Raw genomic sequence first — 55,551 nt, forward strand, 5'->3', positions numbered from 1 at the left:
GACACGTACCTCGCCGCCGCCGAGTTACTTCACGTCGCCGACGTCGTCGGCGAGCGCGAGCCAGCGGCCGCCGGTCGACGTCGCGGTCGCCAGGCGCTCGCCGTCGACCGCGACCGCACCGACCGTGTCGTGATCGAGCCCGTCCGGTCGTCCGCCGTTCGCCGCTCGACTTCGGTCGTTCTCGTTCGTCTTCCCGTCGGGATCCGACCGCCCGTACCGGTCGCGGATCCACTCGAGCCGTTGCTCGACGTCGCCCGGGGGTGAGTCGAGATCGCCCCACCGCTCGCGGGTGCGGTCGGACCGGAGGTCGACGCCGGTCTCGACGTCGAAGGCGTCGGCCAGCGCGACGGCGTGTTCCCCCGAGACGAAGCCGTGTGGCGTCTCCTCCATGACGATCCGCGCGACGCTGACCGCCCGCTCGACCCTCGGCATCGAGCAGACCGCGCCGACCGCCCGGTCGTCGGTCATGATCCCCGCGTCGGTGCGGATCTCGCCGTCGCTCTGAATCGCACCGCCGAGGCCGGCGTTGAACCGCGGCGACGACTCGAGGACGTTCACCGCCGCCTCGACGGCGTCGACCGGGTTCGATCGCTCGCCGCCGTGTTCGGCCGCCCGCTCGAGGACCCGCTGTCGCGATTTCGGTTCGTCGGGCGTCGATCCCGCGCCGCCGTGGACGAGTACCTGCATACGAACCGCTGTCGGGCGGGCGGCGTATATCTCCGGCGGCGATCAGACGAATCCGAGTTGGAGCAGCTGCCAGGCGAAGACGATCCCCAGGACGGCGAGGATCGTCCGGCCGACGCGGGCGCGCCGGGACCAGTAGGAGTTGTACCAGGCGAGCCCGGCGGAGACCGCCGTCGCGCCGGCCAGCAGGAGCGAAAGCGGCGCGAGCGCGAGGGCGATCCGAAGCGGGAGGGGCGTCGCGACGAAGGCGAACTCGCCGCCGATCGCGAGCCCCGCGAGCAGCGATCCCGCGAACCCGAGCGAGACGACGGCGAGCGCGATTCCGGCGGCGCGGGCGAGCCACGCCGGCCGTCCGACCGCTCGCCGGAACCGTTCGATCGGCTCGACGACGGTCGACCGTCCGTCCGGCGACGCGCGACCGTTCGAGCCCGCTCGAATGCGGCCGTACAGTCGACGCGTACCGATACCGAGCCACCACAGGACGGTCGCCAGGAATCCCACCAGCGCAACACCCACACTCGCGCCGACGGCCGCCGTTCGTTCGTGGACCGGAACGGGTTCGTAGGTCGTCATCGGGTGGCTGTTCCGGTGGACCGCCTCGACGGCGCCGTCCTCGACCTCGACGACGAGGACGTCGTGGCCGTCGACCTGCTGGTAGACGTTCGGCTCGCTTTCGATCCACTCCCGCTCGTCGAAGCCGAGCGTGTCGCTCTCGAGCCGACCGTCGCCGGCCGGCTCGATCGACAGCCGCATCGCCAGACCGAGAAACTGCGCCGGGCCGTCGCGGGTCGCCATCGACGGCAGGTACTCGCCGGCGGCGAGGTCGGTTCGCTCCGTCGATCCGGTGACGGTATCGGCCGCAACCTCCCGTTCGTCGAGTTCGACGGGCTCGGAGAGCAGGCCGTACGCCTCCAGAATCCGGTCGACGACCGCGTTCGGCGACGCTCGGTCGTCCCGGACGTTGTAGCTCACGAAGACGCCGACGTCCGCTTTCGGCGCGAGGACGAGCTTGCTCGTCTCGTGGAGCGTTCCGCCGGAGTGGCCGATCAGGTCGGCGTCCGGGGGGCCGTACTCGTAGAAGCCGTATCGCCAGCCGTTGACCGCTGGATGCCGTTCGTGGTGGGTGTCGTGCATCGCCTCGACGGACGCCGGCTCGAGAATCCGGGCGTCGTCGACGCCGCCGCCCTCGAGGTGGGCGCTCATGAACGTCGAGGCGTCGGTCGCCGTCGCGCTCATCGAGCCCGCGGGCCGCCAGTTGACGTACGTTCGATCGGCGGTCTCGACGCCGTCGGTGGTCGGTTCGTGGGGGGCCGCGAGTTCGCCGGGATGGTCCTCGGGAACCGGCTGGGCGAACGTGCTGTGATCCATCCCGAGCGGACCGAAGAGTTCGGACTGGACGTACTCCTCGAAGGTCGTGTCGTACGCCTCCGCGACGACGTGACCGGCGAGCATCGCCCCGTAGTTGGAGTAGCTGACCGTCTCACCGGGCGGCCGGATCCGATCCGGTCGGTTCTCCGCGAGCGCGGTCTCGAGCGACGTCACCTCGTCGGGATCCTCGACGAGACCCGGATCGTGGCGCGTGTCGAATCCGGCGGTGTGCGTGCCGAGGTGTCGCAGCGTCACGGGCCCGTCGTCCGTCTCCGGAATCTCGACGGCCGAGTCCTCGAGGTAGACGTTGACGTCTTCGTCGAGGTCGAGCTTGCCGTCCTCGACACCCTGCATCACGGCGGTCCAGGTGACGAGCTTGCCGACGGAGCCGATCACGAACGACGTTTCGTCGGCTCGAACCGGCTGCCCCGACGCGACGTTCGCCTCGCCGTACCCCTTCTCGAGCACCGGTTCGCCGCCCTCGACGACCGCGACCGTGATCCCCGGGACGTCGTGTTCGTCCCGTTGCTCGGCGACGATCTCGTCGACGATCGCCTCGAGATCGGCTGACTCGTCGGCGGACGCCGGTTCGTCGGAATCGTCGCCGTCGGTCGCAGTCGCTGCACCGTCGAATGCGCCGGACGTAACCCCCGATTCGGCGTTCGCGTCGGTCGACGCGTTCGTCGCGAGTACCGGCCCCGCCGCTCCTGCGACGAGCAGCGAACTCACAATTACCGCCAGAGCGACGATCGATAGCGACGAGCGGCCGACCGTTCGAAGCCGGTCGAAACGCGCCTCGCGGCGTGGCCGTGGATCGAACATTTCGTTCGTACCTCGAGAGAGACCACGATAGGCCCTCGAGCACGGCTTCAGGGGATGAAGCCGTCGTCACGACTATATAGCCGCTGTCCATGCACGTAGCTACCGTGAGTGAGGAGCCCCCGCTCGAGGAACTCGCCGCCCTGCTGGAAGACGAGACGGCGCGGCGCATCCTCACCGAAATTTATCGCAAACCCATGTCAGCGAACTCACTAACCGAACGGTGCGACGCGTCGGAACCGACGGTGTACCGCCGGCTCGAGGATATGCGACGGTGCGGTCTGCTGGTGGAACGGACCCGACCGGACACCGAGCGGGGTCACCACTACACCGAGTACGCGACGAACCTGGAGCGGATCGTCGTCGAGATCGACGACGACGGCATCGACTTCCGGGTCGACCGTCGGGAACGGATGGCCGACCGATTCACGCGCCTGGTCGAGGAGATGTGAGATGCTCGAGATACCGCTCCAGCTCGGCGAGGCGCTGTCGCCGGATTACTTCGAGGGGGCCATGCTGTCGATCAACTTCCTGAAGGGGGTGATCGGACTGGCGATCGCCGTCATCGCCTACCGCGGCTACCGCAGGAACGCGAGTCGACCCATGCTGTATCTCTCGCTCGGGTTCGTCCTCGTCCTCGGGGCACCGTTCGTCCTCTACGTCGTCGCGCTCGCGATCGTGGCCCTGTTGAGCCTCCCGCCGATCGCGGAGATGGGCGTCGTCGTCACGGCGGAACTCAGCCAGGTGCTCGGACTCTTGATCATCGTCTACGCGCTCAGACTGTGATCGGTTGGTGTCCGCCGGTTCCGATGTGGCCCCAACCGTTTCGAGAGACGGCGGTCCGGACGAATCATTCCTCGCCGTTTCGACCCTCGTCCGCGGCTCGCGTCCCGTCCTCGCGGCGTGACGCCAGTACCGTGTCGTCCGCTCGTGAAGGGTGAACGTTCACCTTGTGGCCCCTGTACGGATCGGTTTCCGGATCGTACGAGAGTTCGCTTCGCTCGAACAGGTAGACGAAAAAGCCGAAAATCGGCACGAAGAAGACGATCGCCGCCCACTTTTTCGGCGGCTCGAGGCCCACCTTACCGGCGTCGTAGTAGGTGAACGCCGTGAGCGCGAGGTGCCAGGCGAGCGGGATCCCGACGATCACCGCGAGCAGTATCGTCTCCATATCCGGGATAGGTCGCGAAGCTACTAAACTGACGGCCTTCCACCCGCCAACGGGAGGCGTTTCCGACTCCGCAGTGACGCCGACGGCCGGCGAAACGGCGACGGGCGGACTACGCGACGAACCAGTAGGCGAAGCCTGTTACGTCCGGTACAGTCGACAGAAACGACGTGGTGGGAAAGCGTCGCATTCGTCGCTCGGCCGTAAGGTATCCGTGTACACCGACCGACCGACAGTTTCGGAACAGAAACGTCGGCTTCGGCGAGGAAACGGCGTCGACCGTTTATGGGGACGACGAACGATCCGTCGGTGCCCAGTACGGGCAGAGTACACGATGATCAGGACCAGTTACGCGACCGTTGGACGCACCGTGGTGGTGCTCGCGATCGCCGCGCTGTTGCTCGTGGCGACCGCGGGGATCGGCGCAGCGACGGAGACGACGAACGACTCGACGTACGAAGATTCGGTCGAAACGTCTACGGAACGGATCTCCGAGGACGTCTCGGTGACGACCGTCGTCGAGGTAGAAGAAGACACCGCACCCGTTCCCGATGACGTCGGAGAGGACGCCGTGGACGACGCGTTCGACGAACCCATCGTCGAGATACCCGACATCCTGAGCTAACCGCCGGAGGGCGATCCGACCCTCGTCGGTTAGTCGGTCGGTCACTTCGATCGATACCGCACGCGTCGATACTATTCGGGGATGGAGACGCCGCGGCAGTCGGCACGCTCGAGCGCGCAGAGCGATCGCGTCGAAAACGGATCGCCGAAACGACGCCGCGACGGAGCAGATACGATGGTCTTAAATGCCGCGGCAGGGAACCTGACGCCAATGGCTACGATGTACGACGTTCCGGCGGACGACCTCATCGAGGCGCTCGCCGAGGACCTCGAGGAACGGCTGGACGAACCGGACTGGTCGAAGTTCACGAAAAGCGGCGTCGACCGCGAACTGCCGCCCGAACAGGAGGACTTCTGGGCGACGCGCGCGGCGAGTCTGCTGCGCAAGGTCGCGGATCGCGGTCCGGTTGGCGTCGGGCGACTCGCGACCGAGTACGGCGGCTCGAAGCGGGGCTCGAACCGGTACGCCGTCGCGCCCGATCGACGAACCGACGGCTCGCGAAACCTGATCCGAACCATCCTCCAGCAACTCGAGGAGGAAGGCCTCGTCGAGACCGCCGAGGGAGAAGGCCGACGCATCACCCCCGACGGACAGAGCCTGCTCGACGACACCGCCGGGAGCGTCCTCGAAGAACTCGACCGACCGGAACTCGAGCGCTACGCCTGAGACGGTTCGTCGTAACGGTTTGCCGGTGCAACCGCGATCGCCCTGTGGGTGTGCCGGGAACGACCGACGACGGTCCGTCCGAGACGACGCGGTTCGACGACGACTCTGGGACTCTCGCGACTCTCGATACCGACGACGGTCCGTAATCATTTTCCCCAGCGCGAAACAATCCAGTACGTATGAGCGAGGCACCAGACGAGGAGAAACTCGAGGAGCTACGACAGAAGAAAATGGAACAGCTCCAGGAGCGCGCGGAATCGGGCGGCGCGGACGCCGAACAGGAAGCAGCCCAGCAGCAAGCGGAGGCGCAGAAACAGGCGCTGTTGCGCCAGCACCTGACCGACGAGGCCCGCAAGCGACTCAACACGGTCAAAATGAGCAAACCGCAGTTCGGCGAGCAGGTCGAACGGCAGGTGGTCACGCTGGCTCGCAGCGGCCGCATTCAGGGCAAGATCGACGACGACAAGATGAAACAGCTCCTGAAAGAGCTCAAGCCCGACTCGAAGAGCTTCGACATCAAGCGACGCTGATGGAACTCGGACTGCTCTACAGCGGCGGCAAGGATTCGACGCTCGCGGCGCTTCTTCTCGAGGAGTTCTACGACGTGACGCTGACGACGGCGACGTTCGGCGTCGGCGACGACTGGAAACACGCCCGAGCGACCGCCGACGCCGTCGGCTTCGAGTTCGAACGACTCGAACTCGATCCGGAGGTGGCCCGCGAGGCCGTCGATCGGATCCGCGAGGACGGCTTTCCCAGAAACGGCATCCAGCACGTCCATCAGCACGCCCTCGAGGAACTCGCCGCGGCCGACTTCGACGTCATCGCGGACGGCACCCGGCGTGACGATCGCGTCCCGACCGTCTCGCGGGCCCAGGCCCAGAGCCTCGAGGATCGCCACGGCGTCGACTACATCGCTCCGCTGTCGGGATTCGGCCGCGGGGCGGTCGACCGCCTCGTAGAGGCGAACCTCGAGGTGACCGTCGGTCCGAGCGAGGAGATCGAGCGGGCCGATTACGAGGCCGAGCTCAGGGCGCTCATCGCCGAACGCGAGGGCGACGCGGCGGTCGCGGACTACTTCCCGGATCACGAGCAGACGTACGTGACGGACGTTCGGTGACGACGATCGAGCGACGCTTCCAAACGAAAGGATAGAAGTTCGCCGTTCCCGAATCCACGGACATGTACGACCGAATCAAGGGCTTTCGCGACTTCTATCCCGGTGAGATGGCCGCCAGGCGGGCGACCATCGACGTCCTCGAGGACACCGCCCGAGGGTACGGCTTCCGGGAGATCGGCACCCCCGCGCTCGAGCGTGCGGAGATGTGGACCGATAAAAGCGGCGACGACATCGTCGAGGAGCTGTACGCCTTCGAAGACCAGGGCGGTCGCCACGTCACGCTGACACCCGAACTCACGCCGACGGTCGCGCGGATGGTCGTCGCCAAACAGCAGGAACTCTCGAAACCGATCAAGTGGTTCTCGACGCGTCCGTTCTGGCGATACGAGCAGGTCCAGCAGGGCCGACAGCGCGAGTTCTACCAGACGAACGTCGACATCTTCGGTTCGGACGAGCCCGAAGCCGACGCCGAGATCCTCGCCTGGGCGGCCGACGCGCTGACGAGCCTCGGGCTGACCGGCGAGCACTTCGAGTTTCGAATCTCCCACCGTGACGTCCTCGGGGGCATTCTCGAGACCTACGACGCCGACGTGGACGTCGACGAGGCGATCCGTGCGGTCGACAAGTCGGACAAGCTCGAGACGGCCGAGTACCACGACCTGCTGATCGAGGCGGGACTGACGGCCGACCAGGCCGCCGAGTTCGACGGCCTCGTCGCGAGCGGCGATCTCGAGGCCGTCGAAGCGTTCGCCGACACGGAACGCGTCACCGAGGCCGTCGACAACCTCCGGAACGTCCTCGCGGCTGCCGAGGACTTCGGCGCCCGCGAACACTGTACGATCTCGCTCGAGACGGCTCGCGGACTCGACTACTACACGGGCGTCGTCTTCGAGTGCTTCGACTCCGCGGGCGAGGTCTCGCGGTCGATCTTCGGCGGCGGCCGCTACGACGACCTCATCGAGAGCTTCGGCGGTCAGCCGACGCCCGCCGTGGGCGTCGCCCCGGGCCACGCGACGCTGTCGCTGCTCTGTCAGCGCGCCGGCGTCTGGCCCGACGAGGAAGTGACGACCGACTACTACGTCCTGCAGATCGGCGACACCCGAAGCGAGGCCGCCCGGATCTGTCGGGGGCTTCGCGAACGCGGTCACGTCGTCGAAACCGACGTCGCGGGACGATCGTTCGGCGCGCAACTGAACTACGCCGACTCGATCAACGCCGAGACGGTCGTCATCGTCGGCGAACAGGACCTCGCGAACGACGAGGTGACGGTCAAGGACATGGAAAGCGGCGACCAGACGCAGGTTCCTGTCGAGGAGTTCCCCGGCGAACTCGAGCGACCGACGTTCGCGGACTTCGAGTAGTGGCTCGTCGGGGCTGAACGAGCGAATCGATCCGATAGCGGGTGCCTGCTTCGAGCCACACGTCGACGCGTGACGGAGTACGATCGTCGTCGTTGACGGTCGTAGCACTCCCGCTCGAGTGCGAGCGGCGAGCAGCTCGTTTCAACGACTACCGTCGCTCGGTTCGCAGCGGTCGGGCGACGGGGGCGGTTCGATCGCTCGAGCGAAGCGCGTGTGAGCGCTCGGGTTCACCGGTTCAGTCCGTCTCTCCGGTTCCGTCGACCGACTCCTCGATCTGCTCTTCGTGTGGTCGTCGATCGACGCGGTCGTCGACCGATTCGACCTTCGCCTGCACCTCGTCGATCTGTTCGCCGACGGTCTCCTCGATCGTCCGTTCGACGGTTTCGCCGACGGCCTCCTCGACCGATTCCTCGACCGCCTCGCCGACTGTCTCTTGAACCGACTCTTCGACCGTCTCCCGAACGACGGACGTCATCCACTCCGGATCGAACCGGGCCATCTTCCAGACGACGTGGAGCACGTACGAGGCGAACACGCCGAGGGCGAACGTCAGTCCGATCCTGAGGTCGAGCGTCGCGATCAGGACGATCGAAACGAGGATCAATCCGCCGTAGGCGAGATCGATGATCGCATCGACGCGACGCGGGTTCATCGTCGACCCTCGTCCGTATCCCCGTCGGTCACCGTCTCCTCCGTTCGACGGTGACGTCCCGTTCGACGGCCGCCACCGCTGCGACTCGAGAGTTCGCGCGAAACCATGTTACCCGACCGTACGGTCGATCTCGAGGAAATTCTTTGGAAGACGGAAGACGGAGGAACGACGACGGTGAGCGGTCGTTGGCACCCCGTGGCGAACACTGGTGCAGTCCGGCGAGTAGCAATCATCAGATAGAGGCGTTTTTAGGGTCGGCTCGCCTGATAATCGGATGTGACAGACGTACTGTTGATCGTGGGACTTCTCGTCGCGGTCTTCGTCGGCTACAACATCGGCGGCGCGACGACCGGGCCGGCGTTCGGACCGGCCGTCGGAGCCAACGTGATCACCAAGCTGATGGCGGCGGCGCTCATGTCGGTGTTTTTCTTCCTCGGCGCGATCACCATCGGACCGCAAGTCGTCGACACCCTCGGCAGAGAGCTCGTCACCGACACCGCGATCTTCACGACGCGCGCGAACGTCGCCGTCCTCTTTTTCATCGGCGGCGCGCTGTTCCTCGGCAACTACGCTGGCGTCCCCGCGTCGACGTCGATGACCGCGGTCGGCGCGATCGCCGCGCTCGGACTCGCAACCGGCGAACTCGACTTCGCGGTGCTCGGCGAGATCGTCGTCTGGTGGATCGTCGCACCGATCGTCGGCTTCTGGGTCGCCGGCGTCATCGGTCGGTACTTCTATCCGCGGATCAACGAGTGGATCGCCATCGAAGGCAGTCGGGACGGACGGCAGATGGTCACCGTCGATCGATCGTCGGGCGTGCCGCGGCTCCGATTCGGCGATGACGCCGACAGACGCGAGATTACGGGTGCACTCGTCGTCGTCGGCATCGGCTGTCTGATGGGCTTTTCGTCGGGAACGAGCAACATCGCCAACGCCATCGCTCCGATCTACGGCACCGGCGAGATCGACATGATCCCCTTGATTCTGCTCGGCTCGGTCGCAGTCGCCGTCGGCTGTTTCACGATCGCCCGCCGGACGCTCGACACGCTCGGCAACGACATCACGAACCTTCCGCTGACGGCGGCGATCGTCGTCGCCGTCATCAGTTCGACGATCGTCATCGGCCTTTCGTACGTCGGCATCCCCGCGAGCTTCGTCGTCATCGCGACGATGAGCATCATCGGCCTCGGCTGGGGACGGGCGACGCGAACGACGCGCATCTCCGACGCCGCCCGCGGCGAGGAGACGCACGTCTCCGTCGGCGCGCTCACCGCCGAGGAGGAGGGCGAAACGCCGCCGGAAATCGGCGAGGAAGATCCCGCTGACATCCCGAAAGCCTCCGACCTGTTCGACCCCTCGACGACCGCCCGCGTCATCCTGATGCAGAACGTGGTCCCGATCGTCTCGACCGTCGGGGCGTTCCTCACGTTCCGGTACGTCCCGGTCTTCGGCTTCTGATAGGGAGTATCGTAGAAGTCCATAGATTTCCAGTGATGAACCGAGACACGGTGTCGAAGAACCGACTTCGAAACCGCCGGTTGGCTACGATAACCCCTATGAGACGAACTGCTGTCGACCGTCTACCGTGGGCCGCAAACGGACGTCGGTCCCACGGGCAACGACCGGCAGCAGTCGCTCGACGGGAAGCGATTTCGAAACGATCCCCGCGCCGTCTCGGTCCACTGGGTGGTCGACCACCGACCTCGAGCGACCGATTCGTTTCGATTGTTCGCTTCTCGTTACGTGCTCTCATTTGTCTAGGTACGTCTCCGCCAGTCTCGTGGTGACTTTCCAATTATTCCTTAAAAACGATTGAGGACTGAACAGCAAGCTATACCAGTGCGGGACGTGAATCGTCGGGTGATGCCCACGGTAGAATACCTCAACTACGAAGTAGTGGACGACAACGGCTGGGACATTTACGACGACGAGGTCTTCGAGCAGGCCGCAGAGGAGGGCCTGGACGACGAAGATTACGGCACGCTCGAGGTCAACGAGGGCGAGTACATTCTCGAGGCTGCGGAGGCACAGGGCTACGACTGGCCCTTCTCGTGTCGCGCAGGAGCGTGTGCAAACTGTGCAGCGATCGTCGTCGACGGCGAAATCGAGATGGACATGCAACAGATCCTCTCGGACGAGGAAGTCGAGGAGAAGAACGTCCGACTGACCTGCATCGGTTCGGCCGAGACCGACGAGGTCAGGATCGTGTACAACGCAAAGCACCTCGACTACCTGCAGAACCGCGTCATCTGAGGCGCACGCGAACCGCATTCGAGCATCCTCATTGTTTGAGACGGACTGCTGTCCGTCAGTTCCGGTGCGACCGCGAACGGGCGACGGTTGCACCGGTAGCGCAAATCGTCCGAGCGCCGATACCGGTAGTTCCGGCTCTTCGTCCACGCCCGGCTACCGGACGTCGTCCGCGTCTCGCTGCGACCTCGCGGCTCGAATCCGCTCGCGAGAGACCGCGCTGGGTCGGTATCCTGACCCGGACGACGATCGACGCAACGATCCGGGCGTTCCCGCCTTTCAGTTCGGTCACCGCGTAGTGCCACCACGAGAGGGGTCGTTGAAACGAGCTGCTCACCGCTCGTACTCGAGCGGTCGCGCTGGCCGCCAATTCGCGAGCGGGAGTGCGACGACGTTCAACGATCCTCTCACACGCCGACGCCCGTCCGCAGGAGGACGGCTCCGAAAGTATAACACGGTCACGCTCGAGAGAGCCGTACGTGACACTCCCCGGCGCGTCCGCGACGGTGCCCGATCTCCTGCGGCTCGTCGCCGTCCCGGTCTTCGCTTGGATCGCGATTCGTGACATCAAGACCAGGCGCGTCTCGAGCGGCGTCTGGATTCCGCTCGCGCTGCTTGGGGCCGCGTTGCTCGTCTGGGACGCGTGGGTCGCCCGGTCCGCCGGTCCGCTCGCCTGGCAGGAGTTTCTGCTTCCGACGGCGATCAGCCTGGGGTTCGTCGTCCCGATCGCGTATCTCTTCTGGTGGTTCGGCGGCTTCGGCGGGGCCGACGCGAAGGCGTTGATGGTGCTGGCGCTGTTTTTCCCCGCGTTCCCGCAGTACGTCGTCGGTTCGTGGACGGTTCCCCTGACGACGACGCCGATCGGCTCGTTCTCGTTTACCATCCTGACGAACGCCGTCCTCGTCGGCGTCGCGATCCCCGTCGTCCTCGCGGTGCGAAACGCCGCGGCGGGCCGGGTCGCCCCCGTCATGTTCGTCGGCTGGCCCGTCCCCTGGGATCGGATTCCCGAGACCCACGGGAGCCTGCTCCAGACGACGTCCGGGTTGAGCCGTCGGGGGCTCGACCTCGACGCGCTCCGGATGTACCTCCGCTGGCGGGGACTGTCGCTGTCGGACGTCCGCGACGATCCCGACCGGTACCGCGATCCGTCGACGCTACCCGACGAGCCGAATCCGCCGACGGACGGAGCCGTCCACGCCGCACGCAGCGACGGCGGTGAGTCGGTATCCGCGGAATCCGACGGCGAGTCGATCGTCGACGGTTCGGAATCCGTCGACGAACCGACCGCGTCCGAAGAATCGAAGACGGACGATCCGTGGGGTGCCGAGGCCTTCCTCTCGGACGTCGAGGGAACGGCCTACGGAACGACGGCCGAAGAACTCCGCGACGGACTCGAGGTGCTCTCGAGCGAGGAGACCGTCTGGATCTCGCCGGGGACGCCGTTTCTCGTCCCGGTATTCGTCGGCCTCGTGATCGCGCTCGTCTACGGCGACCTGTTGCTGGGAACGCTGCTATGACATCCTCCGCGCCCTGCAGGGCGCGGTTTTCACTCCGATGTGGGGGTCTCAGCTGGTCTGCGACCCCCCAGAGGAAACATTTCCGCCACAGTGAGCGGTACTCTGGTCCGTGCGCCGTTCGTTGGGACTTGCCCTCACGGGAGAGCGTGGTGACTCAGACCAAGCGTGATCGTCCCACTGGAACCGTGCTCGGAAACGCGCAGCGTTTTCGGCGTCCCGGAAATCTCCGATTTTCGAACGACTTCACGGAGGGGCGGGGACTCTCTCGCTTAAAAAAGGTAGCGACCGCCGATCCGGGACTTTCGTCCGATGCGTCCGGATTCAACCGACGATCGTCCGGCGTGGGCCACGCGATTGCGCGTCGCGCGTCGAATCCGTCGAAATCGTTTTATTCTCTGTGGTTGACACTCCGGTATGATGCCCGTCACGCGTCTCCGGAGTCGGTTCGCCGGTCGTCGCACCCGCCGCGCGTTCGCCCTGCTCGTCGCAGCGCCGCTCGGGCTGGTCGCGCTCGAGTCGCTGGCTGGCGACGCCCTCCCCGAGGCGGCGACCGCGGCGCTCGAACTCCCGTATCTGCTGTTCGTGTACCTGCCGGGGGCGGTCGTCGGCGCGCTCGTCCTCGAGCCACTCGGCGTGCCCGACGCGCTCGCCGGGGTGCCGTTGGCGGCGGAGCTAACGCTCGGTACCGTCCTCGTCGCATTTTACTACCTCCTCGCGGTCGCGCTGGTGACGCTGGTTTCGGTTGCGAGGCGAATCGCCGGCGACTAACCCGCGTCCCGAGTTCCGACCCGCACCCCGGAACGCGGCGACCGCTCGAGTCGGCTCTCTCGTCTCCGCCCGACTCACACAGGAACCTGCAGTCGACGCGATCCCGTCCGCCGCCGGCTCACTCCCGGATCCGCTCGTACAGCGGGACGAGCGCCGTCCAGAACAGGACGAAGCCGGCGCCGACCGCGACGATCGCGAGCCACGGCGTTGCGTCCCCCCGCGGCGGGCCGCTCGAGAGGAGAACGAACGTTCCGACGAACAACAGCGCACAGATCAGCACGCTCCCGAGTTCGAGCGTCGTCGCGACGGGATGTGCGCGGAATCTGGCGGCGAGACCAGTGTCCATACGCGACGCTCGCGGTCGATCCACAAAACGCTCACGGCGACTCGATCGCGGCGATCGGTCCTCCGTAGCGATCGGAGCGGTTCGTCCGATCGGATGCGGCCCGATCGATCAGGCGCGCGACGAGATGTCCGCTTCGATCTCGTCGAGTTCGTCGTCGTCCAGACTCGGCGGCTCGCCCGCAACGCCGTGGATCGGGCCCCCGCCGTCTCCCTCGAAGCGCGGGATAATGTGACAGTGGACGTGGGGAACCTCCTGACCGGCCTCGGAGCCGTTGTTGAACGCGACCGTGCTCGCGTCCGCGTCGACCGCGTCCTCGACGGCGGGAATTAAGCGATGGATCGTCGCGTAGAGGTCCGACGCGACGTCTTCGGGAACGTCGTTCAGTCGCTCGTACTCGTCTTTCGGGATGACGAGCGTGTGCCCCGGCGCGAGCGGATTGGCGTCCAGAAAGGCGATCGTCGTCTCGTCTTCGTACACGACTCGTGCCGGAATCTCTCCGTCGACGATCTGACTGAAGATCGTACTCATACGTCCGTATGCTGTGTCGTCACGCCGTATGAAGGTTACCCGCGCTCGAACGCGAACGCGGGGACGACGGCGGGGAACAGCCCGAGTCGAGCGCCTCGAACGGCGATTTACTCGGGATAATTCGGATAAACTGTCGAGAATTATCGTGTATCGTCGTTGTCTTCAATACGAACAGGCACCTCCCGTCGAACGCCCACGCGGGCACGAACTCGCGCTGGCTGGAACCCCTCGCAGTCGACCATCCGCGCGTTCGACGTCGACCGGGGATTTCGGGATGCGGCGTGTGGCGGGGGTGGCGACGTCCCTTCTCGCGGACGATCGATAACGTGAACTACTCGGCGACGGGCGTTACTGGTATGCCGATCGAAAACCGGGAGAACGCGTACCTCATCACGCACGCACTGGCGAAGGACACGCTCTCGCGCCTTCGAGACGTCGAAACCGAGCAGGTCAGCTTTCGCAAGGGCCTCGTCAAACTCGGTCGGATCTGCGGATACGAGATCATCGACGGCCGGATGGAAACCGAGTACGTCGAGATCGAGACGCCACTCGAGCCGACGATGGGCGAGCGCGTCCGCGGGCTCGACGACGTCGTCATCGTCAACGTCCTGCGAGCCGCGACGCCGTTCGTCGAGGGGCTGTTGAAGGCGTTTCCGCGGGCCCGTCAGGGCGTGATCAGCGCCAGTCGCGACGAGGAGGCGGGCCGCGACGCCGACGGCACGTTCCCGATCACCGTCGACTACGTGAAGCTGCCGGAGATCAACGAGGAAGACACCGTGATCGTCGCCGATCCGATGCTCGCGACGGGCAGTACGATGTGCACCGTCCTCGAGCACCTCACGGAGAGCTCCGCCGAACCGGACAACCTGTTCGTCCTCTCGGCGGTGTCGGCACCGGACGGGCTGCTCCGCGTCGGCGAGTCGTGTCCGGAGGCCGACCTGCTGACGGTCGCGATCGACGACCGACTCGACGAGAACGGATTCATCGTGCCCGGCCTGGGCGACGCCGGTGATCGGGCGTTCCGCACGACCTGAAGGGCCTCTCGCGAGTGTCGTCGCCGTCGTGGGTTCGTCGATCTCGAGGGTGCTCGAGCGCCGACGAGCCGATCACTCCGAGCCGCAGGTGTCGATCCCCAGGAGCGCGTTCACCGGACACCGCCGGATGATTGCGGTAGCGAAGACGTCGCTCCCGGCGACGAACGCGAGCGTCCCGACCGTTCGGTCCCGGTTTCGATACCCGAACGCGAGCAGCGTTGCTCCGAGAACGAATCGGAGCGGCCGATCGAATCCGCCGACGTTTTTCTCCATACGCGACTCGAGCGGCTCGTCTCCCGTAGCGGTACCCCCTTCGATCGCCACGCCGGCGGCGACCGGCTGCGTTACGTCGAGTCGTCCACGGGGGTTTCGAGACTCGAGAGATCGGCGTCGCGGTCGCGCTCGAGCGCCGGCGGGACGTCGCGGTGGTCGGCGTAGCCGTCGAACCAGCGGACGATGCGCTCGAGGCGGTCGACGACGTGGCCGGGCTCTCCGGAGCGGGAGAGTTCGTGACCTTCCCGCGGGTATCTGACGAGTCGGGTGTCGACGCCGTGTTTCTGCAATCCGAGGTAGAACAGTTCGGCGGTGTTCGCCGGCGCTCGGAAATCCCGGTCGGCGTGCATCACGAGCGTGGGCGTGTCAACGTCCGGAACGTGAGCGACGGGCGACAGTTCCCAGAGGAACTCGGGTTCCTCCCAGGGGGTCGTCCCGAAGTCGCCCTCGACCAGTTTGAACGCGTCGGTCGAACCGTAAAAGCCGGTGAGGTCGTAGACACCGCGCTGGGCGACGGCCGCCTCGAATCGGTCGGTCTGCGTGACCGTCCAGGCGGTCATGAACCCGCCGAAACTGCCGCCGGTGACGAACACCTGCTCGTCGTCGACGTACTCGCGCTCGCAGACGGTTTCGACGCCCGCGAGCACGTCAGTCAGCGTGATCTCTCCCCAGTCGCGTTCGATCGCCGTCGCGTGTTCCTCGCCGTAGCCCGTCGAGCCGCGCGGGTTGCACCAGAAGACGACGTAGCCGCGCGCGGCGAGCGTCTGGAACTCGTGCCACATCGTGCCGGCGGTCGTCCAGTGGGCGTGTGGGCCGCCGTGAATCTCGACGACGAGGGGATAGCGCTCGTCGGAGGCCGCGTCAGCGTCGAACGCGGGCGGCGTCAGCACCCAGCCCTGGATTCGTCGGTCGCCGTCTCCCCCGTCGGTCGGTTCGATCCACACCTCCTCCGGCCGGCGAACCGCCCGGTCCGCGAGGTAGTCGTGATTGAGCCGGGTCAGCCGGTGGGTCTCGGCACCGCCGCGCGTCGTGACGAAGACGTCGCCCGGGTGGTCCCACTCGCTCTGGACGATCGCGACGGCGTCTCTCCCGACCGAAAAGTCCTCGACCGTGACGCCGTCGCCGTACACTCGCGTCGGCGACTCGCTCGCGTCGGCCGGCACCGACCACAGGACCCGCGAGCCCTCGTCGGGCGTCGTGAAGTAGAGGACGTCGTCGTCGGGTGCCCACTCGAAGCCACAGCGGTAGCCGACGGTCCGATCGAGCGGCTCCGTCGGCGTCGTCAGGTCCCCGGCCTCTCCGTCGTACACCCGGATCTCCGTCTGGCGCATCGACGCGCGCTCTTCCGGCGTGTACTCGAAGGCGACCCGACCCTGCGGCGTCGCCTCGAGGTGCTCGAGCCAGCCCGTCGTCTCCGCGACGGCGGTCGCCTCGCCGCGTGCGAGGTCGTGCTCGACGACGTCGTACCGCAGCGAGTCGTCGGGGGGATCACCGGCTTTCGACGCGTAGTACACCGTCTCCTCGCCGCCCCACGACGGCGCGACGTAGTCCGCGTCGCCGTCGGTCAACCGCGTGATCGCGTTCGCCCGGACGTCCGCGTCTCCGTCCGCCTCGAGCGCGGCCGCGACGTCGAGGACGTAGACGTGGCGGCGGCGTCCGTCGGCGTACTCGGTGGCCGTCCGGTAGATCATCCGGTCGATCACGCGCGGGTCCGGCTCCTCGCGTTCGTACTCGTCGTCGACGAGGCGGTCGCGGTCGCTCGCACGGTCGTCCGCCGTGACTCGCTGGGTGAACAGCAGTCGAGTGCCGTCCGGACTCCACTCGAGGTCGTCGATCCCGCCGACGACCGAGGTGAGTCGGCCGGCCTCCCCGCCGTCGGTCGGCAACAGCCAGAGCTGCCGTCGATCGCCGTCGTTCCGGCTGCTGACGAACGCCAGGCGATCGCCGTCGGGGGACCAGCGGGGCTGTTCGTCCGCGCCGTCGGTGGCGGTGAACCGGGTCGCCTCGTCGCCGCCGATCGGCACCGCGTAGATCGTCGCGGCGGTCGACTCCGCGTCCTCGGCCTGCCGACGGACGAACGCGACCCGTTCGCCGTCGGGCGAAAGCCGTGGCTCTCGAGGAAAGGCGAGGTCGACGTAGTCGGCCGCTTCGATTCCGTTCATACGCTTCGACACCAGAGGGTCTCCGAAAGCGGCTTCGGTTTCTTCGGGTGCCAAAACGCGCAAACGGCCCCTTCCCCGCTCGCCGTACGCGGTTCTCGCTCACTTCCGGGCTCGCGGGTCGTCCCTCCCCGCTCGCCATACGCGGTTCTCGCCCCTGCGGGGCTCCGAACCGCGCTTGCCCCCAACCTGCACCTTCTCCCGTCCGTTTTTTGCCGCCGCTCGGCGTACCGTTCACCAGTTCGATGCCCGAGTTCACCTGTCCCGACGACCTCCCCGGCGCGGCGACCTCGCCGTGGCTCGCGACCACGCTCGAGGACGAAGTCGAATCCGAACGGAACGACGAAATGCCCCGGAGCGCGCTCCTCGAGAGGGACCGACCGGTCGACGCGGCCGTCGTCGGCGGGGGGATCGCCGGCCTCTCGACGGCGATCGAACTCCGCGAGCGCGGCCAGACGGTCGTCGTGCTCGAGCGCGACCGGGTGGCGACGGGCGTCACGGGCAAGTCGACGGCGAAGCTCACGAGCCAGCACGGACTGATCTACGACCACCTGCGCCGGGAGTTCGGTCGCCGGGCGGCCGGACAGTACGCGAGGGTTCAGGAGTCGGCGATCGACGTCGTCGAGGAGCGGATCGACGAACTCGGCGTCGACTGCGGGTTCGAACGCCAGCCGTCGTACCTCTACGGCGACTCGCCGGACGAGATGGAACGGGAGGCCGACGCCGCGCGCCAGGCGGGGCTGTCCGCGGCGTACGTCACGTCGGTACCTCCGTTCGAGCGCGCCCAGGCCGGCGTCCGGTTCGACGAGCAGGCCTGGTTTCACCCCCGGCGGTACCTCCTCGCGATCGCCGACGCGCTCCGGGCCGACGAGGGGGCCGCGGTGCTCGAGGGCGCGCGCGTCACCGACGTCGAGCCCGGTGCGCCGTGTCGGGTCGGACTCGAGCGGGGGACGCTGTCGGCCCGACGGATCGTCGTCGCGACCGGCTTCCCCATCCTGGATCGGGCGGGCTACTTCGCGCGGATGCATCCGAAACGGTCGTACGTCCTCGGACTGCGCATCGACGGTCGGCCGCCCGAGGGGATGTACTACCGACCGGGCGACAACTACCGATCGGTTCGAACGCACCGCGACGAGGACGGCGACCTCCTGCTGGTCGGCGGCGAAAACCACAAGACTGGACAGGGAGGTTCCACGACCGAGCGCTACCGCCGGCTGCTCGCGTGGGCCCGAGACCGGTTTCCGGTCGCGTCGGTCGACTACCGATGGTCGACCCAGGACTACCAGCCGGCCGACAAGGTCCCGCTCGTCGGTCGGGCCGGGCCGACCGCGGAGAACGTCTACGTCGCGACCGGCTTTCGCGGCTGGGGGATGACGAACGGCGTCGCCGCCGGCCGGCTCCTCGCGGACCTGCTCGCCGGCGAACGGCCGCCCGAGTGCGACCTGTTCGATCCGCTTCGGTTCACGCCGAAGACGTCGTTTTCCTCGACCGTCACCGAAAACGCCGACGCCGCGAGCGAGTTCGCGACCGACTGGCTGCAAACGTTACTGTCGGACGACTCGGCGTCGCTGTCGTCCGGCGAGGGCCGCGTGTTCCGCCACGGGGGGAAACCGATCGCCTGCGCCCGCGACGCCGACGGGACGCTCCACGCGACGTCGGCGGTCTGCACCCACATGTACTGTCTCGTCGAGTGGAACGACGCCGAGTGTAGCTGGGACTGTCCCTGCCACGGTTCCCGGTTTTCGCCCGACGGCGAGGTGCTCGAGGGGCCGGCGACCGCGGAACTCGCCGACCGGGAACCGCCGGGCGAGTGACGAGACGGTATCCGATACGTATTTATTTCCATGCCCGTTTAACGATAGTAATACGAGGCCGGCGTCCGTGACCAAAACGATCAGAACCATCAGAACGACGGCGGAGACGATGCTCACCGAGATCGGCACAGCCGTCGGCGTCTTCGTCGGTCTCGCGTGGCTCGCCGCCAACGTCGCCACCGTCGCCGGCACCGTCGGCGACTGGTCGGTTCTCGCGGTCGGCGTTCCCGAGGTGGGACGCTGGCTGGGCGTCCTCGCGGTCGCCTCGCTCGGGACGATCTGGCTCGAACGCGACGGCTACCGGAGCGTACGCGCCGATCCGACCAGCGGCGGCGAGTTCGCCTGGCTGTCGGTCTGTTACCTGCCCGTCGGCTTTCTCCCCACCGCGTACGCCGTGGGACAGTTCGTCTCGATTCCCGCCGCGGCGAACCTGTACCTGATCGCGTGTACCGTCGGCGGCGGCTGGCTCGCGTTCTACGGCGGCCTCGACCGCCTCGGCGTCGACTCCGACCGCTTCGGCTGGACGTCGCTCGTCGTGTTCGCCGTCGTCCTCGTCGCGGTCGCGATCGATTCGACGATCGGCCCGCCCGCGACCCTCGAGACGATCGAACCGCTGGGAGCCGACGTCGCGGTCGCGTCGCTCGCGTTCGTCTGTCAGTCGCTCGCCCTCGTCGTCGGCTTCGGCGGCGCCGTCCGCTCGCCGGACGCGAGCGCATCCCGCGAGACGGACTCCGAGCCCGCCGAGTAACCCGACCCGATCCGTCACTCGAGCGAGAACGCGCCCAGTCCGGGGTACTCCGCGATGATGCCGTCGACGCCGGCGTCGGCCAGTTCGGCGAACGACCGCCAGCGCTCGACGGTCCAGACGTTGACGGCCCGTCCCTCCTCGTGGGCGAGCGCGAGGACGTCGATCTCGGGCTCGCAGGCCGGTACGCCGGCGTACTCGGTCGCCGCGAGCGCGGTGTCGGCGATCGCGTTTCGCGGCGGGTGGATCGCCTCGCAGTCGTACCGCCGCGCGATCTCGAGTCCCGCCGCGAGATCACCCCACACGAGGGGCGCGGCCGCGTACTCGGGTGCGACCTCGCGGAGGGCCGCGATCGCGCCCTCGCAGAACGACGAGAACAGGATCTCTCCGTCGAAGTCCCGACAGTCCTCGACGACGCGCTCGACGAAGGGACGCCAGAGTTCCCGTCGGCGGTCGCGCTCGTCGGACTCGAGCGACTCGTCCGGCCGGAGGTCCGCGACGCCGGGGTTCTTCAGTTCGACGTTGACGCCGACCGTGGGCGATACCGCCGACAGCAGGGCCGACAGCGTCGGCACCGACTCGTCGGTTCCGAGCACCTGCGCCTCCTCGAGGGCCTCGAGCGACGTTTCCCGGACCAGGCCGTCGACGTCGGTCAGCGGCCGGCCGTCGCGTTCGGTCTCGAGGCGCTCGTCGTGGACGACGACGGGCGTTCCGTAGGCCGCCGGCTGGACGTCGACCTCGATCATCGCGGTTTCGTCGTACTCGGCGGCGCGGACGGCGGCTCCGATCGTGTTCTCGGGAGCGATCCCGGCGTAGCCCCGATGTGCGACGACGGCTGGCGTGGGCATATCGGGGACACGGCCGCCGTCGTAAAGGAGGCTCCGCCCGACCCCGTGGACCGGCGACGAGGGTGGTGGCACCTCCCGGGTAACAGTTGAACACCCTGGCCGTCGAACGGACGGCCGTGACCGAAACGACACTCGAGGACGTCGAGCGGAGCCTGGAGCGGGCGAGCGAACTCGAGGCCGAGGAGGCGGTCTCGGTCCTGCGAACCGCGCGGGAGGACCTGCGCGATCTGGGGAACGATCCCGCCGTCGACGAAGCGCGCAGGCGGGCGCTCGAGACCCGCCTCGAACAGCGGATCCGCGAGGTGAAAAACCGCGACGCATACGACAGCGGGCTCGGGGCGGCGATGAACCCCGGGGAAGACGACGCGCCGTAGCGAGCGGTTTCGCCCGATCACCCGCGCGGCGGAAACCGTTTGCTACAGGAGGTCCACGCCAACCGGAGCGGTCGAAACGCTCCGTTACGCACGTAACGGTGTCGTCCGCTTTTGTCGCGACTACCGCGTTCTCCCGACACATGGGACGACCGACTCGCCGTCGGCTCTTGCGGGGTGTCTCGACCGGAAGCGTGGTACTCGCGCTCGATCGGCGGCGCGGTCGCGGCGACCGCGTGAGCGATCCGCTCGGTCGCCGCAGATCGGCCGACTCGCCACTCGAGGTTCGCATCGAGGAGACGAACGCGCCGGTGGCGGCCGGCGAGTACCTCGACGTGACGGTTTCGATCGAGAACGCCGGCAGTACGCCGGTTCGGACGCACGTCGACTTCCTCGTCGGCTCGGACGTCGAGCCGGTGTCTCGCATCGGGACGACGATCGACGCCGGCGAAACGCGGTCGGGGCTGGGGATGGGATTTCACACCTATCCGGTTCCAACCGACGACGAGTTTCCGATCCGGATCGAGGTCGAGGGCGCGTCGGCCGAGCGAACCATCTCCGTCGCGGGCGCGACCACCTACGAGAGCGTTCGTCCCGATCCCCGCGTTTCGGTCCGGCCCGAAACGGAGGTCCTCTTCGAGGTCGACGCGGTCGACCCGGACGACGGCCAGACGACGATCTGGTGGGTCGACGGCGAGCGGGTCGGCGATACGCTCGCCGACCCCTGGCAGTCGACGTACTTCCTCGAGACGGGCGCTCACTACCTGCGGCGATCGTTCGACGAACCGGGATCGCACGAGGTGACGGCGGCCGTGCTTCCGGACGGAGAACCCGGCTCGTACGCCGCCCGCTGGACGGTCGACGTCGCGCCGGCGGGCTCGCCAGCACCGACAATCGAGGCGCTGCGACCGGCTGAGGAGGTGATCTCGGTCGGCTCCGACGAGGAGGTGACGTTCGAACTCGAGGCGGCCCACCCGAACGGACTCGACCGCGTCGTCTGGTGGCTCACGCAGGCCGACAGCGTCCTCGGCGTCACCGGTCTCGCGGGCGAACGCGACGTCGCGCGGTTGTCGACCGGCGGCTGTCACACCTGCCGGCTGGTCCCGTGGGTGATCTGCGAGGACGGACCGATGGCGACGCCGGAGCCGACGTGGCAGTTCGAGACCGTTCGCGACGAGTCGATCTCCCTCTCGATTCGAGAGACCATCTCGCCCGTCGCCGCGGGCGACCGACTCGAGGTCACCGCCGACGTCGAAAACGCCGGCTCGACGACCGCGACGAGAAACCTCGAGCTCGTCGTCGGTCACGATCCCACGGTCGTCGACGAGCGGACCGTCTCGCTCGACCCGGGCGAGACGACCGCGGTGACCCTCGCGTTCGAGACGTATCCGACCAGTCAGGACGAGCGGTTCCCCGCCCGGATCGTCACGGCGGACGCCGCGGATGAGGTGACCGTTCGAGTGTCCGCCTGAGCGTGGGGCTCTCCACGACGACGCGTCCGGAGCGCCCACGGACGTCGGCGACGATTCGGTTTCGCTGTGCCGTCCGGTTTTTCTCCCGCGGTTTCGTCACTCGTCCGAAACGCCCGCCGAACGCTACCGCCGACCATCACGATCGATGAATACCTTTAGGGCGGCACGTTCCTGATCTCGACGTACCCGATGGCGACGCACACGCACCCGCTCGGAACGGTCGCCGACCTCGACGAACGGCGTCTCGGCGAGTTCGCTCGAGAGCTCGACGGACACCTCGTTCGCCCCGACGGCGAGCGATACGAGGACGCCCGGTCGGTGTGGAACGGTCTGATCAACAGGTATCCGGCGCTCGTGGTCCGCGCGGACGGCGCGTCCGACGTCGCGCGTTCCGTTCGGTACGCCCGCGAAAGCGACCTCCCGCTCTCGGTCAAAGGCGGGGCTCACGAACAGACGGGAAGCGCCGTCGCGGACCACGGGCTCGTCGTCGACCTCTCTCCGATGGACGACGTCCGTGTCGACCCGGAGGCACAGATTGCGCGGGTCGGACCCGGTGCTCGAGCCGAGGACGTGCTCGCGGCGACCCAGGAGTACGGGCTGGCCTGTCCGACCGGCAGCGCGGGCACCGTGGGGATTCCCGGTTCGACGCTCGCCGGCGGCATCGGCTGGATCCGGCGCAAGCACGGCCTCGGAATCGACGCACTTCGACGCGTCGACGTCGTCACCGCCGACGGCGAGCTGATATCGGCCTCGCCCGAGCGAAACGAGGAGCTGTTCTGGGCGATCCGCGGCGGCGGCGGAAACTTCGGCGTCGTGACGAGCTTCGAGTTCGAGCTGTACGAGGTCGGTCCGACCGTTCAGGGTCTCGGCATTTTCTACCCGTTCGACGCCGCCGACGACGTCCTGCGCACCTACCGCCGGATGGCACGCGACGCCCCGGCGGAGTTGACGACCCTGCTGCTCGTCGGAGACGTCCCCGGCCTGCCGTCGATGCCCGACGACCTCGCGGGCGAGGACGCCGTCGCCATTCTCGGCTGTTACGCTGGCGATCCGGCCGAAGGTGCGGACGTCGTCGAACCGTTTCGCGAACTCACCGATCCGCTCGTCGATATGACCGACGAGATGCCCTACGAGCTGCTCCACGACCTCGGGACGCAGCTGTACCCGTGGGGGCGCAAGTACACGCACCGCTCGGTGTTCGTCGACGAACTCACCGACGACGTCCTGGACCTCGTCCTCGAGCGCCGCGAGGCGGCACCCGTGTCGATGGCGACCATCGGCGTCTGGCCGCTCGGCGGAGCGATCGGAAGCGGTCTCGACGCCGCGTACGCGTGGGACGACAAGCGGTACATGCTGACCGTCGAGGCGAACTGGGAAGCCTTCGACAACCGCCCCACGCTCGACTGGGCCGCCGAAACCGAGCGACTGCTCCGACGCGCCGGCGCGGAGGGTGCCTATTCGGGATTCACCGGCGTCGAAGAACGAGACTGGGAAGACTGGCCGGCACAGGTCTACGGCGACAGCTACGACCGCCTCGCCGCCGTGAAAGCCGAGTACGATCCCGAGAACGTGTTCGCACACAACGTCACCGTCGATCCCGGCGACGAGTAGCGTCGGAGCTCGAGGACGCGATCGGATCCCGAGGTTCGGCGCTCGCGAGTCCGACCCGGAATCCGGTTTCTCGCTCGAGCCCGCAACCGTCGACCGAAATCGCGGCGAGATCGGCCGATCTCCCGTCCATTTATCGGGGTGCTCTCCCGAGGTTGACGTATGCGAATCGCACTACTCGGCGGCACCGGTGACATCGGCGAAGGGCTGGCGCTTCGGTTCGCGCGCGACACCGATCACGAGATTCTCGTCGGCTCGCGCGACCCGGAGAAAGCCCGGGACGCGGTCGAAGCGTACGTAACGGAACTCGACGACCGCGGCGTCGAGGCGGACGTCAAGGGGTTCGGAAACGAGATGGCGACCGACCGCGCCGACGTCGCCGTGCTCTCGGTGCCGCCGTACTACGCCGGCGACACCGTCGAGGCGGTCGAGGACGTCCTCGACGCGGAGACGATTCTCGTCACGCCGGCGGTCGGGATGAACGGCGACGAAGACGGCATGCACTACCACCCGCCGAGTGCGGGCAGCGTGAGCGAACTCGTCGCGGCTCGCGCACCAGACGAGGTGCCGGTCGTGGGCGCGTACCACAACCTGGCGGCGGGCAAGCTCGCGGATCTCGACGTCGAGTTCGACCTCGATACGCTCGTCGTCGGCGACGACGCGGACGCGAAACGGACCGTCCTCGATCTCTCGAACGAGATCGCCGGACTGCGGGCGCTCGACGCCGGTCCGCTCGCAAACGCCGCGGAGGTCGAAAGCGTCACGCCGCTGGTCATCAACATCGCCAAGTACAACGACGATCTCCACGACGTCGGCGTGAAGTGGGTGTAGAAACGGTCGTTTTGCTCACGCGCCGGCGGACTCGAGGGCGTCCTCCAGGTCGTCACGCTGGGTGACGCCGACGAAGCGTTCGACGACGCCGTCGTCGTTTTCGATGATGAGCGTCGGCAGCGAGCGTACCTGGTATTCGTTCGCGACGTCCTGTTGTTCGTCGACGTTGATCTTCTCGACCTCGAATCGCCCGTCCCAGTCGTCCTCGAGGTCCTCGAGGATCGGGTCTTGCGTCTTGCAGGGACCACACCAGTCGGCGTAGAAGTCCTTGAGCGTGACAGTCATACGGTTCATCGACAGTTGCCACGCGCCGCGCATAAGGGTTTCCCACTGGCGTTCGCGCGTCGTCGCGTTCGCTTTCACGGCGGCCCGATTCGATCGCCGTCGCTGTTCGCGGGTTCGACCGCGATCCGTCCGCGGTCGGATCGACATCGACTGGCGGGGATCCCTCTGCGCTCCACTCGAGTGGCGAACGTCGAAAGGTTTAGTTTCCTTCGTCCGGTACGGCCGGGTATGGACAAAGGACAGAACACCGGCGGGCTGATGTCCAGTGCCGGACTCGTCCGGTACTTCGATGCCGAGGACTCGAACGCGATTCTCATCAACCCGAAGACCGTCATCGCGACCGGCGTCATGATCGGCGTCCTCGTTCAGCTGTTGACGTTCGTCTCGTAACGCCCGGCCGAGGTGCGATTTCTCGACCCTCGAGTTTGTGCGCCAGCGCCCGCCACGCTTGCGCGCCCGTTAGAGCGACCCGTCGCGGTAGCGTAGCGACGCCGATCCCCTCCGACGCATCTCCGCGCTCGGCCACGTCGGCTATGTTCTTTCGGGGCGTAGCGTCCGTATGGCACCACTGGCGGACTCGATCCCGGACGCGACGCGTCTCGGGCGAGTCGCGCTTCGAACGGCGGATCGTTCCGACCTGGTCTCGTTTTACCGCGACGTCGTCGGACTCGAGGTGCTGGCGACGAACGGGACGGCGACGCTCGGCGTCGACGACGCGCCGTTGCTCGAGATCGTCGCGGACGGAGACGCCCGTCCGCGAGACGACCGCGAGGCCGGTCTCTTCCACGCGGCGTTCAGGGTTCCGGATCGCTCCGCTCTGGGAGAGGCTCTCGTTCGGATCCGCGACCGCTGGCGACTCGACGGGGCCGCCGACCACGGGTTCAGCGAGGCGCTCTATCTCTCGGATCCCGACGGTAACGGCGTCGAAATCTACCGGGATCGACCGCGTTCGGAGTGGCCGCGAGAGGACGGGACCCTCCGTGCGCCCTCGGATCCGCTCGACCTCGAGGCGATCGCGGCCGCCGCGACCGCCGGCGCAACGTCGACGGCACCGCCGGGGACGGACGTCGGCCACGTCCACCTCGAGGTGTCGTCGATCGACGACGCCCGCGCGTTCTACGTGGACGCGCTCGGATTCGACGAGACGGTCGACGTCCCGGCGATGCTGTTCGTTTCGGCCGGCGGCTACCACCACCACGTCGGGGTGAACACCTGGAACGGACGGTCGCGACCCGCCGCCCCCGAAGCGCGGGGGCTCGCGTGGTTCGAACTCGTCGTTCCGCCCGCCGCCGTCGAACGGATCCGGGACCGTCTCGCGGAGGGGAACGCGACGGTAACCGACGCCGACGACGGTCTCGACGCGACCGATCCCGACGGCGTCGCGATCCGGATCGTCCCCCGGTGAGCGGACCAGGAGTTGCTCGAGGCGGGGTTCGTCTCTGTCGGCCGCGTGACGCGTCCTTTTTGACGCGGCGCTCCGTACCCGCGAGCATGTCACTGACTGCGGGCGTCGTCGCCGTCCAGGGCGACGTCGAAGAACACGCGGATGCCATCGAACGGGCGGCCCGCGAGCGCGAGATTCCCCTCACCGTGCGCGAAATTCGCACGTCGGGGATCGTCCCCGACTGCGATCTCCTCGCGATGCCCGGCGGCGAGTCGACGACCATCTCGCGGCTGCTCCGCCGCGAGGGAATCGCACCCGAGATTCGGGCGCACGTCGAGGCGGAGAAACCGCTGCTCGCCACCTGCGCCGGACTGATCGTCGCCTCGAGCGGCGCGGGCGACGACCGCGTCGACGAACTCGGAGTGCTCGACGTCTCGGTCGAGCGCAACGCCTTCGGTCGACAGCGCGACAGCTTCGAAGCGCCGCTTTCGGTCGACGGACTCGAGGAGCCGTATCCGGCCGTCTTCATCCGCGCGCCGGTCATCGACGAGGTCGGCGACGCCGACGTGGTGGCGTCGTGGGACGGCCGACCAGTCGCGGTACGCGACGGCCCGGTCGTCGGCACCTCGTTTCACCCGGAGTTGACGCCCGACAGCCGCCTTCACGGGCTGGCGCTCTTCGAAAACGACGACGCGACGATCCCGACGCTCGAGCGAAGCGCGTGACCGCGAGCGCGAACCGTCGATCCGCCGTTCGTACGCGTCGTCTGCATGCATGCGCGACCGGACCTGTTTTCCCCCCTGCACACGATTGTCGTGGTATGCAGGCATCCATCGACGCCATCCGGGTCGCGGGAACCCCCCAGGGGCCGGTCCCGGTGGTCGTTCTCGCCGTCGACGACGAGGACGACGTCGTCCCCATCTTCATCGGATTCAACGAGGCGACCAGCATCGCGCGCGGCCTCGAGGCCGAGGACATCGGCCGGCCGCTGACCCACGACCTGTTGCTCGACGTGGTCGAGGAACTGGGCTGTCGGATCGACCGCGTCGTGGTCAACGAGATCGAAGCCCGCGACGACGGCCGCGGCGGCACCTACATCGCAGACCTCCACGTTCAGACGCCCCGCGGCGAGACCGTCATCGACGCCCGCCCCAGCGACTCGCTCGCGCTCGCCGCCCGGACGAACGCGCCGATCGAGGTGACGGCGGACGTCTTCGAGAGCGGCCGAGACGACAGCGAGAAGTTCGAGGAGTTACAAGACATCCGCGCCGTCTCCGGTGAGTTATAGATGGACGACGTACTCGACGACCTGTTCGCCGTGATCGAAGATCGCAAGGAAACGCTGCCCGAGGGATCGTACACCGCCTCGCTGTTCACCCACGAGAAAGGCGAGAACGCGGTGCTCGAAAAGCTCGGCGAGGAGACGACGGAGCTCGTCATCGCGGCCAAAGACGACGACGACGACGAAGTCGCCTACGAGGCGGCGGACATCGTCTACCACCTGCTGGTGTTGCTTTCGATGAAGGAGATGGACCTCGAGGACCTCCGGACCGAACTCGAGGCGCGTCGGTAGCGCCGTCGGCGCGACGGTCGCCCGAGATGAATGTTCTCCGACATGTGAGACACCAGATTTGTATACCGATGGCGTGTATCGACGGACGACGTCGGCCTGGTCCCCTCCCGACGCGGTCGCCTCGAGCGCCCGTCTGCGGGTGCGTCCTCGGTTCGAACGGTCGCACGCGCGATCGGCGTCGCACGGACGGACCGGGTCGAAACCCTGAGACGGTCCGCTGTCCGTGCGTTCCGGCCACAGCCGCACCCGGTTTGCGGTTGTACCGGGACGTCGAGACGCCGGACCGAACGAACTCCCGCACACGATCCAGGAATGCCCGCCGACGATCCGCCGGACGAACCGACAGCCGGTCGAGCCTACCGGCAGGTGTCGTTCGTCCTCCTCGCGGCGGCCGCGCTCGTGATCGCGTCCCTGTTTGCACCCGCGATGGCCGGCCACGTCGGGGACGGTGCCGATCCAGCCGGCGACGTTCCATCGGATCCCGACGGCGAACCGGACGACTCGTTCGACTGGACGGAGCTGCTCGAGTGGCTCGATCTCGACTGGTTCGACGATCCCGAACCCGCCGACCCTGCGTGTACGATCTGGCTGGACGACGATCCGGTTCCCGGTCGCGAGTTGACGGCGACGATCCACGACCGGGACGGACCGATCGTCGACGCGCCGGTGTGGTTCAACGACCACGACGTGGGACAAACGGACGAGAGCGGACGGGTGGCGGGCGAGATCCCGTACGAGACCGAACTCGTCGTCCGGGTCGGCACCGGCGAGGACGGCGAGTGTCGGGCGATCGAAACGACGACCGGGTTCGACTCGAGCGACCTCGGATTCGACGACGATGCGGCCGATCTCGACTCCCTTGCGACCGCTATCGACTCGAGCGACCTCGGCGCGTCCGCGTCGCTTGGGGGCGTTCCGTCGACCGATCGCTTCGAGACGGTTCAGTCCGAGACGCCGTCGGGCAACGCCACGGCCGAGTACGAGATCGACGGCGCACTTTCGATCGGAATCCACGGCTCAGCCTATCCGGGTGAACCGGTGACGATCGCGGCGGACGTCCAGGGAACGCCCGTACAGTCGGCGACCGTCGCCGTCGACGGAGAGCCGGTCGGGGAGACGGACGACGACGGAACGCTCGAGGTGACGGTCCCCGACGACGGCTCGGACCGCGTCGCGATCACCGTCTCGCGCGGCGAGTTCGAACGAACGGCGACGCTCGACGTGCTGTTGCTCGAGGCGCGGATCGTCCCCGACGGGCTCGCGCCGGTCCCCGGGAGCGACGGGAGCGTCGTGGCAGAGATCGCCGGCGAACCGGTCGAAGACGCGACCGTCGCCGTCGACGACGACCGTCGCGGAACGACCGACGCCGAGGGACGGGCGGCGATCGACGTGCCGCTCGATCCGACGGCGACCGTGACGGTCAGCACCGACGACCAGACCGCGAGCACCACGCTCCTCGGCTCATACGGCGGACCGGTGCTCGCGTTCGTCGCGTTCGTCGCGGGAGCCGCCGCCGTCGGCCACCGGACGCACGGCGGTCGCGGCTCGCTGGGAGTCGTGGCCGCGACCGGCGTGGCCGTCGTCGCGCTGATCCTCGAGGCGTTTTCCGGCCCGCTCGTCGCGCTTTTTGCCGTCGTCGTCCCGCTTGCGACCGCGCTCGCGTACGTCGCGGTGCGATCCGACGGGAGGGTACGCGACGCGATCCCATCGCCAGGGGACGGTCACCGACTGCTCGAGCGCGTCGTGGGCGGACTCCTCCGGTTCGTCGACGCCCTCGAGTCGCTGCTGGATCGAGTTCGGTCGCTGCTGGGAGCGGCCTGGATCCGGCTCACCTCGTTGCCTCGATCCGTGACGGGGCTCGCGAGCGCCCTCGCCGCCCGCCTCGAATCGATCGCTCGCGGCTCGGCCGTCGTGGCGCTGCGGTGGCTCGGCGCGCTCCGGCGGCTTCGCGGCCGGACGATCGCCGCTTGCTGCGGTGGCGCGCTCCTCGTCGCCGGCAGCTACGTCGCCGTCGGTCATCGGGTTGCGGCCGCGGTCGCGGTCGCGCTCCTGGTGGCGGCGGCTGTCGCTCGCGCGTTCGATCGCGAAGAGCCCGAGCCGACGGCGTCCGAAGCGGGTGTGAACGACGAATCGCCGACCGACCGCGCCGGGGAGCAGCCGGAGGAAGGGGCAGTCGTGACGCTTCGCGACGTGTGGCGCTCGTTCGCTCGCGAGGTCGATCCGCGGCGGTGGCGGACGCGGACGCCGGGGGAGATCGAACGACGGGCGCTCGAGCAGGGATACCCTCCCGAACCCGTGCGCGAACTGACGTCGCTGTTTCGGGCGGTCGAGTACGGCGACCGCCCCCGCTCTCGGACCGTCCGCTCGAGCGCGACCGCCGCCGCCGAGCGGATCGCGGCCGCGCGGCCGAACGACGACGGCGGCGAAAACGGATCGGACTCGCCGGATTCGTCGAAGGGAGACGACGCTCGTCCCGTCGCGGACGCGACGATATCCGACCGACCGACCGAGTCTCAGCCGGAGGGGATCGAGCGGTGACGTCCGTTCGTCGGCTCGCCGTCGGCCTCGTCGGCATCGCGTTCGTCGCGATCGGCGTGGCGGCCGCCGTCGCCGGTTCAGACGACGCACAGTCCGTCGGCGCGACAGTCGCCGCGACGGCGCTCGCGCTGCTCGCGTTCTGTGTCGCCCTCTGGAAGGTTCGCGGCGCGCTCGAGGCCGACGGCGACGCGCCCGCCGTTCCCTGGGCACCGGACGAGCCGTTCGCGGAACCGGCACCCGAACGCACCGATCGCGATCCGCTGCTTTCGAGCGACGAGCTCGCGAGCGTGATCGAAGCGGCCGGCGCGACGGCCCGCGCGGAGGGAACCGTCGACGACGGACTCGCCGTCGCCCGCCCGCACCTTCGAACGGCGCTTCTGGAGGCGCTGGTCGCGGGTGGAAACTCGCGGTCGACCGCGGAAGCGACGCTCGCGGACGGCTCCTGGACCGACGACGAGGTCGCCGCGGCCGTCCTCGACGAGGGAATTCGCGCCCCGGATCGGCGATTCCGCGAGCGGGTGGTGGCGTGGCTGTTTCCCGAGCGCGTCGTCCGCCGACGAATCGCCCGGACGATGGACGCGGTCGCCGCCGCCGCAAACGACGCGATACCGGTCGTCGCGGGTCAGAACGCACCCCGGACCGTTCCGGTCGTCGCGCCCGGGCTGGCGGAACTGGTCCGTGGTGCGGACGGACGGCTCCAGCGCGCGGTCGATCCGCGCGCGACGGCCCGCGGTCCCCGGCCGCCTCGAGTCCGCCTCGGTCGGTCGGACGACCGGTCCGAGGGGACGGACGACGAGCAACCCGGACGACGCGACGACGGGGCGGACGAGTCGGACGAATCGCCCCTCGAGTCGGTCGTCACGACTCGACAGCGTCGCTGGCGGGGGGCGGTGGCGGCCGCGATCGTCCTCGTCGGGATCGGCGTCGCGAGCCGGAACGGTGTCTTGCTGCTCGGTTCGATCGTCCCGCTGTCGTACGTGGCCTACGGCGCGCTGTCGCCGCCGGTCGTTCCGACCGGGCTCTCCGTCCGGCGATCGATCTCGCCGACGCCTGCGCCGCCGGGCCGACCGGTCACCGTCGCGCTCTCGCTGACCAACGCCTCCGACCGGACGCTGTCCGACGTCCGCCTGGCCGACGGCGTTCCCGGGGAACTCGCCGTCCACGAGGGATCGCCGCGCGGCGCTGCGACGCTCGAGCCGGGCGAATCCCTCTCGATCGAGTACGTCGTGGTCGCGCGCCGCGGCGACTACGAGTTCGATCCCCCCCAGGTCCGGATCCGAGGGCTCGGCGCCGGAGCGGTCACGACCGCGACGCCGACGACGGCCGGCGACGACGCGCTCCGCTGTCGGCTCGATACGAACGCGCCGCCCCTCGAGCGGACGGGGACCGACCGCGTGGGTCAGCTGTCGACGGATCGACCCGGCGAGGGGGTCACGTTCCACTCGACTCGCGAGTACCGGCCCGACGATCCGGCGGATCGAATCGACTGGCGACAGTACGCCAAACGCGGCACGCTCGCGACCGTCGACTACGAGCGCAGCGTCGCCGCGACGGTCGTGCTGGTCGTCGACGCGCGCGAACCGAACCGGGTCGTCGCCGGCCCCGGCCAGCCGACGGCGGTCGAACTGTCGGCCTACGCGGCGACCCGAACGCTGTCCGACCTGCTCCGACGCGGCCACGAGGTCGCTGTCGCCGCGATCGGCCTCGAGGGTCCGGGTCCGGCCGGTCTCCACTGGCTCGCCCCCGGATCCGGCCGCGTTCACCGATCGCGCGCGCTCGAACTACTCCGGACGGCGACCGACGAAGCGAATCGGCCGACGGCCGATCCCTCGACGGAGCCGTCTCCGCTCGCCTCGACCCGGACCTCGAACTGGAAACGGACGACCGAAGCGGCGACCGACGGGGCCGACTCGGCCGGCGGCGACCGGTCCGTCGAAACGACGGCTCCCGACGCACAGATCGGACGGCTGCTCCGGCTCGCACCGGCGGGAGCACAGCTCGTGTTGTACTCGCCGGGGCTCGACGAGTACCTCCTCGAGGCGGTCGAAACCTGGCGCTCGGACGAACTGGCGGTCTCGCTCGTGTCACCCGACGTCGTTCCCGAAAACACCGTCAGCGGACAGTACGCACAGATCGAAAGGCGGACGCGTCTCGCGCGCTGTCGATCCCGGGGCACACGGACCGTCGACTGGCGGCGAGGAACGCCGCTCCCGCTGATCGTCGAGTACGCCGTCGCGGCCGAATCGCGGCTCCCAACGGATCGACTCGCGACCGGCTCGAGTGCACCGCCCGGTGCCGGGGGTGATGGCTGATGTCGCTCGCCGGTCCGCGCCTCGACCGCCCGTCGGCGATCGGCGACGAGGGGCGACCACGGGCGACGAGCCTCGGAATCGCAACGCTCGCCGTCGTCGTCCCCGCGATCGCTGCCGGCTTCGTCGTCGGCGAGCCGACGCTGGTGACGGCGCTCGCAACCGTCGTCGGATTGGCCGTGGCGGGAATCGCGCTCCTCGAGCGATCGGGATTCGTCGAACTGTTCGTGGGTCACGCGTTCGTCGTGACGTTCGGCTCCGCGTTCGCGCTGCTGGTCGTCATCGCGCCGTTTTTCGGCACGCTCGGCGTCGCAGTTTCGGGGTTATCCCTGGCGCTTTTCGGCGTCGCGATGGCCTGGGCGGACGTCGGCGGGAGCGAACTCACGCGAGCCGTCGTCGGCTGCGGGCTGACGTACGGCTCGCTGCTCTGTTCGTTCGTCGCCGTCGGAGTCACGGTCGGTCTCGCGGTGCTGGCGCTGGTGGTTCTGGGCGCCGTGACCGGGGCGTCGACGCCGATCGGTGCGCTCGCCGGATTCCTGCTCGTCGCGATCGGAACCGGCTGTTCGCTCGCGCTTTCGCTTCGGTTGCTTCCGTTCCGTCAACTGACCCCGCGGAGTCGACGTTCTCGCGTCGAACGGCGGCTGCGAACCGCGGGATGGACGATCGGGATTGCGACGCTCGGGGCGTTCGTTCTGCTCGTCGCGGTGGTCGGTTTGCTCGTCGCCGGCCCGCTCTCCGACGGATCGCTCGGCGTTTCGATTCTCGACGCGATCCTGTCGGCGCTCTCGTCCGTGGTCGTCGTCGGATCGGTCGCCGCGGTCGGTCTCGCCAGTCTGCTCGCGGGGGTAACGGCGGCCGGCGTCCGACTGCTCACTCGTCGACCCGGTCCCGACGCGACCCGGTGGAGCGCCGCGGTCGCCGTCGGCTTCGTGCTCGTGTGTCTCGCCGTCGCGGCGACGGTGCTGGTGTTCGCCGGCGCGGCCGTCGGCAATCCGCTGGTCGTCGTCGGCGTCGGAACGATGGCATCGGTCGTAGCCACGCTCTTGCTGGTCGGTCCGATCGCGTTCGCCGTCCTGATCGGCGCGTTCGCAGTCGGCGTCGCGCTGCGTCTGGTCCCCGACCGCGCGGGTGGACCGACGCTCGCCGCGGTCGGGCTCGTCATCGCGGCGATCGCGCTCTCGTGGCACGACCCGACGCTGACGTTCGTCTGTCTCGCCGGGAGCGCGCTCGTCTGGGACGTCTCGACGTACGGACTCGGGCTCACCGCGGAACTCGGACACCTCCCGGAAACTCGCCGTCTCGAGCTGTTCCACGGCCTGCTCTCGGTCGCCGTCGCAGTCGGCGCCGTTCTCGTCGCGATCGGCCTCCAGACGGTTCGAGGGGGGATCGCCGGAACCGCCGCGCCCATCGCGCTCGTCGCGGTCGGCGTCGGCGCGCTCGTCCTGTTGCTCCCGCTTCGCGGCTGACGGCTGTGCGGAGCCCGTCCGCGCCGACAGATGCCAGCGAAGCGAGGCTTCTTGAACGTCTAGCTCGACTGTCCGATATGGACGAATCGAACGTGACGCCGGAGGAGGGTTCGAGGGCCGTCCGCGCGGTTCTCGAGCGCGTCGAGGACGCCGCCGTCGTCGACCGTCGCGTGCTCCACGCGATCTTCTCGGCGATACTGGCCCGCGGACACGTCTTGCTCGAGGACGTGCCCGGAACGGGAAAGACGGTAACCGCGCGCGTCGTCGCCGAATCGATGGGCCTCGAGTTCACCCGGATCCAGTTCACGCCCGACCTGCTTCCTTCGGACGTGACCGGGTCGACGGTGTACGACGAACACGCCGGCGAGTTCGAGTTCGCGAGGGGCCCCGTCTTCTCGAACGTCGTCCTCGCGGACGAGATCAACCGCGCGCCCCCGAAGACCCAGGCGGCGCTGCTCGAGGCGATGGAAGAACGCCAGGTCAGCGTCGACGGGACGACCTACGACCTCCCTCGCCCGTTCGTCGTCATCGCGACCCAGAATCCGATCGAACAGGAGGGGACCTTCCGGCTCCCGGAGGCCCAGCGCGATCGGTTCAGCGTCAAGACCTCGCTCGGCTATCCCGACGTCGACGGCGAGCTGGGGCTGCTCGAGCGTCGGGCGAACCGCCGGACGCTCGCCCCCAGCGTCGAGCCGGCGATCACGCCGAACTCGGTTCGCGTTCTCCAGTCGCTGACCGAGGCCGTCGAGGTCGATCGGGGCGTCAGACGGTACATCGTCGAACTCGCGCGCTCGACCCGACGAGACGAGCGGACCGAGATCGGCGTCTCCCCCCGGGGGGTCCAGCGGGTGTTCGAAGCCGCTCGAGCGGCCGCCGTCGTCGACGGCCGGACGTACGTCGCGCCCGACGACGTCAAGCGCCTCGCGGAACAGACGATGGCCCACCGGATCGTCCTGACGACCGAAGCGACCGTCGAGGGGGTCGACGAACGCGACGTCGTCGGGGACGCCCTCGATTCGGTCGACGTTCCGGCCGTCTCGCCGGACGCACCCGGTACCGAACCGGACGAACTGGCCGAGCCGAGCGATCGGTCGAACGAGTGCGATCGGCCGTCCCGAGAACGAGCCGATTCCCTACCCGACGACGACGCGTCGGCCGGCGTCGATCCGCAACCGTGGGTGGATTCCCCCCTCGAGTCGGAGTCGGACGCGGGACCGAACTGATAGGGATTAGCGTAAACCCTCGTACTTTCCAGTGTGGCAGGTCACAGATATGTTGAAATCGCCGTGCAAAATATAGAGGGTGAATGCAGCACGACGGCTCTGTTTGTTTCATACCGAAATCAGTGAACCATCCGCACACTACACGTGCGAAATGAGCGCTGAACAGCCCATCAAAAATAAAACATATTCAGAATATCGTGCTGAATACACAGCGCGAATGTAGCACGGGCTAACTGGCGATCTGCGGGGCTAGTGATCACCAGCACAGACAGAGAATGCAACGTGATTTTCTCTGTTAGAATAATAGGATTAATAATGATGGTAGGAGAAGGTATTTATACGGGGTGTCAAAGCATGGGCGCAAATAAAATACCGAATAAGGCCGATAGCAGTGAGGAATTGTATGAATGTCGAAATTGTGGTGAAAATCTTCCAAAAGACGTTGATGAATGCCCTAACTGTAACCGGCAAGAGGTTGCGTACTACGTATTGGAGATGGGCAGTAGTGAAGAATTGTACGAATGTCGAAATTGTGGTGGAAAATATACGATGAATTTTAATAACTGTCCTAACTGTGGCCGGCAAGAGATTGCATACTATCGATTCTAAGCGCTCTATATGGGGGATTTAGAGAAGAGGGGGGCTCTGACAGTTTCGTTATAGCCATTAGTAAGTGGCGTTCAATTGATTTTCCGATTCAGACCCACTCTATTGGAAGAAACAATGTAATCTGCTATCTCTATCCTCTGGATCGGCCACGGCATTTATGGCAATGATCAGATAGTTCTGGTAGTGTGTGCTGAACTCAGGGCGCGAATGTTGCACGAAATCAGACTCGGTCAGCGAGGAGAGGATCAGTCAGTAGAGGTCGTAGATGTCACGCCGTAAATTGCAAGTTTCCTGTTATCTGTCAAAGCCGACGCGCTGAAGACAGCGATTTCGCGTCCTTTCCAGTGAAACAATTATCTCCTCTCCCAGCGTGCTACATATTGCCATGATAGATGAATTAGTGGTGAAATCGTTCGAGTCACCTGATGAGACGATGGCCCTCGAGAATGCGAAAGGTGAGTGTGTACAATTGGGGGAGCGGAAGTTCTGGTTGGCAACGGCAGAACCGGGATGGAAGTTCTCCAGAGATAACGGTCCCGATATGGGAACCGAGTGGTGCCCGTCTCCACACCGTCTGTACATGCTCTCTGGACAGATGACTGTTGAAATGGAAGATGGTACCCGGAAAACACTCGAGAAAGGCGATGTCGCCTTGCTTCCACCCGGACACGATGCATGGGTGGAAGGAGACGAGCAGGTTGTGTGGTTCGAGGAAGAACTCGACGGATAATTTCTCCCACAAACCTTCCTGTGACTACGTGCGTTGAATGTAGCAGAACATATTTACTGTGATTGGCAGAACCATCGATGGTCAATACGCACGTCTAGTGAGCAGATAGTTCACCGATTCCCGCGCGAAACAAACGAAATCGCCGTGCTGCACTAATGCTCCATATGCAGCAGTCGGTTTCTGACACCTATCCGAGAGGTAGGTAGCTGCTCCGGTAACGCCTTCGCCTATACTGAGCGATCTACACTGTTGCAAATCGGGCAAGGTTCAGTGCGACATTCGCGCTGTGTATTCAGCAAATCCTATCTCTCAACTGCTGGAGAGAAGCGAAGTAAAACTATGAGCTGTGTTGCTAGTCCCTATGAGTCGTCCCGACCCGAGTCGGGACGGGGCTGCGACGTTCCGGTCGGAGCCGCCGGGACCGTTCGCGGGGCACTCGAGCGCTTGCACTCGCCCGGCCCAGCTTGATGAACGGATTCGGCGTGGGTTCGCGTGATGGCGCTCCAACAGATCGAACACGCGGACGACCACATGCAGGAGTGTATCGACAACTGTTTCGAGGCGGCCCAGGTCTGCGAGTGGTGTGCCGACGCCTGCGCCGACGAGGAGGGGATGGCCCGCTGCATCCGACTCTGTCGCGACGTGGCCGACGTCGCGTCGCTACACGCCCGGTGGATGGCTCGCAACTCGGGGTACCACCGCGAGCTGGCGGCGCTCTGTGCCGACGTCTGCGAAGAGTGTCTCGAGGAGTGCGAACGCCACGATCACGACCACTGCCAGGCCTGCGCCGAGGTGCTCCCGGACTGCGTCGAGAGCTGTCGCGAGATGGCCTCCGCGTAACGCCACCGACTTCGGTCGTCTCTCCCGGGTTCGCCCGAGGGATCGGATGCCGACGCGAGCGAGAGTCGCCTCTCCGACGCGACGAACCGTCAATTCGCGGCCGTCACGGTTTCCCCGATCACAGCCCCGTCGGGACCTCGAGGTACGTCGTCTCGAGTCCCCACCCCTCGACGACGTCCGAAAGCGCCCGGACGCCGAACGTCTCGGTCGCGTAGTGGCCCGCCAGGACGACGTGAATGCCGGCCTCCCTTGCCTCGTGGTAGACTTGCTGTTTTCCCTCGCCGGTTACCAGCGCGTCCGCACCGACGTCGACGGCCTCGTCCAGCCAATCGGTTCCGCTGCCGGTGACGATCGCTACGTCCTCGATCTCGTCCGTGCCGAACCCGAGGTGCCGTACCGATCCGTCGTCGCCGATCAGTTCCGACTCGAGTCGATCCCGGAGTTCGTCCGGATCGAACGGCGTCTCGGCGGTTCCGCGCTGACCGATGTACTCCGGGCCGTACGCGCCGAACGGCTCCCGATCCTCGAGTTCGAGGACGTCGGCGACGCCGGCCGCGTTCCCCAGCCGCTGGTGGCCGTCGAGCGGTAGATGCGAGACGTACAGCGCGAGGTCGTTCTCGATCAGCGCCGCGATGCGGTCGTGCGTGCGACCGGTCACGCGCTCGAGATCGCCCCACGAGATACCGTGGTGGGTGACCAGTACGTCGGCATCGGCGTCGACTGCGCCCTCGATCGTCTCGAGGACGCCGTCGACGGCGAACGCGACGCGGTCGATCTCGCCCGCGTCCGGACCGACCTGCAGCCCGTTCGCGCTCGCGTCCAGTTCGGCGTAGTCGTCGTGGCGCAGTTCGTCGTCGAGTCGGTCGACGAACGTCGAGAGCTCCATACTCCTCGATTGTCCCGCCGACGGTATGTATCCATTCGATCGTCGCCCGACGTCGACGGGTCGCTTATCCGTGACCGCAGTTCGAGCCAGTCGGCCACCGTCCCGCGTCGCAGTCGATCGAGGGACCGATTTACGGCGATCGGCGCCGATCGTACGGGTATGCCACGACGAACCGTGAGTCACGAGGACGGTGCGATCTACGAGTTCACCCCGGAGCTCGAACCCGTTGGGACGGTCGAGCCGGGAACGGAGGTAACGATCGAGACGCGGGACAGCCTGGACGGTGCGATCCAGAGCGACTCTGACGTGATCGACGCCGTGCCCGACGAGGTCAACGCCGCGACGGGACCGATCGCCGTCGAGGGCGCGACGCCCGGCGACGTCCTCGCCGTCCGGATCGAGGACGTCAGGGTCGCCGAAGACCAGGGGCGGGTGATCACGATCGACGGGTTCGGACTGCTCGACGGCTACGACGAGATCGACGCGCCGCGGACGCGGATGACGCCCGTCGAGGACGACGCCATCTCGTTCGACGACTTCGAGATCCCGATCGAGCCGGTCGTCGGAACGATCGGCGTCGCGCCCGCGGGCGAATCGTACACGACGCTCGTTCCCCACGACCACGGCGGTAATCTCGATACGACCGACGTGACCGCGGGCAACGCGATCTACTTCCCCGTGTTTCAGAAGGGGGCGATGCTCGCGATGGGCGACTGCAAGGCGGCGATGGCCGACGGCGAGATGTGCGGAACCGGCTCCGAGATCGCCACCGAGATCGACGTTACGCTCGAGGTGATCGAATCCCCATCGACGACGATCGAACGCCCGCTGATCGAGACGTCGGACGCCTGGAAGACCGTCGCGAGCGCGGAGACGCTCGAGCAGGCCTGCGAGCGCGCGAACCTGGACGCGATCGAACTCCTCTCGGCCGCACACGGCTTCGATCTCACGGAGGCGTACATGTTCTCGAGTCTCGTCTGCGACCTCGAGATCAGCCAGGTCGTCGATCCGCTGGTGACCGTCCGGAACGCGATCCCGAAGGCGTACCTTTCGTCGCCGCTGTGAGCGGCGGAATCCGGCCGACGTCAATCCGCGTCGATCGCGTCGGCGACCTCGATGACGGGCGACAGCGTCCGCTCGGGGTCCGCCGTCACGACGATCACCTCTGTGGAGGGCGCGTACTCGATCAGACCGTGGTCCTCGAGCCGCGGCAGGTGATTGTGAACGAGGTCGATTCGAACCCGCTTTCGAACCCGCCGATCGACCGGCTCCTCGCGTTTCCACGTCGACAGTTCCCCGACCAGTTCGTCGACCGTGATTCGTTCGTCGACGTCCAGTCTGTCCAACACGTACCGTCGATGGGGATCCGACAGGAGCTCGTACGCCGTTTCGCTCGAGAGCGTGCCATTCTGGGTGGGTGCCATACCCCGGCGTACGACGTCCCCACTTCCAACGTTTGAGCCTTACTAGTAGGGTAGGTATCGAGTTTTGAGTGTCAGGTCGTCGAACCGGTCGACGGACCGTGAGGTTCCGCCGTCATTCGCGATCTGCGCGCGCGAAGACGAACTCCCGCACGAGCTTTCCCGCCAGCGACGCGGCCTGGCCGTCGTCCCGGTCGTTGACCTCGACGACGTCGAACCCGTCCGCGTGCGGTCCGACGGTCCGAACGACGTCGCGCATCTCGCGGGGCTCGAGACCGAACGGCTCCATCGTTCCGGTTCCCGGTGCGTACGCGGGATCCGCGCCGTCGATATCGACGCTCAGGTAACACGAACGGGAGCCGAGCCGACTCCCGAGGTCGAACGCCGTGGCTTCTTCGGGCGGGACGACCGTCACGTCGCCGCCGTCGGCTCGATCCCACTCGGCTTCGCTTCCCGTGCGCGCGCCGACGACGATCGCTTCCTCGACCGAGTCGACGTCCTCGAGGATTCGCCGCGTCACGCAGGCGTGAGATAGCCGGTTGCCGTCGTACTCATCGCGAAGGTCGAGGTGGGCGTCCAGACAGACGAACACCTCCGGTTCGACGGCGCGAACGCCCGCGAGCGAGACGGTGTGTTCGCCGCCGAGGGTGATCGGAACGGCGTCGTCCCAGACGACGTCGCGCAGCGTCCCTTCGAGGAACTCGAGGTAGGCTTCGGCGTCGTCCCACGCGTAGACGTCGCCGTGGTCGACGACGCCGAGTTCGGAAAAGTGTTGGTCGGTTCGACGGTCGAAATCGTCGAACGTCTCCGCGTACGTCCTGATCCGTCGGGGACCGAACCGGGTCCCCGGCTGAAAGGTCGTCGATACGTCCAGGGGCGCACCGACGACCACGAAGTTCGCGTCCTCACGGTCGATTCCGCCGGCCGCGTCGCCAGTCTCGCGCTCGTCGGTCGCCCCGGGAAACATCAGACGATCTTTCGCTGGTCTTCCATCTCGAGGAACTCGATCTCGTCGTCCGGCGAGACGTCCTTGTCTTCGGGGATGCGCATCGTCATCGTTTCGTACGTCTCGAGGTCCATAACCTGCATGTCCTCGCCGTCGACCGAGACGACCTGACCCTGTTTGCGCTCGATGATCGGCACCCAGATCTTGGCGTCGACGGGCTGGGAGAACGACCGCTTTTTGCCGTCGAAGACGCCGCGGGCTTCCACTCGTGCCTTCGCGCTGCCGTGTTTGCCGGGCTTTGCCGTCGAGTAGGAGTCGATCTTACAGGGCGCGTCGTCGATCATCACGTAGCTTCCCTCCTGGAGATCGCGAACCTCGTTCTGCTGTTTCGCCATACCGCGCAGTAATCAATCGAGGGCCATAAACTGATTGGATGCACGCGAGGCGAAAAACGGGCTCCGACGAACCGGCGGGACTCGAGGCGTCACCGGCCGAAATCGCGGGCAACGGTCTACCTCCTTTCGAAAGGGCTTTAACTGCTACGGGGTTACGAAGAGATGAGTCCTGATAGGGTAGTGGACTATCCTCTTGGCTTGCGGAGCCAGGGACCGGAGTTCAAATCTCCGTCAGGACGCTCACTTTGTGCGAGCGCTTCGCGTTGCTCAGCGCTCGCTACGGCGTTCGCGTCCTGACGTGCCTTACGCTCACTGCGTTCGCGTAAGACTCCGTCAGGACGTTTTCAACGACACACTATCTGGGAGATTTGAGCAGACCAGTGCCTGCCCGCACAGTCGAGCGAAGCGGACGAGCAGGATCCTCTGGACGTGTTCAAATCTCAGTCAGGACGCTCACTGCGTTCGCGTAAGACTCCGTCAGAACGTTTTAAAGACACGACACTTCGAGCGAAGCGAGGAATCCGCGTCGCTGGCCGTACCGTCGGGCTTCACTTTTCGTACAGATTCCTGGAACGATTCACCGGCGCAACCGCCGCCTGGGTCGCGGTTGCGCCGGTACCGGCTTACAGTAAACCGTATCAGGGACTGGCGGCGCTCGTCTCGTCCGAAACTCGAGTCGGCACTACGAGGAAAACGGTTTCGCCGATCAGGGAGGCGATCGGTCGACGTCATCGTTGACGTCGACGTGGTGTACCGCGGCGGGCGACGGCGGCCGGTTTCCCTCGAGCTCGAGCCGGCCGTCCGCGTGGATGAGCACGGGGTCTTCGTAGAGCGGCTCGTCCGCGGCGGCTTCGTCGTAGATGGCGGCCTCGGGTAGCCACTGGTGACGGGTTTCGCTTCGCGCTCCGGATCGGATCGCGGGAGGTGGGCGGCGGAAACACCGTTGGAACTCGACGCCGACAGCGTCCGGACTCGATAGTCGCACCGGTGGCCTGCGTTTCGCCGTCGGCGAGCGGATCGTCCATCCGGTGGCGGACGACGCCGTCGCTCGAGGAGTGTGGAGTAGGTGAGAGGAGTAAGCCCCCTTCTGTTCGTACCGGCATTCGGCTGAGCGTCCGCCCCGTCCGCGGCGAAGCCGCGGGACGTTCGGGCTACCACGGGACGGACTTGCACCGGTGAGGGTTCGCCGTTCCATCGATCCTCGGCCGTCGGCGCGGTCGATCGCGACGATTCGGATTCCCGTGCGTGACACGAGAGTCCCGTTCGCGATCCGTGGTCTTGAACCACGATCGTCGACCGCACGTCGTGCGCCGGTCCGCGCTTCCCTCTGCGGGTTACCTTCCCTTCCTTGCGGTCGGGTTCGCGCGCGTCATCGGTCGGGCCGAGACGTGTCGTTTCTGTTCCAGAGCCAGCGGTCTCCCGCTCCGGACTTGCGCCCGGTCACCCGCCCGAACGGGTGGGGGGACTTTCCTCGCGAGCGTTGCCCGACTCGGAGAGTCGCGCAACGGAACTGTGGTCGCGTCGTTGCCAACGCGACCACCGCGGCAGCCGGTCTCTCTCTCCCATCCGCAGTAGGAGACGGGACGGAATAAGTCCCCCGATCACCCCCTGGTATGAACCTCGAAACGAATGGAAGCGTTTTAGGACGATTACTTCCATGTACTGGTGTATGTCCCAGCGACAGGGCGTCGACCTCTCCTACGAGGACGGTGCGCGGGCCGTCAAACTCGCGCGCGAAGCCGTCGAATCCTACGTACAACACGGGCAACGAGAACAGCCGGGTAGCATGCGCGAGGCATTCTACGAGCGGACGGGCGCGTTCGTCCGCCTCGAGTCCACGCGCGGCCGGGGCAGCCTGCGGGGCTGTGCCGGCGGCTACCGGTCGGGCGACCAACTCGGGCACGTCATCGTCGACGCGGCCATCGAGGCCGCCAGCGAGGACTCCTGTGGCTCGGAGGTGAGCCCGTCGGAGCTGTCGAACATCACCGTCTCGGTCTGTGCCGTCCGGAACGTCGTTCTGACCGACGATCCGCTGGCGGACCTCGAGCTCGGAACCCACGGCGTCGCCATCGACGGCGGCGAAGGTGGCTGGCTCTACCCGACGGTGCCCGTCGAAAACGGCTGGAGCGAGCGCGAGTACCTCGATCGAACTTGCCGGAAGGCAAAGCTCGCGCCGGGTGCCTGGCAGGGCGACGACGTCGTCGTCACGCTCTTCGAAGGACAGGTGTTCCGCGAGCGAGACGCCGACGGCAGCATCGAGCAGGTCTGAGCCCGGCGGTTCAGTCGAACGGCTGCGACCTCGAGTGCTCCAGTAGCCGTCGCTTTTGGGCCGATCGTCGCGTCGCCGCTCGACCGCGACGAGGGCGGGTATCGACTCGGACGGCAACTGCAGGACGATCCGGAGCGCGAACGGACGACGACCACTCGCGCGACGACACGCCCGCACGGCGCGAGCGATCCGCCGAACACCGACGTCACGCACGCGGGCAACCCGACGAGTGAAACGAGCGGGCCGAGAGCCAGTTCGCCAGCGCACACGACGACGCCGACGGCTCGTTGGTGAACGCAGCCACGGTCGTCGTCGGCCGACCGTCGATGCGTTTCTCACGCGAGTGCGTGAGCCGCGTCAAACGATCGGAAACGGCTGCCGGAATCAAAACGATCGGAAACGGCTGCCGGAGTTACCGGTCGAACCCGACCGCCTCGGCGTCGGTCAGACACCGCTCGCTCGCGTCCTCGAGATCGAACTCGCGGACGATCTCGCCGTTTCGGACCAGCGGCTCGAGCAGCGCCTCGCCGTCGGTCGGCGGGTCGCCGTCCGCGAGAGAGACGTGGTGGCCGCCGTCTGCCGTCCGGTACACCTCCTTGACGCCCGAGAGTTTACCGCGTTTCGAGACCGGTTCGCCCTCGACGGCGACGATGTCGAGGCTGAAGTCGACCGCGTCCGCGTCGGTGATGTGGCTGCCGACGCCGAAACCGTCGGCGACGTCCCGAAGCGATCGAATCGCCGCCGGATCGAGTCCGCCGCTACAGAAAACGTCGACGTCCTCGAACCCTCTCGCGTCGAGTTCCCAGCGAACTTCGCGGACGATGTGGCGGAAGTCGCCCCGACGGGAACCGGTCGTGTCCAGTCGCACCCCGTCCAGTCGGTCGCCGAGGGTCTCGGCCGCGAGCAGGCTCTCGCTGACTTCGTCCCAGAACGTATCGGTCAGCGCGATCCGAGGAACGTCTTCGGACACGGCCTCGTCGAACGCCCGCCAGGCCTCGTCCTGATTCCCCTCGCCGAAACAGAACATGAGCGCGTGGGGCATCGTCCCGCCCGCCACCCGGCCGAGCAGTTCGCCCGCGGCGACGTGAGAGAAGCCGTCCAGTCCGGCCACCAGCGCGGCGCGTTCGACCGTCGCCGCGATCGACGGGTGGACGTGGCGCGCCCCGAACGAGAGCACCTGCGAGTCGGGTGCCGCCAGTCGCGCCTCGAGCGCCGCGGTCGCGAACCCGCTGGGCTGGGAGAGAAAACCGAGCAGCGACGTTTCGAGCGCGGCGAACTCGAGGTACGGCCCCTCGATTCGCATCACCGGTCCGCCGTCGAACAACTGGCCGTCGGGGAGGGCGTCGGCGTCGACGTTCCGGCCCTCGAGCAGCGTCGCGACGTCGTGAACGCCGGAGAACACCTCGAACGAACCGGTTGGAAACTGGTCGGCGGTCACCTCGGCGACCACGTGCGGGTTCTTCCCGGCGTACTCGAGCGTCTCCCGGGTGCGCTCGAAGTAGGCGTCCGTCGCGGTTCCCGCGAGAATCGCGTCGGGGGGAACGGTTCCGAACGGATGTGACATAGCGTCGGTTTCCCGTGCTGAGCAAAAAAGCTACCCGTCCTCGGCAGCGTTCGCGGTCGATTCGGGGTGCGTTCGATCGAGATCGGACGATCAGCCGACGGCCGATCCTGCGGTCGGGGCGTCGCTCGACCCAACGGTCGGGGCGTCGACAGCGTCGTCGGAACCGAGCGCGCGATCGTCGGCTGCGGCGTGAAGCTCCGCGAGGTCGTCGACCGTCGGCGCGCCGACGATCTCGACGAGCGCGTCGCTCGTCGTCACGCGATAGGCTCCGGCGAACGGTTCGTCGTCCGGTACCGCGTAGACCGCACCATCGTCGGTCTCCTCGAGTCGATCCGCGCCGCGGTTCTCGAGGAGCGTGCGGTAGGCGTCGGCGAACGCGTCGGCGTCGTCGGGGGTCTCCCAGGCCAGTTTCCAGACGTGTCCCGTCCGGTCGGGATCGTCGACGTCCTCATAGACCCGGAAGCTGTCGCCGGCCCAGCCCGTCGTCGCCGGAGACGTGTAGTTGTACGGCGATAGCTCGGTACCGCCCTCCGTGAGCGGCCGATCGACGACGTCGTTGGCCCAGATCGTCGCGTAGAGGGTCGCCTCGCCGACGGTCTCGGTCCGGGGATCGTCCTCGCCGTTCGCGTTCGCCGTCGGTTCCCCACCGCTGACGGACGGCGTCCAGTCGTCGCTCGAGCGATCGGGGACGTCGACGTCGAGCGGTCGGTCGTCGGGGTACCGCTCGGGGTGGATCAACTGGCTCGTGCTCGTCGGTCGCTCGTCGTGGGCGCGGTCGACGGCTTCCCAGCCGCCGGTCTCGTGGAGGTGTGCGACGAACGCCGGCCCCTCCGAGTACGGCGCGAAGATCGAGAGGAACAGCCCGACGTTGAACGGCCGCTCCTCGAGTTCGTCCGCGTCGTCGGGCTCTCGCTCCAGGTCGGCCACGCACTGCCACTGCTCGCCACAGCGCTGGTCGTACAGGTACGGAACGTAGTTCGCTTCGCCCTCGATCAGCCCGTTTTCGGCCCGGCGTTCGTCGATCGTCTCGCCCTCGCTCCCGAGCCCGAACCGCTGGTCCTGGAGGGCGTGGGTCAGTTCGTGGACCAGCGTCCGCCGATCGACGCGGACGCGATCGCTGTCGTCGGTGACCAGCACGACGCGGTCGCTCGTGTAGTAGCCGGCGACCGCGTCGCCGTAGAGTTCGTCGAACGCCCTGTTCGGATCGGTTTCACCGTCGACCAGGAAGGTTCCCCGCCAGAGTTCGTTCTCGAACGCCGACGCGTTGGGACTGTCGCTTCGTCGCTCGCGGTACTGCGCTCTCGAGACGACGTCCACTTCGACGTCGCGCTCGAACTTCGTCCCGCGAATCACCTCGATTCGGGCCATCGATCGGTACGTGACCGCCTCGAGTTCGTCCTCGGTGAGCCCGTCGCTCCCGTCGAAGGCGAAGACGTCGTCGTGGGCGTACGTTCCCACGTATCCGAGCTCACGGTCGGTGTCGAGCTGACCCGGCGTCCCGGGGAGCGTACACCCCGAGAGGACGACGAGGACGACGACCGCAAACAGTCGAGCACGACCCATTGCGACTCCTTTCGCCGTTCGGCTCAAAGGTTCATCGCTCGCGGGTCGCGTCGTCGACCGTCTTCCGGTTCGAGTCGACGTCGGAGACGGCGCGTCGGCGGACGACGATCGCGACGCCGGTCCCCGCGACGACGGCTCCGGCGACGACGACCGAATCGGCGCTCGATCCGCCGCCGCCGATCGCGTCCGCGGCGCTCGCCTCGCTCGTGGAACCGCCTTCGACACCGCCCGTTCCGTCGTCGCTCTCGAGGCCCACGCTCGCGTGTTCGTCGGAGGCGGCGACCGCGTCGACGCCTTCGAGGTCGTCGACCGACGGCGCGCGCACGATCGTCACGGACCGATCGTCGCGGTCGACGTAGTACGCGCCGGGGTAGCCGTCGTCGATCTCGAACGCGTTCGGCCGGTCGTCGACCGCCTCCGCGTCGTGGGCCGCGAGCAACTCGAGATAGGCGTCGCGGAACGTCGCCGCGTCCTCGTCGGTCTCCCACTCGCTGTGCCAGACGTAGCCGGTGCGGTCGATCGCGCCGGCCGACTCGTTCGTCGGATCGACGTCGGCGCTGACGTAGGTGACGAGGCGATCGCCGGCCCATCCGTCGGTCTGGGGTTGATCGTACTCGTACCCCACGCCGTCGGTGACGAACGCCTCGCGCTCGATCACCGCGGAGCGATCGGAGTCGAACGCGTCGGCCGCGAACATGGCGACCATGCCGACCTCGCCGACGGTCTCGGTCGCGGTCTCGCCGTCGACCTCGAGTTGCTCCCAGTCGTCGCTCGAGCGGTCGGGGACGTCGACGTCGACCGGTTCGCGGTCCTCGCTCGGTCTGATCACGTCGGCGCTGCTGGCCGGCGGATCGTCGTAGGCCGCGTTCACGGCGTCCCAGCCGTCGTCCTGCTCTCTGAGGTACTCGACGTAGTCGGGACCGTCAGCGTACGGTTGATAGACGATCAGGTACAGCCCCCAGTTGAGATCCGACGATCCGGCGGCGCTCCGCTCGGACCGAACGCAGCTCCACTCGGCCCGACAGAGCCGCTCGTACTCGGTTTCGACCCACACCGCGTCGCCTTCGATGAGGCCGTTTTTCGCCGCCGACTGGTCGATCGTCTCGCGGTCGTACTGCGAGAGGTCGAACTGCTGGTCCTGCAGCGCGTGAAGCAGCTCGTGACCGAGGACGATCTCGTCGGTCTCGGGGGCGTCGGGACTGTCCGAAACGAGGACGACCTCCTCCTCGCCCGGATCGTAGTAGCCGTCGACTGCACCGCCGTAGAGCGATTCGAACTCGTCTTCGGCGTCGGTCGCCCGGTCGACGACGAACAGCGCCTCGTAGTTGACGTTCTGTTGGAGCCGCTCGTCGTCGGTCACGTCGACGAAGAGGTCGTCGCTCTCCGCTCGGTACTCCTCTCGGGAGACGACCTCAACGTCGACGTCTTCTTCGAACGTGAGTCCCCTGATCTCCTCGACGCGGGCCATCGACCGGTAGACGACCGCCTCGAGTTCGTCCTCGGAGAGGGCGGCGTCGTCGCGGTCGTCGACCGGCAGTTCGTCGTCGTGCCAGTAGCCCTCGACGTAGCCGACGGTGTCGGTCGTCGACGGCTCGTCGGTCCGGTCGTCGGTCCCGTCGGTTCCGGGCGGGCTCGAGCCGTCGGAGATCGGGCCGAACAGCCCCGCGCCCGCGACGACCAGGACCGTCGCCGCCGCCAGGAGCACGACGGCGACCAGCACCCGCGTTCGCGTCGATTTCATCCGGTCAGATAGCCGTCCGTATGGAGCCGATCGCAAAAAGCACGGCGGTCAGTTCGTCGCTGACCGGTTCGCCTCTCTCCGCTTTCGCGGCGATGCCTCGCCCCCGTCTCGAGTGCGACCGACACGTTGGGCCAGGAGCCCGCCGGGATCGACTCACACCGACCTCGCCGCGAACGTTTTTACGATCCCGTTCGAACCGTCACGTATGAACCTCGAGCCAGCGCGCACCGCGGTCGTCGTCGTGGACATGCAAAACGGCTTCTGTCACCCCGACGGCTCGCTGTACGCCCCCGGCAGCGAGGCGGTCGTCGAGCCGATTCGGGAACTGGTCGGTCGGGCCCACGAGGCCGGCGCACGCGTCGTCTACACGCGGGACGTCCACCCGCCCGAGCAGTTCGACGACGCCTACTACTACGACGAGTTCGACCAGTGGGGCGAGCACGTCCTCGAGGGATCCTGGGACGCCGAGATCGTCGACGAACTCCCCGCCACGGACGCGGACCTCGTCGTCGAAAAGCACACCTACGACGCGTTCCACCGGACGGAACTCGAGGGGTGGCTGAACGCCCGCGGAATCGACGACCTGGTCATCTGCGGGACGCTCGCGAACGTCTGCGTCCTCCACACGGGCGGCAGCGCCGCCCTGCGGGACTTCCGGCCGATCATGGTCGAAGACTGCATCGGTTCCATCGAAGACGATCACCGGGAGTACGCCCTCGAGCACGCCGAGTGGCTGTTCGGCGAGGTCGCACGGAGCGACGACCTCGCGTTCGCGGCCGAGTGAGCCGCGTTCGGAGCGAGCGCAAGCACGAACGAAAGAGGAGTCGAGAGAGTTTTGCTCGGGACCTCCCAAGCGTTCGTATGAACGATGGAGACGGGACGGCTGGAACGAGACGGAGCGACGCGGCGTCGGCGGACAGAGCGACGGAGCGACGCGGCGACGCGGGTGGCCGCGAATGAACCGCCGTCGTCTCGGAACGATGTACCTCTTCGGCATCGCGCTCAACGGCGCGGCACTCGTGACCGCGGCCTCGACCGGCGCGACGCTGTACGCGGTCACCTTCGGCATCGTCATGATCTACCTCGGTCTACGGTACTGGATGATCTCGCGAGAGTGATCCACCCGCGGCGCGTCGAGCCTCCGGAGTGTCGTCGTCTCGAAGCGGAGCAGTTGCCGTCGTCGTCCGGTGACGCGTTAGTTGCCGTCGTCGTACTCGTACTCCGTTTCGGGGTCCGCGACGCCCTCCGTACGCGATCCGACCCACGCGCCGAGCGCGAGCCCGTAGACGAGGTGGCCGGCGTGAAACAGCGCGAGTTCGTCGCTCTCGAGGCGGATGTCGAGCAGTTCTTTCAGCATGAACTGCGAGCCGAACGCCGAGAGGGCCATTCCGTAGACGGTTCCCCAGACGAGCCCTCGCTGTTCGGCCTCGATCGAACGTTCCGCGTCCTGCAGGGCGAACAATCCGCCGAACACCGCGCCGGCTTGCATCCCGTAGACGAAGTGCAACACCAGTCCGGCGATCGGATGGTTTTCGGGGTCGCCACCGCTGACGTACTGCGCCCAGAAGTTCGCCGACGGCGGCAGCGATCGCAGGATCGGCAGCCTGAACGCCGTCATGATCAGCGTCGCGACGAATCCCGCCTGCAGCCCCCGGACGGCGGCGTACAGGGCGTGCTCGGCGCGCGATCGGTCGTCGACGACCGCAGCCGGATCGTCGCGTTCCTCGGTCGGTGACAGCCGTCGCAATCGATCGGATACGGACATCTCGAGGTGTGAGCTACCACGGACGGCGACTTAACTCCGGTGCGGGTCACTGCAGCCTCCCGGTCGAACTGCCCGGTCGGATCGACCGCGCGATCGGTCTCCGTTCGAGACAAAGCAAGCGATCGACTCGAACGCTCCGTCGAAACGACCGGCTCCGATCCACCGAACCGTCCGAAACTCCCGAAGTTCGGTGGACGACCGCCCACAATATAATCGGATTTCCGGTGGCGAATCCTCGATACGCGGATTTTGTCGATACTGTGCGGAAATATTGCACTATACGACACGAACGTCGGCTTCGGATCGGTATCTGTGACCGATGGACGCAGACGTTCCGCCCGGGTGGACGACCGAAACGAGCCGGAGCTACGTCCCGGCAGACACCGACCGCGAGCTGGAGTACCGGACGTACCGCCACGACTCCGGAGATTTGCGACTGAAAGTCGCCCCGGCGGCGCTCGAGGAGGACGACCACCCTGGGTACGCGCTAACCGCCACCAGCTACCCGGAACTCGATTTTTCCGAGACGATCCGGATCCGAACGGTCCTCACGTTCGCCCGGTGCGATCGAATCGCGCGGCAGTTCATGGAACTGTTTTCCGCCAGCTACGACGGACCGGGCTCCCTCGAGGACGCCCTCGAGTACGCCTCCCGGCGAACGCGAGCCCACCGGTGAGCGAAGCGACTCCGACGGGCGACGCGCTCGAGTGATCAGTCGGCGTTCGGTCTCGAGGGGAGGCCGTGAAGTGCACGGCGAAACTCGTTTCGACGCGAACGAGCCTGCGACGCGTTTCTCGGACGGGATGCCGTCACCGAGTACCGGTGTGACCGCAGACGGGTCGCGGTCGAACCGGCAACGAGTTCAATCGTCCGTCTGACAGCAGACCGTCTCACTCGCGTCCGACCCACTTTAGCACCAGCAGCGTCCCTTCGAACAGCAGGATCATCGTGATCGCGACGAGGATCGGCGCCATCATCGTCGGGTCCACCGTGAACATGAACGACAGCCCCGCGAACGCCGCCCAGAAGTAGAGTCGCTTCTCGACCAGCCATCGGCGGGTCGTCACGCCCATCATGATCGCGAGCATGATGAACAGCGGGATCTGGAAGACGATCGCGAGGAATCCGGTCAGCGTGATGATCAGGTCGAAGGTGTCGCCGAGCGCGTACGCGATGTCCGCGCTTCCCTCCGCGTAGAACGTGAAGTACTCGAAGAGGATCGGCAACACGAGCACGTACGAAAACAGCATGCCGACCGCCGCGAGCACGACGCTCGTCGGGACGGCCGCGAGGTAGTACTTGCGCTCGTGAGGGTACAGTCCCGGGCGCATGAACCGGTAACACTCGTAGACGAACGCCGGCAGCGCGATCAGAATTCCGAGCAGCGCCGAGAGCTTGATTCGCGTCAGCCACAGCTCGAGCGGGTGGTAGACGTGCGGTGGCGGAACCTGGTCGATCTCGTAGGGAAAGACGTTGAGCCAGATGTACTCGATCGCCTGCGAGGCCCACAGCAGCCCGACCGCCGTCCCGGCCGCCCCGAAGAGCACGACGACCGCGAGCCGGAGGATCATCTCCTCGATGTGATCGGCCAGCGGCATCTCCTCGTCGTCGGGCGGCGTCGAGATGCCACCGACGTCGTCGTCGGGCTCGGGGAAAGACGACTCGGACGGCTCCGGATCGTGACCGACGACGCCCTCGCCGTCGGTCTCGAGCGGCGGCTCGCGCTCGTCCGAGCGCGACGGCTCCTCGGACGTCTCACGCGGCTCCTCGGGGGTTTCGTCGTCCCCTTCGTCGACCGGCTCCTCCGCCATCTATCGAGATATAGATAGGCGGCCGGTTATAGGCCTTTTTCTTACGAGCACCGCGGGAGAGTGACAAGGGCCGACGACCGCGAGCCGGCAGATCGACCGGTACCCACTCGAAAGGTTGATAACTGGATGTCAGTTACCCACAGACAGCAAATGAGTTCTGCCGTCGGCGAGGATACCGTACGGGCCGTCGCCACCGGACGGGAAACCCTCGGCGCGATATTCTCGAGCGCTCAGACGCACCTCCAGAAGGTGTTCATCGTCTTCACTCTCGGCTTCGTCGGCTCGTTTTACGCCCTGCGCGTCTGGATCTGGGATTTCCTCGAGGAGACGGCCAAAGCGGAGATGGGACAGTACGTCGCCGACTCGACGGACATCATCACGCGGACCCCGTTCGAGGTGATTCTCCTCCAGGCGAAAATCGGGCTGATCGTGGGCGTCCTCGTCGCGATCCCGGCACTGTTGTACCTCTCGCGCGAAGCGCTCCGACAGCGGGGATACGAAAGCGTCGTGCCGATCTCGCGAACGTACCTCGTCGGCTTCGCGACCGCCTCGTTCGTGCTGTTCTGGGGCGGAATCGTCTACGCGTACGGCATTTTCTTCCCCTACGCGTTCGACTTCCTCGCGTCCAACGCCGTCAACGCCGGCGTCAAACCGAGCTTCGGCATCACAGAGTTCACCGAGTTCATCGCGCTGTTGACGCTGTCGTTCGGTCTCGCCGCCCAGCTACCGCTGTTTATGGGTGTCCTCTCGTACACCGAGATCGTCCCCTACGAGACGTTCCGGGACAGGTGGCGCCACGCCATCGTCGCCATCACCGTCTTCGGCGCGATGTTCTCTCCGCCGGACCCGTTCACGCTCATCATGTGGGCGATGCCGATGGTCGCCCTCTACGTCTTCAGCCTCGGACTGGCGAAGCTCGTCACGAACATTCGAAGACGCGGCGCGGCCGAGACCGACGGGACGGGAACCGAACACTTCAAGGGGCTCATCCTCCGGTTCGTCGCCGTGCTCTCGGCGGTTGCGGTCGCGGTCTCGGTCGCGGTCAACCGGGGCGCGTTCGCGTACCTCGAGGAGTCGGTCTATCCCCAATTCCCGGCCGCCGTACGCCCCGAAGACGGCGGCACGCTCGAGTCGATCGCGCTCGAGTACGGCCTGCTCGGCGACGTCGCGGCCGGGCTGGCCGTGGCCGCGGGCGTCGGCGTGTTGATCCTGTTCGTCTACACCGTCAAGGTGTTACAGTCGCCCGTCTACCCCCGCGAGGGCGACATCAGACGCGCCGAGACGCCCGACGACGTCGATTTCGAGATGCTCGCGGCCGACGACGTCGAGGAGGTTCCGTCGACCGTCTTCCTCGCGATGGAAGAAGACGACGCCCTCGAGTACTCCCGACAGGCGATGTACGACGACGATCGGGAGAAAGCCCAGGCCATTCTGAACCGCTTCGATACGCTTCAGGCCGAGGCGGCCCAAGCCGACGACGCGCCCGAGGGCGACGGGAGTGACGCTGCCGGCGAAAGCGCCGACGCGGCCGAACCCGAGGAGGAGGACAACGTCTTCGCGAGCACCGCCGCAGGGATGCTCGATCCGTTCACCGAAGAGGAGACGACGGAAGACGACATCGGCGGCTACGCCTACGACATCGCGTTCGTCTTCAACAGCCTCACGTCGAAGATGTTCCGCATCGTCGGGCTGTTCATGCTCGTCATGGGCGGGACGTTCGCCTGGCTCTACAGCGGCGGGCTCGGACGCATCCTCGAGACGTTCCTGGACCGGGTTCCGGACTACGTGCTCGAGGAGGTGGCGGTCCGAAACGGCGTCGATCCGGAGGGGCTGTCCTTCCAGGAACTGATCATGCAGATGGACATCGTCATCGCGTTGCACCCCGTCGAGGTGCTGATCTTCGAGGTGAAGGTGAGCGTGCTCGCCGCGATCATCACCGTCCTGCCGCTGGTGCTGTACTACGCGTGGCCGGCGATGAAAGAGCGCGGGCTGGCCTACGGCGATCGACGGATCTTCGTCGTCTGGGGCGGCTCGCTGCTCGGCGGGTTCGCGTTCGGGACCTACCTCGGGTTCTTCTGGGTCGCGCCCGCCGTGATCTCGTATCTCGTCTCCGACGCGATCACCAACGGAGTGGTCGTCTCCTACCGGATCAGCAGCTTCTTCTGGCTCGTCATCTTCACGACCGTCGGCATCGGCTTCCTGTTCAACATCATCGTCACGATGGCGCTCTTTCACGTCGGCGGCATCGTCAGCTACCGAACCATGCTCGCCGGCTGGCGGCCGGTCGTCGTCGGCATCTTCGTGGTCGCGGCGTTCGCCAGCCCGAAGGGGATCCTCACGATGTTGCTGTTTGCCATCCCGATCGCTCTGACGTACGTGCTCGGACTGGCCGTCCTCTACGTGCTCACCGGCGGCGGTCGGCTCTTCGGCGGCAGCGGCGGCGGTGGGCCGTCGATCGAGACCGGCCTCTTCGGTCGGTAGTCGACTGGCTTCGCCGGTCCGAAACTCCCGGACGAGATCGCCGTACCGTCTCGCAACGCCGCCTCGAGTCCCGTCGAGAGGGACGTCGATACCCAACGTACGCCGATACCCAACGTATATTGTCCGCCTATTCGCTAGCGATCACATGCCCAAAATTAGCGTCGAAATTCCCCAGGAACTGCTCGACGATCTGGACGAACACGTCGGTGACGACGGCAAGTTCGTCAACAGAAGCGACGCGATCCGCGCTTCGATCCGCAAGAACCTCGACATCCTCGACGAGATCGACGCCCGCCACGACCGCCTCGAGTCCGACGAGTGACCGGAACGCGCCGGCTTCCGATCCGTCGCGTTCCGATCGGTCGTCCAGACTACTCCGTTTCGCACGGAGCCGTTTCCTCGCGTGTACACGGCGACGTCGACCCCACCCGCGCTTGGATAACCGTCGACGGGTACCCGCCGTTCCCGCCGGAGCGGCGGGCAACCGGTCAGTCGCGATCGAGTCGCCGTGCGAATCCGAAGTTCGGCTTCACGTCCTCGACGCGGACGTCGACGACGTCGCCTTCCTCCGTCGCTGGGACGAACAGACGGTAGCCCTCGACGGAGGCGATACCGTCGCCCTCGCTGCCGACGTCGACGATTTCGACCTCGAGTTCGTCGCCGGGTCGAACGGGAGCGGTCAGCCGTCCTTTCCCGACGAAGTACGTCTCCGAGGACTCCTTTCG

The 55,551-nt window shown here is 66.9% G+C and carries 57 protein-coding genes, 1 tRNA gene, 1 other RNA gene and 1 pseudogene (1 of these 60 only partly in view); 38 read left to right on the top strand and 22 right to left on the bottom strand.

Features of this window, described 5'->3' with window-relative positions:
* Positions 1-30: 30 nt before the first annotated feature.
* A pseudogene (locus EA472_RS18835) lies at positions 31-687 on the bottom strand (isoaspartyl peptidase/L-asparaginase); the annotation flags it as partial.
* Between the two features lie 42 nt (positions 688-729).
* Positions 730-2,874, bottom strand: coding sequence for a serine hydrolase domain-containing protein (locus tag EA472_RS18840; RefSeq protein WP_124193055.1), 2,145 nt, complete (start codon positions 2,872-2,874; stop codon positions 730-732).
* Positions 2,875-2,978: 104 nt separating this feature from the next.
* On the opposite strand from EA472_RS18840, the gene EA472_RS18845 reads away from it, so the two are divergent.
* Entirely contained in the window at positions 2,979-3,323 is a 345-nt protein-coding gene (locus EA472_RS18845; RefSeq protein ID WP_124193056.1) for a winged helix-turn-helix domain-containing protein, read from the top strand.
* Position 3,324: 1 nt separating this feature from the next.
* On the top strand, positions 3,325-3,657 hold the full coding sequence (locus tag EA472_RS18850) for a DUF7521 family protein (RefSeq protein ID WP_124193057.1): 333 nt from the start codon (positions 3,325-3,327) through the stop codon (positions 3,655-3,657).
* A 64-nt stretch (positions 3,658-3,721) separates the two neighbouring features.
* On the opposite strand, the gene EA472_RS18855 is transcribed toward EA472_RS18850, so the two are convergent.
* Positions 3,722-4,042 carry a PLD nuclease N-terminal domain-containing protein gene (locus EA472_RS18855; RefSeq protein WP_124193058.1) on the bottom strand — a complete coding sequence of 107 codons (321 nt, stop codon included), beginning with the start codon at positions 4,040-4,042 and terminating at the stop codon, positions 3,722-3,724.
* A gap of 331 nt (positions 4,043-4,373) precedes the next feature.
* On the opposite strand from EA472_RS18855, the gene EA472_RS18860 reads away from it, so the two are divergent.
* The 5 genes from EA472_RS18860 (at position 4,374) to hisS (ending at position 7,811) form a co-directional block, all read left to right on the top strand.
* The gene (locus EA472_RS18860; RefSeq protein WP_124193059.1) at positions 4,374-4,664 is read left to right on the top strand and encodes a hypothetical protein; all 291 of its coding nucleotides are present in this window, start codon (positions 4,374-4,376) and stop codon (positions 4,662-4,664) included.
* A gap of 210 nt (positions 4,665-4,874) precedes the next feature.
* Complete coding sequence (locus EA472_RS18865) at positions 4,875-5,330, top strand: 30S ribosomal protein S19e (protein ID WP_124193060.1); 456 nt, start codon at positions 4,875-4,877, stop codon at positions 5,328-5,330.
* A 179-nt stretch (positions 5,331-5,509) separates the two neighbouring features.
* Positions 5,510-5,860, top strand: coding sequence for a DNA-binding protein (locus tag EA472_RS18870; protein WP_124193061.1), 351 nt, complete (start codon positions 5,510-5,512; stop codon positions 5,858-5,860).
* Positions 5,860-6,450, top strand: a complete 591-nt coding sequence (locus EA472_RS18875) for a DUF7411 family protein (protein WP_124193062.1) — start codon at positions 5,860-5,862, stop codon at positions 6,448-6,450. Before EA472_RS18870 ends, EA472_RS18875 begins: the two co-directional genes overlap by 1 nt.
* Before the next feature lie 62 nt (positions 6,451-6,512).
* Entirely contained in the window at positions 6,513-7,811 is a 1,299-nt protein-coding gene (hisS, locus tag EA472_RS18880) for a histidine--tRNA ligase (RefSeq protein WP_124193063.1), read from the top strand.
* Positions 7,812-8,046: 235 nt separating this feature from the next.
* Here the strand turns inward: hisS and EA472_RS18885 are convergent, their stop codons facing one another.
* Positions 8,047-8,463 carry a hypothetical protein gene (locus EA472_RS18885; protein ID WP_124193064.1) on the bottom strand — a complete coding sequence of 139 codons (417 nt, stop codon included), beginning with the start codon at positions 8,461-8,463 and terminating at the stop codon, positions 8,047-8,049.
* A 276-nt stretch (positions 8,464-8,739) separates the two neighbouring features.
* Between EA472_RS18885 and EA472_RS18890 the strand changes: the two genes are divergently transcribed.
* From EA472_RS18890 to EA472_RS18905, 4 genes are all read left to right on the top strand, one after another.
* Positions 8,740-9,921, top strand: a complete 1,182-nt coding sequence (locus EA472_RS18890) for an inorganic phosphate transporter (protein WP_124193065.1) — start codon at positions 8,740-8,742, stop codon at positions 9,919-9,921.
* A gap of 405 nt (positions 9,922-10,326) precedes the next feature.
* Positions 10,327-10,716 carry a ferredoxin Fer gene (fer, locus tag EA472_RS18895; protein WP_124193066.1) on the top strand — a complete coding sequence of 130 codons (390 nt, stop codon included), beginning with the start codon at positions 10,327-10,329 and terminating at the stop codon, positions 10,714-10,716.
* Positions 10,717-11,192: 476 nt separating this feature from the next.
* A complete protein-coding gene (locus tag EA472_RS18900) occupies positions 11,193-12,230 on the top strand; it encodes an A24 family peptidase (protein ID WP_124193067.1) in 1,038 nt (345 codons plus the stop codon).
* 414 nt (positions 12,231-12,644) lie between these two features.
* A complete protein-coding gene (locus EA472_RS18905) occupies positions 12,645-12,998 on the top strand; it encodes a hypothetical protein (RefSeq protein ID WP_124193068.1) in 354 nt (117 codons plus the stop codon).
* Positions 12,999-13,116: 118 nt separating this feature from the next.
* Here EA472_RS18905 and EA472_RS18910 read toward each other — a convergent pair whose 3' ends face one another.
* Together EA472_RS18910 and EA472_RS18915 are read right to left on the bottom strand one after the other, a co-directional pair.
* A complete protein-coding gene (locus tag EA472_RS18910; RefSeq protein ID WP_124193069.1) occupies positions 13,117-13,344 on the bottom strand; it encodes a hypothetical protein in 228 nt (75 codons plus the stop codon).
* Positions 13,345-13,452: 108 nt separating this feature from the next.
* Positions 13,453-13,872, bottom strand: coding sequence for an HIT family protein (locus EA472_RS18915; protein ID WP_124193070.1), 420 nt, complete (start codon positions 13,870-13,872; stop codon positions 13,453-13,455).
* Positions 13,873-14,228: 356 nt separating this feature from the next.
* Between EA472_RS18915 and upp the strand changes: the two genes are divergently transcribed.
* Complete coding sequence (gene upp / locus EA472_RS18920) at positions 14,229-14,906, top strand: uracil phosphoribosyltransferase (protein ID WP_124193071.1); 678 nt, start codon at positions 14,229-14,231, stop codon at positions 14,904-14,906.
* 72 nt (positions 14,907-14,978) lie between these two features.
* On the opposite strand, the gene EA472_RS18925 is transcribed toward upp, so the two are convergent.
* Positions 14,979-15,179, bottom strand: coding sequence for a YgaP family membrane protein (locus tag EA472_RS18925; protein ID WP_124193072.1), 201 nt, complete (start codon positions 15,177-15,179; stop codon positions 14,979-14,981).
* A 71-nt stretch (positions 15,180-15,250) separates the two neighbouring features.
* The gene (locus EA472_RS18930; RefSeq protein ID WP_124193073.1) at positions 15,251-17,341 is read right to left on the bottom strand and encodes a S9 family peptidase; all 2,091 of its coding nucleotides are present in this window, start codon (positions 17,339-17,341) and stop codon (positions 15,251-15,253) included.
* 242 nt (positions 17,342-17,583) lie between these two features.
* Here EA472_RS18930 and EA472_RS18935 point away from each other — a divergent pair, with 242 nt between their 5' ends.
* Both EA472_RS18935 and EA472_RS18940 read left to right on the top strand, forming a co-directional pair.
* Complete coding sequence (locus EA472_RS18935) at positions 17,584-19,152, top strand: FAD-dependent oxidoreductase (protein ID WP_124193074.1); 1,569 nt, start codon at positions 17,584-17,586, stop codon at positions 19,150-19,152.
* A 67-nt stretch (positions 19,153-19,219) separates the two neighbouring features.
* The gene (locus EA472_RS18940; protein ID WP_124193075.1) at positions 19,220-19,900 is read left to right on the top strand and encodes a hypothetical protein; all 681 of its coding nucleotides are present in this window, start codon (positions 19,220-19,222) and stop codon (positions 19,898-19,900) included.
* A gap of 14 nt (positions 19,901-19,914) precedes the next feature.
* On the opposite strand, the gene EA472_RS18945 is transcribed toward EA472_RS18940, so the two are convergent.
* Positions 19,915-20,745, bottom strand: a complete 831-nt coding sequence (locus tag EA472_RS18945) for a glycerophosphodiester phosphodiesterase (RefSeq protein ID WP_124193076.1) — start codon at positions 20,743-20,745, stop codon at positions 19,915-19,917.
* A 116-nt stretch (positions 20,746-20,861) separates the two neighbouring features.
* On the opposite strand from EA472_RS18945, the gene EA472_RS18950 reads away from it, so the two are divergent.
* The 4 genes from EA472_RS18950 (at position 20,862) to npdG (ending at position 25,027) form a co-directional block, all read left to right on the top strand.
* Positions 20,862-21,119: a hypothetical protein gene (locus EA472_RS18950; protein WP_124193077.1), complete on the top strand. Its 258-nt coding sequence runs from the start codon at positions 20,862-20,864 to the stop codon at positions 21,117-21,119.
* Between the two features lie 140 nt (positions 21,120-21,259).
* Positions 21,260-22,588, top strand: a complete 1,329-nt coding sequence (locus tag EA472_RS18955; RefSeq protein WP_124193078.1) for a hypothetical protein — start codon at positions 21,260-21,262, stop codon at positions 22,586-22,588.
* A 189-nt stretch (positions 22,589-22,777) separates the two neighbouring features.
* Positions 22,778-24,199, top strand: coding sequence for an FAD-binding oxidoreductase (locus tag EA472_RS18960; RefSeq protein WP_124193079.1), 1,422 nt, complete (start codon positions 22,778-22,780; stop codon positions 24,197-24,199).
* A gap of 159 nt (positions 24,200-24,358) precedes the next feature.
* Positions 24,359-25,027 (top strand): NADPH-dependent F420 reductase, encoded by a 669-nt coding sequence (npdG, locus tag EA472_RS18965; protein WP_124193080.1) that lies wholly within the window; start codon positions 24,359-24,361, stop codon positions 25,025-25,027.
* A gap of 15 nt (positions 25,028-25,042) precedes the next feature.
* Here the strand turns inward: npdG and EA472_RS18970 are convergent, their stop codons facing one another.
* The gene (locus EA472_RS18970) at positions 25,043-25,312 is read right to left on the bottom strand and encodes a thioredoxin family protein (protein ID WP_124193081.1); all 270 of its coding nucleotides are present in this window, start codon (positions 25,310-25,312) and stop codon (positions 25,043-25,045) included.
* Positions 25,313-25,540: 228 nt separating this feature from the next.
* Here EA472_RS18970 and EA472_RS18975 point away from each other — a divergent pair, with 228 nt between their 5' ends.
* The 12 genes from EA472_RS18975 (at position 25,541) to EA472_RS19030 (ending at position 37,984) form a co-directional block, all read left to right on the top strand.
* Complete coding sequence (locus EA472_RS18975) at positions 25,541-25,702, top strand: preprotein translocase subunit Sec61beta (RefSeq protein ID WP_124193082.1); 162 nt, start codon at positions 25,541-25,543, stop codon at positions 25,700-25,702.
* 169 nt (positions 25,703-25,871) lie between these two features.
* Complete coding sequence (locus tag EA472_RS18980; RefSeq protein ID WP_124193083.1) at positions 25,872-26,717, top strand: VOC family protein; 846 nt, start codon at positions 25,872-25,874, stop codon at positions 26,715-26,717.
* An 86-nt stretch (positions 26,718-26,803) separates the two neighbouring features.
* Positions 26,804-27,421 carry a pyridoxal 5'-phosphate synthase glutaminase subunit PdxT gene (pdxT, locus tag EA472_RS18985; RefSeq protein ID WP_124193084.1) on the top strand — a complete coding sequence of 206 codons (618 nt, stop codon included), beginning with the start codon at positions 26,804-26,806 and terminating at the stop codon, positions 27,419-27,421.
* 95 nt (positions 27,422-27,516) lie between these two features.
* Positions 27,517-27,984 (top strand): bifunctional nuclease family protein, encoded by a 468-nt coding sequence (locus EA472_RS18990; RefSeq protein ID WP_124193085.1) that lies wholly within the window; start codon positions 27,517-27,519, stop codon positions 27,982-27,984.
* Positions 27,985-28,269: a phosphoribosyl-ATP diphosphatase gene (hisE, locus tag EA472_RS18995; RefSeq protein ID WP_124193086.1), complete on the top strand. Its 285-nt coding sequence runs from the start codon at positions 27,985-27,987 to the stop codon at positions 28,267-28,269.
* 312 nt (positions 28,270-28,581) lie between these two features.
* Positions 28,582-30,807, top strand: a complete 2,226-nt coding sequence (locus tag EA472_RS19000) for a DUF4129 domain-containing protein (protein ID WP_124193087.1) — start codon at positions 28,582-28,584, stop codon at positions 30,805-30,807.
* 890 nt (positions 30,808-31,697) lie between these two features.
* A complete protein-coding gene (locus EA472_RS23555) occupies positions 31,698-33,119 on the top strand; it encodes a DUF58 domain-containing protein (RefSeq protein ID WP_124193109.1) in 1,422 nt (473 codons plus the stop codon).
* On the top strand, positions 33,119-34,582 hold the full coding sequence (locus EA472_RS19010; protein ID WP_124193088.1) for a DUF7519 family protein: 1,464 nt from the start codon (positions 33,119-33,121) through the stop codon (positions 34,580-34,582). The genes EA472_RS23555 and EA472_RS19010 overlap by 1 nt, the downstream gene beginning before the upstream one ends.
* 77 nt (positions 34,583-34,659) lie before the next feature.
* Positions 34,660-35,805: an AAA family ATPase gene (locus tag EA472_RS19015; protein ID WP_124193089.1), complete on the top strand. Its 1,146-nt coding sequence runs from the start codon at positions 34,660-34,662 to the stop codon at positions 35,803-35,805.
* A gap of 354 nt (positions 35,806-36,159) precedes the next feature.
* The gene (locus tag EA472_RS19020; protein ID WP_243637906.1) at positions 36,160-36,414 is read left to right on the top strand and encodes a double zinc ribbon domain-containing protein; all 255 of its coding nucleotides are present in this window, start codon (positions 36,160-36,162) and stop codon (positions 36,412-36,414) included.
* Between the two features lie 385 nt (positions 36,415-36,799).
* The gene (locus tag EA472_RS19025) at positions 36,800-37,144 is read left to right on the top strand and encodes a cupin domain-containing protein (protein WP_124193091.1); all 345 of its coding nucleotides are present in this window, start codon (positions 36,800-36,802) and stop codon (positions 37,142-37,144) included.
* Between the two features lie 495 nt (positions 37,145-37,639).
* Positions 37,640-37,984: a four-helix bundle copper-binding protein gene (locus EA472_RS19030; RefSeq protein WP_124193092.1), complete on the top strand. Its 345-nt coding sequence runs from the start codon at positions 37,640-37,642 to the stop codon at positions 37,982-37,984.
* A 118-nt stretch (positions 37,985-38,102) separates the two neighbouring features.
* Here EA472_RS19030 and EA472_RS19035 read toward each other — a convergent pair whose 3' ends face one another.
* On the bottom strand, positions 38,103-38,870 hold the full coding sequence (locus EA472_RS19035) for a Nif3-like dinuclear metal center hexameric protein (RefSeq protein WP_124193093.1): 768 nt from the start codon (positions 38,868-38,870) through the stop codon (positions 38,103-38,105).
* Between the two features lie 159 nt (positions 38,871-39,029).
* Between EA472_RS19035 and EA472_RS19040 the strand changes: the two genes are divergently transcribed.
* A complete protein-coding gene (locus tag EA472_RS19040; protein WP_124193094.1) occupies positions 39,030-39,935 on the top strand; it encodes an acetamidase/formamidase family protein in 906 nt (301 codons plus the stop codon).
* 20 nt (positions 39,936-39,955) lie between these two features.
* On the opposite strand, the gene EA472_RS19045 is transcribed toward EA472_RS19040, so the two are convergent.
* The 3 genes from EA472_RS19045 to EA472_RS19055 all read right to left on the bottom strand — a co-directional run bounded on the left by EA472_RS19045 (position 39,956) and on the right by EA472_RS19055 (position 41,632).
* A complete protein-coding gene (locus EA472_RS19045; protein ID WP_124193095.1) occupies positions 39,956-40,294 on the bottom strand; it encodes a DUF7344 domain-containing protein in 339 nt (112 codons plus the stop codon).
* Between the two features lie 112 nt (positions 40,295-40,406).
* Positions 40,407-41,258 carry an agmatinase gene (gene speB, locus EA472_RS19050; RefSeq protein ID WP_124193096.1) on the bottom strand — a complete coding sequence of 284 codons (852 nt, stop codon included), beginning with the start codon at positions 41,256-41,258 and terminating at the stop codon, positions 40,407-40,409.
* Positions 41,258-41,632, bottom strand: coding sequence for a translation initiation factor IF-5A (locus tag EA472_RS19055; protein WP_124193097.1), 375 nt, complete (start codon positions 41,630-41,632; stop codon positions 41,258-41,260). Before EA472_RS19055 ends, speB begins: the two co-directional genes overlap by 1 nt.
* Positions 41,633-41,798: 166 nt before the next feature.
* Here EA472_RS19055 and EA472_RS19060 point away from each other — a divergent pair.
* Positions 41,799-41,871 (top strand) — tRNA-Arg (locus EA472_RS19060).
* A gap of 467 nt (positions 41,872-42,338) precedes the next feature.
* Here EA472_RS19060 and EA472_RS19065 read toward each other — a convergent pair.
* Both EA472_RS19065 and rnpB read right to left on the bottom strand, forming a co-directional pair.
* On the bottom strand, positions 42,339-42,617 hold the full coding sequence (locus EA472_RS19065) for a hypothetical protein (RefSeq protein ID WP_243637904.1): 279 nt from the start codon (positions 42,615-42,617) through the stop codon (positions 42,339-42,341).
* A gap of 79 nt (positions 42,618-42,696) precedes the next feature.
* An RNA gene (gene rnpB, locus EA472_RS19070) (RNase P RNA component) lies at positions 42,697-43,196 on the bottom strand.
* Between the two features lie 105 nt (positions 43,197-43,301).
* On the opposite strand from rnpB, the gene EA472_RS19075 reads away from it, so the two are divergent.
* Entirely contained in the window at positions 43,302-43,901 is a 600-nt protein-coding gene (locus tag EA472_RS19075; RefSeq protein ID WP_124193098.1) for a TIGR00296 family protein, read from the top strand.
* A 412-nt stretch (positions 43,902-44,313) separates the two neighbouring features.
* Here EA472_RS19075 and EA472_RS19080 read toward each other — a convergent pair whose 3' ends face one another.
* The 3 genes from EA472_RS19080 to EA472_RS19090 all read right to left on the bottom strand — a co-directional run bounded on the left by EA472_RS19080 (position 44,314) and on the right by EA472_RS19090 (position 48,769).
* Positions 44,314-45,465: a nicotinate phosphoribosyltransferase gene (locus EA472_RS19080; protein ID WP_124193099.1), complete on the bottom strand. Its 1,152-nt coding sequence runs from the start codon at positions 45,463-45,465 to the stop codon at positions 44,314-44,316.
* Positions 45,466-45,555: 90 nt separating this feature from the next.
* On the bottom strand, positions 45,556-47,028 hold the full coding sequence (locus EA472_RS19085; RefSeq protein WP_207891188.1) for an Hvo_1808 family surface protein: 1,473 nt from the start codon (positions 47,026-47,028) through the stop codon (positions 45,556-45,558).
* A 31-nt stretch (positions 47,029-47,059) separates the two neighbouring features.
* Positions 47,060-48,769 carry an Hvo_1808 family surface protein gene (locus tag EA472_RS19090; RefSeq protein WP_124193100.1) on the bottom strand — a complete coding sequence of 570 codons (1,710 nt, stop codon included), beginning with the start codon at positions 48,767-48,769 and terminating at the stop codon, positions 47,060-47,062.
* Positions 48,770-48,974: 205 nt separating this feature from the next.
* On the opposite strand from EA472_RS19090, the gene EA472_RS19095 reads away from it, so the two are divergent.
* Both EA472_RS19095 and EA472_RS22650 read left to right on the top strand, forming a co-directional pair.
* On the top strand, positions 48,975-49,553 hold the full coding sequence (locus EA472_RS19095; RefSeq protein WP_124193101.1) for a cysteine hydrolase family protein: 579 nt from the start codon (positions 48,975-48,977) through the stop codon (positions 49,551-49,553).
* Positions 49,554-49,725: 172 nt separating this feature from the next.
* Positions 49,726-49,887 carry a hypothetical protein gene (locus EA472_RS22650; RefSeq protein WP_165874943.1) on the top strand — a complete coding sequence of 54 codons (162 nt, stop codon included), beginning with the start codon at positions 49,726-49,728 and terminating at the stop codon, positions 49,885-49,887.
* 77 nt (positions 49,888-49,964) lie between these two features.
* On the opposite strand, the gene EA472_RS19100 is transcribed toward EA472_RS22650, so the two are convergent.
* Complete coding sequence (locus tag EA472_RS19100; RefSeq protein ID WP_124193102.1) at positions 49,965-50,534, bottom strand: DUF6789 family protein; 570 nt, start codon at positions 50,532-50,534, stop codon at positions 49,965-49,967.
* A gap of 319 nt (positions 50,535-50,853) precedes the next feature.
* Between EA472_RS19100 and EA472_RS19105 the strand changes: the two genes are divergently transcribed.
* On the top strand, positions 50,854-51,210 hold the full coding sequence (locus EA472_RS19105) for a hypothetical protein (protein ID WP_124193103.1): 357 nt from the start codon (positions 50,854-50,856) through the stop codon (positions 51,208-51,210).
* A 214-nt stretch (positions 51,211-51,424) separates the two neighbouring features.
* Here the strand turns inward: EA472_RS19105 and tatC are convergent, their stop codons facing one another.
* Positions 51,425-52,345: a twin-arginine translocase subunit TatC gene (gene tatC / locus EA472_RS19110; RefSeq protein ID WP_124193104.1), complete on the bottom strand. Its 921-nt coding sequence runs from the start codon at positions 52,343-52,345 to the stop codon at positions 51,425-51,427.
* 150 nt (positions 52,346-52,495) lie between these two features.
* Between tatC and EA472_RS19115 the strand changes: the two genes are divergently transcribed.
* On the top strand, positions 52,496-54,826 hold the full coding sequence (locus tag EA472_RS19115) for a twin-arginine translocase subunit TatC (RefSeq protein ID WP_124193105.1): 2,331 nt from the start codon (positions 52,496-52,498) through the stop codon (positions 54,824-54,826).
* A gap of 145 nt (positions 54,827-54,971) precedes the next feature.
* The gene (locus EA472_RS19120) at positions 54,972-55,148 is read left to right on the top strand and encodes a ribbon-helix-helix domain-containing protein (protein WP_124193106.1); all 177 of its coding nucleotides are present in this window, start codon (positions 54,972-54,974) and stop codon (positions 55,146-55,148) included.
* 166 nt (positions 55,149-55,314) lie between these two features.
* On the opposite strand, the gene EA472_RS19125 is transcribed toward EA472_RS19120, so the two are convergent.
* Positions 55,315-55,551: the final stretch of a 23S rRNA (uridine(2552)-2'-O)-methyltransferase gene (locus EA472_RS19125; protein ID WP_124193107.1), read on the bottom strand. The gene runs 576 nt beyond the window's last position; 237 of the gene's 813 nt are visible here — the last part of the coding sequence; the start codon falls outside the window, past its right edge; its stop codon occupies positions 55,315-55,317.

This window comes from Natrarchaeobius oligotrophus (genome assembly GCF_003841465.1).
Lineage (GTDB): Archaea > Halobacteriota > Halobacteria > Halobacteriales > Natrialbaceae > Natrarchaeobius > Natrarchaeobius oligotrophus.

Coding starts and splice junctions, on each gene's coding strand:
- EA472_RS19095 (WP_124193101.1), top strand. CDS start 48,975: ATGAACCTCGAGCCAGCGCGCACCGCGGTCGTCGTCGTGGACATGCAA.
- tatC (WP_124193104.1), bottom strand. CDS start 52,345: ATGGCGGAGGAGCCGGTCGACGAAGGGGACGACGAAACCCCCGAGGAG.
- EA472_RS18860 (WP_124193059.1), top strand. CDS start 4,374: ATGATCAGGACCAGTTACGCGACCGTTGGACGCACCGTGGTGGTGCTC.
- EA472_RS18945 (WP_124193076.1), bottom strand. CDS start 20,745: ATGCCCACGCCAGCCGTCGTCGCACATCGGGGCTACGCCGGGATCGCT.
- EA472_RS19115 (WP_124193105.1), top strand. CDS start 52,496: ATGAGTTCTGCCGTCGGCGAGGATACCGTACGGGCCGTCGCCACCGGA.
- EA472_RS18870 (WP_124193061.1), top strand. CDS start 5,510: ATGAGCGAGGCACCAGACGAGGAGAAACTCGAGGAGCTACGACAGAAG.
- EA472_RS19045 (WP_124193095.1), bottom strand. CDS start 40,294: ATGGCACCCACCCAGAATGGCACGCTCTCGAGCGAAACGGCGTACGAG.
- EA472_RS18930 (WP_124193073.1), bottom strand. CDS start 17,341: ATGAACGGAATCGAAGCGGCCGACTACGTCGACCTCGCCTTTCCTCGA.
- EA472_RS19080 (WP_124193099.1), bottom strand. CDS start 45,465: ATGTCACATCCGTTCGGAACCGTTCCCCCCGACGCGATTCTCGCGGGA.
- EA472_RS19025 (WP_124193091.1), top strand. CDS start 36,800: ATGATAGATGAATTAGTGGTGAAATCGTTCGAGTCACCTGATGAGACG.
- pdxT (WP_124193084.1), top strand. CDS start 26,804: ATGTCACTGACTGCGGGCGTCGTCGCCGTCCAGGGCGACGTCGAAGAA.
- EA472_RS19030 (WP_124193092.1), top strand. CDS start 37,640: ATGGCGCTCCAACAGATCGAACACGCGGACGACCACATGCAGGAGTGT.
- EA472_RS18955 (WP_124193078.1), top strand. CDS start 21,260: ATGGGACGACCGACTCGCCGTCGGCTCTTGCGGGGTGTCTCGACCGGA.
- EA472_RS18885 (WP_124193064.1), bottom strand. CDS start 8,463: ATGAACCCGCGTCGCGTCGATGCGATCATCGATCTCGCCTACGGCGGA.
- EA472_RS19010 (WP_124193088.1), top strand. CDS start 33,119: ATGTCGCTCGCCGGTCCGCGCCTCGACCGCCCGTCGGCGATCGGCGAC.
- EA472_RS18865 (WP_124193060.1), top strand. CDS start 4,875: ATGGCTACGATGTACGACGTTCCGGCGGACGACCTCATCGAGGCGCTC.
- fer (WP_124193066.1), top strand. CDS start 10,327: ATGCCCACGGTAGAATACCTCAACTACGAAGTAGTGGACGACAACGGC.
- EA472_RS19000 (WP_124193087.1), top strand. CDS start 28,582: ATGCCCGCCGACGATCCGCCGGACGAACCGACAGCCGGTCGAGCCTAC.
- speB (WP_124193096.1), bottom strand. CDS start 41,258: ATGTTTCCCGGGGCGACCGACGAGCGCGAGACTGGCGACGCGGCCGGC.
- EA472_RS18980 (WP_124193083.1), top strand. CDS start 25,872: ATGGCACCACTGGCGGACTCGATCCCGGACGCGACGCGTCTCGGGCGA.
- EA472_RS19055 (WP_124193097.1), bottom strand. CDS start 41,632: ATGGCGAAACAGCAGAACGAGGTTCGCGATCTCCAGGAGGGAAGCTAC.
- EA472_RS18975 (WP_124193082.1), top strand. CDS start 25,541: ATGGACAAAGGACAGAACACCGGCGGGCTGATGTCCAGTGCCGGACTC.
- EA472_RS19100 (WP_124193102.1), bottom strand. CDS start 50,534: ATGTCCGTATCCGATCGATTGCGACGGCTGTCACCGACCGAGGAACGC.
- EA472_RS19085 (WP_207891188.1), bottom strand. CDS start 47,028: ATGGGTCGTGCTCGACTGTTTGCGGTCGTCGTCCTCGTCGTCCTCTCG.
- EA472_RS19035 (WP_124193093.1), bottom strand. CDS start 38,870: ATGGAGCTCTCGACGTTCGTCGACCGACTCGACGACGAACTGCGCCAC.
- hisE (WP_124193086.1), top strand. CDS start 27,985: ATGGACGACGTACTCGACGACCTGTTCGCCGTGATCGAAGATCGCAAG.
- EA472_RS18990 (WP_124193085.1), top strand. CDS start 27,517: ATGCAGGCATCCATCGACGCCATCCGGGTCGCGGGAACCCCCCAGGGG.
- hisS (WP_124193063.1), top strand. CDS start 6,513: ATGTACGACCGAATCAAGGGCTTTCGCGACTTCTATCCCGGTGAGATG.
- EA472_RS19120 (WP_124193106.1), top strand. CDS start 54,972: ATGCCCAAAATTAGCGTCGAAATTCCCCAGGAACTGCTCGACGATCTG.
- EA472_RS18850 (WP_124193057.1), top strand. CDS start 3,325: ATGCTCGAGATACCGCTCCAGCTCGGCGAGGCGCTGTCGCCGGATTAC.
- EA472_RS18935 (WP_124193074.1), top strand. CDS start 17,584: ATGCCCGAGTTCACCTGTCCCGACGACCTCCCCGGCGCGGCGACCTCG.
- EA472_RS18960 (WP_124193079.1), top strand. CDS start 22,778: ATGGCGACGCACACGCACCCGCTCGGAACGGTCGCCGACCTCGACGAA.
- EA472_RS19090 (WP_124193100.1), bottom strand. CDS start 48,769: ATGAAATCGACGCGAACGCGGGTGCTGGTCGCCGTCGTGCTCCTGGCG.
- EA472_RS19075 (WP_124193098.1), top strand. CDS start 43,302: ATGTCCCAGCGACAGGGCGTCGACCTCTCCTACGAGGACGGTGCGCGG.
- EA472_RS18915 (WP_124193070.1), bottom strand. CDS start 13,872: ATGAGTACGATCTTCAGTCAGATCGTCGACGGAGAGATTCCGGCACGA.
- npdG (WP_124193080.1), top strand. CDS start 24,359: ATGCGAATCGCACTACTCGGCGGCACCGGTGACATCGGCGAAGGGCTG.
- EA472_RS22650 (WP_165874943.1), top strand. CDS start 49,726: ATGAACCGCCGTCGTCTCGGAACGATGTACCTCTTCGGCATCGCGCTC.
- EA472_RS18840 (WP_124193055.1), bottom strand. CDS start 2,874: ATGTTCGATCCACGGCCACGCCGCGAGGCGCGTTTCGACCGGCTTCGA.
- EA472_RS18905 (WP_124193068.1), top strand. CDS start 12,645: ATGATGCCCGTCACGCGTCTCCGGAGTCGGTTCGCCGGTCGTCGCACC.
- EA472_RS18970 (WP_124193081.1), bottom strand. CDS start 25,312: ATGACTGTCACGCTCAAGGACTTCTACGCCGACTGGTGTGGTCCCTGC.
- upp (WP_124193071.1), top strand. CDS start 14,229: ATGCCGATCGAAAACCGGGAGAACGCGTACCTCATCACGCACGCACTG.
- EA472_RS18925 (WP_124193072.1), bottom strand. CDS start 15,179: ATGGAGAAAAACGTCGGCGGATTCGATCGGCCGCTCCGATTCGTTCTC.
- EA472_RS18910 (WP_124193069.1), bottom strand. CDS start 13,344: ATGGACACTGGTCTCGCCGCCAGATTCCGCGCACATCCCGTCGCGACG.
- EA472_RS19105 (WP_124193103.1), top strand. CDS start 50,854: ATGGACGCAGACGTTCCGCCCGGGTGGACGACCGAAACGAGCCGGAGC.
- EA472_RS19020 (WP_243637906.1), top strand. CDS start 36,160: ATGGGCGCAAATAAAATACCGAATAAGGCCGATAGCAGTGAGGAATTG.
- EA472_RS19015 (WP_124193089.1), top strand. CDS start 34,660: ATGGACGAATCGAACGTGACGCCGGAGGAGGGTTCGAGGGCCGTCCGC.
- EA472_RS19040 (WP_124193094.1), top strand. CDS start 39,030: ATGCCACGACGAACCGTGAGTCACGAGGACGGTGCGATCTACGAGTTC.
- EA472_RS18875 (WP_124193062.1), top strand. CDS start 5,860: ATGGAACTCGGACTGCTCTACAGCGGCGGCAAGGATTCGACGCTCGCG.
- EA472_RS18855 (WP_124193058.1), bottom strand. CDS start 4,042: ATGGAGACGATACTGCTCGCGGTGATCGTCGGGATCCCGCTCGCCTGG.